Annotated in this window: 61 protein-coding genes, 1 tRNA gene and 2 riboswitches (2 of these 64 only partly in view); of the genes, 23 read left to right on the forward strand and 39 right to left on the reverse strand. The window is 60.0% G+C overall.

The window, feature by feature from the left end:
• Positions 1–288, reverse strand: partial view of a hypothetical protein gene (locus C4S59_RS13590; protein ID WP_103911071.1) — the 5' portion only. The gene continues 285 nt to the left of window position 1, outside the view; 288 of the gene's 573 nt are visible here — the first part of the coding sequence; its start codon is at positions 286–288; its stop codon lies off the left edge, out of view.
• A 354-nt stretch (positions 289–642) separates the two neighbouring features.
• Between C4S59_RS13590 and rpsA the strand changes: the two genes are divergently transcribed.
• The 5 genes from rpsA to C4S59_RS13615 all read left to right on the forward strand — a co-directional run bounded on the left by rpsA (position 643) and on the right by C4S59_RS13615 (position 4,759).
• A complete protein-coding gene (gene rpsA, locus C4S59_RS13595) occupies positions 643–2,376 on the forward strand; it encodes a 30S ribosomal protein S1 (RefSeq protein WP_268810631.1) in 1,734 nt (577 codons plus the stop codon).
• Between the two features lie 127 nt (positions 2,377–2,503).
• Positions 2,504–3,133: a LysE family translocator gene (locus C4S59_RS13600; protein ID WP_103911073.1), complete on the forward strand. Its 630-nt coding sequence runs from the start codon at positions 2,504–2,506 to the stop codon at positions 3,131–3,133.
• A 215-nt stretch (positions 3,134–3,348) separates the two neighbouring features.
• A complete protein-coding gene (ihfB, locus tag C4S59_RS13605; RefSeq protein ID WP_103911074.1) occupies positions 3,349–3,630 on the forward strand; it encodes an integration host factor subunit beta in 282 nt (93 codons plus the stop codon).
• Between the two features lie 8 nt (positions 3,631–3,638).
• On the forward strand, positions 3,639–3,989 hold the full coding sequence (locus C4S59_RS13610; RefSeq protein WP_103911075.1) for a LapA family protein: 351 nt from the start codon (positions 3,639–3,641) through the stop codon (positions 3,987–3,989).
• A gap of 110 nt (positions 3,990–4,099) precedes the next feature.
• A complete protein-coding gene (locus C4S59_RS13615) occupies positions 4,100–4,759 on the forward strand; it encodes a phosphoribosylanthranilate isomerase (protein ID WP_103911076.1) in 660 nt (219 codons plus the stop codon).
• 3 nt (positions 4,760–4,762) lie between these two features.
• Here C4S59_RS13615 and arsC read toward each other — a convergent pair whose 3' ends face one another.
• Genes arsC through C4S59_RS13635 form a run of 4 tightly spaced genes read right to left on the reverse strand, consistent with a single transcriptional unit; the run spans position 4,763 to position 6,919 of the window.
• Entirely contained in the window at positions 4,763–5,110 is a 348-nt protein-coding gene (arsC, locus tag C4S59_RS13620; protein WP_103911077.1) for an arsenate reductase (glutaredoxin), read from the reverse strand.
• Positions 5,101–6,159 (reverse strand): quinone-dependent dihydroorotate dehydrogenase, encoded by a 1,059-nt coding sequence (locus C4S59_RS13625; RefSeq protein WP_103911078.1) that lies wholly within the window; start codon positions 6,157–6,159, stop codon positions 5,101–5,103. The genes arsC and C4S59_RS13625 overlap by 10 nt, the downstream gene beginning before the upstream one ends.
• Entirely contained in the window at positions 6,156–6,584 is a 429-nt protein-coding gene (locus tag C4S59_RS13630) for a DUF1330 domain-containing protein (protein ID WP_103911079.1), read from the reverse strand. Before C4S59_RS13630 ends, C4S59_RS13625 begins: the two co-directional genes overlap by 4 nt.
• Positions 6,581–6,919 carry a DUF952 domain-containing protein gene (locus C4S59_RS13635; RefSeq protein WP_103911080.1) on the reverse strand — a complete coding sequence of 113 codons (339 nt, stop codon included), beginning with the start codon at positions 6,917–6,919 and terminating at the stop codon, positions 6,581–6,583. The genes C4S59_RS13630 and C4S59_RS13635 overlap by 4 nt, the downstream gene beginning before the upstream one ends.
• A 177-nt stretch (positions 6,920–7,096) precedes the next feature.
• Between C4S59_RS13635 and C4S59_RS13640 the strand changes: the two genes are divergently transcribed.
• Positions 7,097–8,659: a bifunctional metallophosphatase/5'-nucleotidase gene (locus tag C4S59_RS13640; protein ID WP_103911081.1), complete on the forward strand. Its 1,563-nt coding sequence runs from the start codon at positions 7,097–7,099 to the stop codon at positions 8,657–8,659.
• A gap of 183 nt (positions 8,660–8,842) precedes the next feature.
• On the forward strand, positions 8,843–9,508 hold the full coding sequence (locus C4S59_RS13645) for an SOS response-associated peptidase (protein WP_103911082.1): 666 nt from the start codon (positions 8,843–8,845) through the stop codon (positions 9,506–9,508).
• Between the two features lie 23 nt (positions 9,509–9,531).
• On the opposite strand, the gene C4S59_RS13650 is transcribed toward C4S59_RS13645, so the two are convergent.
• Positions 9,532–10,011: a hypothetical protein gene (locus tag C4S59_RS13650; RefSeq protein ID WP_103911083.1), complete on the reverse strand. Its 480-nt coding sequence runs from the start codon at positions 10,009–10,011 to the stop codon at positions 9,532–9,534.
• A gap of 153 nt (positions 10,012–10,164) precedes the next feature.
• Here C4S59_RS13650 and C4S59_RS13655 point away from each other — a divergent pair.
• The 3 genes from C4S59_RS13655 (at position 10,165) to C4S59_RS13665 (ending at position 14,172) form a co-directional block, all read left to right on the forward strand.
• Positions 10,165–10,238 (forward strand) — tRNA-Gly (locus C4S59_RS13655).
• 103 nt (positions 10,239–10,341) lie between these two features.
• Positions 10,342–12,141, forward strand: a complete 1,800-nt coding sequence (locus tag C4S59_RS13660; protein ID WP_103911084.1) for an ABC transporter transmembrane domain-containing protein — start codon at positions 10,342–10,344, stop codon at positions 12,139–12,141.
• A 156-nt stretch (positions 12,142–12,297) separates the two neighbouring features.
• Positions 12,298–14,172 (forward strand): acyl-CoA synthetase, encoded by a 1,875-nt coding sequence (locus C4S59_RS13665; protein WP_103911085.1) that lies wholly within the window; start codon positions 12,298–12,300, stop codon positions 14,170–14,172.
• A gap of 12 nt (positions 14,173–14,184) precedes the next feature.
• On the opposite strand, the gene C4S59_RS13670 is transcribed toward C4S59_RS13665, so the two are convergent.
• The 15 genes from C4S59_RS13670 to cbiE all read right to left on the reverse strand — a co-directional run bounded on the left by C4S59_RS13670 (position 14,185) and on the right by cbiE (position 26,615).
• Positions 14,185–14,484, reverse strand: coding sequence for an ArsR/SmtB family transcription factor (locus C4S59_RS13670; protein WP_234994773.1), 300 nt, complete (start codon positions 14,482–14,484; stop codon positions 14,185–14,187).
• Between the two features lie 107 nt (positions 14,485–14,591).
• A complete protein-coding gene (locus C4S59_RS13675; RefSeq protein WP_103911087.1) occupies positions 14,592–15,671 on the reverse strand; it encodes an alcohol dehydrogenase catalytic domain-containing protein in 1,080 nt (359 codons plus the stop codon).
• Positions 15,672–15,723: 52 nt separating this feature from the next.
• Entirely contained in the window at positions 15,724–16,932 is a 1,209-nt protein-coding gene (locus tag C4S59_RS13680; RefSeq protein WP_103911088.1) for an MFS transporter, read from the reverse strand.
• Between the two features lie 4 nt (positions 16,933–16,936).
• Entirely contained in the window at positions 16,937–18,259 is a 1,323-nt protein-coding gene (locus C4S59_RS13685) for a lyase family protein (RefSeq protein WP_103911089.1), read from the reverse strand.
• Positions 18,260–18,262: 3 nt separating this feature from the next.
• A complete protein-coding gene (locus C4S59_RS13690) occupies positions 18,263–18,973 on the reverse strand; it encodes an alpha/beta fold hydrolase (protein ID WP_103911090.1) in 711 nt (236 codons plus the stop codon).
• Positions 18,966–19,754 carry a 3-oxoadipate enol-lactonase gene (pcaD, locus tag C4S59_RS13695; RefSeq protein ID WP_103911091.1) on the reverse strand — a complete coding sequence of 263 codons (789 nt, stop codon included), beginning with the start codon at positions 19,752–19,754 and terminating at the stop codon, positions 18,966–18,968. The genes C4S59_RS13690 and pcaD overlap by 8 nt, the downstream gene beginning before the upstream one ends.
• A 119-nt stretch (positions 19,755–19,873) precedes the next feature.
• Positions 19,874–20,608: a precorrin-6A synthase (deacetylating) gene (gene cobF, locus C4S59_RS13700; protein WP_103911092.1), complete on the reverse strand. Its 735-nt coding sequence runs from the start codon at positions 20,606–20,608 to the stop codon at positions 19,874–19,876.
• 57 nt (positions 20,609–20,665) lie between these two features.
• Positions 20,666–21,373, reverse strand: a complete 708-nt coding sequence (locus C4S59_RS13705; protein WP_103911093.1) for a CbtA family protein — start codon at positions 21,371–21,373, stop codon at positions 20,666–20,668.
• Positions 21,374–21,390: 17 nt separating this feature from the next.
• Positions 21,391–21,567 carry a CbtB domain-containing protein gene (locus C4S59_RS13710; RefSeq protein WP_103911094.1) on the reverse strand — a complete coding sequence of 59 codons (177 nt, stop codon included), beginning with the start codon at positions 21,565–21,567 and terminating at the stop codon, positions 21,391–21,393.
• 38 nt (positions 21,568–21,605) lie between these two features.
• Positions 21,606–21,819: riboswitch (cobalamin riboswitch) on the reverse strand.
• A 76-nt stretch (positions 21,820–21,895) separates the two neighbouring features.
• Positions 21,896–22,231, reverse strand: coding sequence for a DUF1636 family protein (locus C4S59_RS13715; protein WP_234994774.1), 336 nt, complete (start codon positions 22,229–22,231; stop codon positions 21,896–21,898).
• Positions 22,228–22,944 (reverse strand): uroporphyrinogen-III C-methyltransferase, encoded by a 717-nt coding sequence (gene cobA / locus C4S59_RS13720; protein WP_103911095.1) that lies wholly within the window; start codon positions 22,942–22,944, stop codon positions 22,228–22,230. The genes C4S59_RS13715 and cobA overlap by 4 nt, the downstream gene beginning before the upstream one ends.
• Positions 22,941–24,251 (reverse strand): cobyrinate a,c-diamide synthase, encoded by a 1,311-nt coding sequence (locus tag C4S59_RS13725; RefSeq protein WP_103911096.1) that lies wholly within the window; start codon positions 24,249–24,251, stop codon positions 22,941–22,943. The genes cobA and C4S59_RS13725 overlap by 4 nt, the downstream gene beginning before the upstream one ends.
• Positions 24,248–25,057, reverse strand: coding sequence for a precorrin-4 C(11)-methyltransferase (cobM, locus tag C4S59_RS13730; protein WP_103911097.1), 810 nt, complete (start codon positions 25,055–25,057; stop codon positions 24,248–24,250). The genes C4S59_RS13725 and cobM overlap by 4 nt, the downstream gene beginning before the upstream one ends.
• Positions 25,054–25,422, reverse strand: a complete 369-nt coding sequence (locus C4S59_RS13735) for a cobalamin biosynthesis protein (RefSeq protein ID WP_103911098.1) — start codon at positions 25,420–25,422, stop codon at positions 25,054–25,056. The genes cobM and C4S59_RS13735 overlap by 4 nt, the downstream gene beginning before the upstream one ends.
• Positions 25,419–26,615, reverse strand: coding sequence for a precorrin-6y C5,15-methyltransferase (decarboxylating) subunit CbiE (gene cbiE, locus C4S59_RS13740; RefSeq protein WP_103911099.1), 1,197 nt, complete (start codon positions 26,613–26,615; stop codon positions 25,419–25,421). The genes C4S59_RS13735 and cbiE overlap by 4 nt, the downstream gene beginning before the upstream one ends.
• On the opposite strand from cbiE, the gene C4S59_RS13745 reads away from it, so the two are divergent.
• Complete coding sequence (locus tag C4S59_RS13745; protein ID WP_103911242.1) at positions 26,614–27,369, forward strand: cobalt-precorrin-6A reductase; 756 nt, start codon at positions 26,614–26,616, stop codon at positions 27,367–27,369. The two genes, cbiE and C4S59_RS13745, sit on opposite strands and share 2 nt — an antisense overlap.
• On the opposite strand, the gene cobJ is transcribed toward C4S59_RS13745, so the two are convergent.
• From cobJ to C4S59_RS13780, 7 genes are read right to left on the reverse strand one after another with little or no spacing between them, the layout of a single operon-like run.
• Complete coding sequence (gene cobJ, locus C4S59_RS13750; protein ID WP_103911100.1) at positions 27,342–28,094, reverse strand: precorrin-3B C(17)-methyltransferase; 753 nt, start codon at positions 28,092–28,094, stop codon at positions 27,342–27,344. The two genes, C4S59_RS13745 and cobJ, sit on opposite strands and share 28 nt — an antisense overlap.
• Positions 28,091–28,834: a precorrin-2 C(20)-methyltransferase gene (locus tag C4S59_RS13755; protein WP_103911101.1), complete on the reverse strand. Its 744-nt coding sequence runs from the start codon at positions 28,832–28,834 to the stop codon at positions 28,091–28,093. Before C4S59_RS13755 ends, cobJ begins: the two co-directional genes overlap by 4 nt.
• Positions 28,831–29,460 (reverse strand): precorrin-8X methylmutase, encoded by a 630-nt coding sequence (locus C4S59_RS13760; RefSeq protein ID WP_103911102.1) that lies wholly within the window; start codon positions 29,458–29,460, stop codon positions 28,831–28,833. The genes C4S59_RS13755 and C4S59_RS13760 overlap by 4 nt, the downstream gene beginning before the upstream one ends.
• On the reverse strand, positions 29,461–30,603 hold the full coding sequence (locus C4S59_RS13765; RefSeq protein ID WP_234994775.1) for a cobalamin biosynthesis protein CobG: 1,143 nt from the start codon (positions 30,601–30,603) through the stop codon (positions 29,461–29,463).
• Positions 30,600–33,896, reverse strand: a complete 3,297-nt coding sequence (gene cobN, locus C4S59_RS13770; protein ID WP_103911103.1) for a cobaltochelatase subunit CobN — start codon at positions 33,894–33,896, stop codon at positions 30,600–30,602. Before cobN ends, C4S59_RS13765 begins: the two co-directional genes overlap by 4 nt.
• A 15-nt stretch (positions 33,897–33,911) precedes the next feature.
• The gene (gene cobW / locus C4S59_RS13775; protein ID WP_103911104.1) at positions 33,912–34,967 is read right to left on the reverse strand and encodes a cobalamin biosynthesis protein CobW; all 1,056 of its coding nucleotides are present in this window, start codon (positions 34,965–34,967) and stop codon (positions 33,912–33,914) included.
• 1 nt (position 34,968) lies between these two features.
• Entirely contained in the window at positions 34,969–35,367 is a 399-nt protein-coding gene (locus C4S59_RS13780; RefSeq protein ID WP_103911105.1) for a DUF1636 family protein, read from the reverse strand.
• A 97-nt stretch (positions 35,368–35,464) separates the two neighbouring features.
• Positions 35,465–35,671, reverse strand: a riboswitch (cobalamin riboswitch).
• A 38-nt stretch (positions 35,672–35,709) separates the two neighbouring features.
• On the opposite strand from C4S59_RS13780, the gene cobO reads away from it, so the two are divergent.
• Entirely contained in the window at positions 35,710–36,321 is a 612-nt protein-coding gene (cobO, locus tag C4S59_RS13785) for a cob(I)yrinic acid a,c-diamide adenosyltransferase (RefSeq protein WP_103911244.1), read from the forward strand.
• Positions 36,321–37,769 carry a cobyric acid synthase gene (locus C4S59_RS13790; protein WP_103911106.1) on the forward strand — a complete coding sequence of 483 codons (1,449 nt, stop codon included), beginning with the start codon at positions 36,321–36,323 and terminating at the stop codon, positions 37,767–37,769. Before cobO ends, C4S59_RS13790 begins: the two co-directional genes overlap by 1 nt.
• Here the strand turns inward: C4S59_RS13790 and bluB are convergent, their stop codons facing one another.
• Genes bluB through C4S59_RS13815 form a run of 5 tightly spaced genes read right to left on the reverse strand, consistent with a single transcriptional unit; the run spans position 37,770 to position 41,658 of the window.
• On the reverse strand, positions 37,770–38,393 hold the full coding sequence (gene bluB, locus C4S59_RS13795; protein WP_103911107.1) for a 5,6-dimethylbenzimidazole synthase: 624 nt from the start codon (positions 38,391–38,393) through the stop codon (positions 37,770–37,772). It abuts the gene before it with no gap.
• The gene (cobD, locus tag C4S59_RS13800) at positions 38,384–39,367 is read right to left on the reverse strand and encodes a threonine-phosphate decarboxylase CobD (RefSeq protein ID WP_103911108.1); all 984 of its coding nucleotides are present in this window, start codon (positions 39,365–39,367) and stop codon (positions 38,384–38,386) included. The genes bluB and cobD overlap by 10 nt, the downstream gene beginning before the upstream one ends.
• Positions 39,368–39,374: 7 nt before the next feature.
• Positions 39,375–40,310, reverse strand: coding sequence for an adenosylcobinamide-phosphate synthase CbiB (gene cbiB, locus C4S59_RS13805; protein ID WP_103911109.1), 936 nt, complete (start codon positions 40,308–40,310; stop codon positions 39,375–39,377).
• A complete protein-coding gene (locus tag C4S59_RS13810; protein WP_103911110.1) occupies positions 40,307–41,083 on the reverse strand; it encodes a propanediol utilization protein in 777 nt (258 codons plus the stop codon). The genes cbiB and C4S59_RS13810 overlap by 4 nt, the downstream gene beginning before the upstream one ends.
• Positions 41,080–41,658, reverse strand: a complete 579-nt coding sequence (locus C4S59_RS13815) for a histidine phosphatase family protein (RefSeq protein ID WP_103911111.1) — start codon at positions 41,656–41,658, stop codon at positions 41,080–41,082. The genes C4S59_RS13810 and C4S59_RS13815 overlap by 4 nt, the downstream gene beginning before the upstream one ends.
• 54 nt (positions 41,659–41,712) lie before the next feature.
• Between C4S59_RS13815 and cobU the strand changes: the two genes are divergently transcribed.
• The 7 genes from cobU to C4S59_RS13855 all read left to right on the forward strand — a co-directional run bounded on the left by cobU (position 41,713) and on the right by C4S59_RS13855 (position 47,167).
• Positions 41,713–42,243: a bifunctional adenosylcobinamide kinase/adenosylcobinamide-phosphate guanylyltransferase gene (gene cobU, locus C4S59_RS13820; protein WP_103911245.1), complete on the forward strand. Its 531-nt coding sequence runs from the start codon at positions 41,713–41,715 to the stop codon at positions 42,241–42,243.
• A complete protein-coding gene (gene cobT / locus C4S59_RS13825; RefSeq protein ID WP_103911112.1) occupies positions 42,227–43,243 on the forward strand; it encodes a nicotinate-nucleotide--dimethylbenzimidazole phosphoribosyltransferase in 1,017 nt (338 codons plus the stop codon). The genes cobU and cobT overlap by 17 nt, the downstream gene beginning before the upstream one ends.
• Positions 43,240–43,974: an adenosylcobinamide-GDP ribazoletransferase gene (locus C4S59_RS13830; protein ID WP_103911113.1), complete on the forward strand. Its 735-nt coding sequence runs from the start codon at positions 43,240–43,242 to the stop codon at positions 43,972–43,974. The genes cobT and C4S59_RS13830 overlap by 4 nt, the downstream gene beginning before the upstream one ends.
• Positions 43,975–44,124: 150 nt before the next feature.
• Positions 44,125–45,369: a tryptophan synthase subunit beta gene (gene trpB, locus C4S59_RS13835; RefSeq protein WP_103911246.1), complete on the forward strand. Its 1,245-nt coding sequence runs from the start codon at positions 44,125–44,127 to the stop codon at positions 45,367–45,369.
• A gap of 186 nt (positions 45,370–45,555) precedes the next feature.
• Positions 45,556–46,059, forward strand: a complete 504-nt coding sequence (locus C4S59_RS19695; RefSeq protein ID WP_234994776.1) for a PepSY domain-containing protein — start codon at positions 45,556–45,558, stop codon at positions 46,057–46,059.
• A gap of 79 nt (positions 46,060–46,138) precedes the next feature.
• Positions 46,139–46,603: a PepSY domain-containing protein gene (locus tag C4S59_RS19700; protein WP_200813222.1), complete on the forward strand. Its 465-nt coding sequence runs from the start codon at positions 46,139–46,141 to the stop codon at positions 46,601–46,603.
• Positions 46,604–46,645: 42 nt separating this feature from the next.
• Positions 46,646–47,167, forward strand: coding sequence for a helix-turn-helix transcriptional regulator (locus C4S59_RS13855; RefSeq protein ID WP_103911115.1), 522 nt, complete (start codon positions 46,646–46,648; stop codon positions 47,165–47,167).
• Positions 47,168–47,169: 2 nt separating this feature from the next.
• On the opposite strand, the gene C4S59_RS13860 is transcribed toward C4S59_RS13855, so the two are convergent.
• The 5 genes from C4S59_RS13860 to C4S59_RS13880 all read right to left on the reverse strand — a co-directional run bounded on the left by C4S59_RS13860 (position 47,170) and on the right by C4S59_RS13880 (position 51,189).
• On the reverse strand, positions 47,170–47,544 hold the full coding sequence (locus C4S59_RS13860) for a DUF2237 family protein (protein WP_103911116.1): 375 nt from the start codon (positions 47,542–47,544) through the stop codon (positions 47,170–47,172).
• Positions 47,545–47,547: 3 nt separating this feature from the next.
• Positions 47,548–48,582 carry a DUF2332 domain-containing protein gene (locus C4S59_RS13865; protein ID WP_103911117.1) on the reverse strand — a complete coding sequence of 345 codons (1,035 nt, stop codon included), beginning with the start codon at positions 48,580–48,582 and terminating at the stop codon, positions 47,548–47,550.
• Complete coding sequence (gene pth / locus C4S59_RS13870; protein WP_103911118.1) at positions 48,579–49,271, reverse strand: aminoacyl-tRNA hydrolase; 693 nt, start codon at positions 49,269–49,271, stop codon at positions 48,579–48,581. Before pth ends, C4S59_RS13865 begins: the two co-directional genes overlap by 4 nt.
• A gap of 105 nt (positions 49,272–49,376) precedes the next feature.
• On the reverse strand, positions 49,377–50,447 hold the full coding sequence (locus C4S59_RS13875) for an aspartate-semialdehyde dehydrogenase (RefSeq protein WP_103911119.1): 1,071 nt from the start codon (positions 50,445–50,447) through the stop codon (positions 49,377–49,379).
• 265 nt (positions 50,448–50,712) lie between these two features.
• Complete coding sequence (locus tag C4S59_RS13880) at positions 50,713–51,189, reverse strand: hypothetical protein (protein WP_103911120.1); 477 nt, start codon at positions 51,187–51,189, stop codon at positions 50,713–50,715.
• A 352-nt stretch (positions 51,190–51,541) separates the two neighbouring features.
• Here C4S59_RS13880 and C4S59_RS13885 point away from each other — a divergent pair, with 352 nt between their 5' ends.
• Both C4S59_RS13885 and C4S59_RS13890 read left to right on the forward strand, forming a co-directional pair.
• Entirely contained in the window at positions 51,542–51,907 is a 366-nt protein-coding gene (locus C4S59_RS13885) for a DUF3307 domain-containing protein (protein ID WP_103911121.1), read from the forward strand.
• A gap of 4 nt (positions 51,908–51,911) precedes the next feature.
• Positions 51,912–52,592 carry a cyclic nucleotide-binding domain-containing protein gene (locus C4S59_RS13890; RefSeq protein ID WP_103911122.1) on the forward strand — a complete coding sequence of 227 codons (681 nt, stop codon included), beginning with the start codon at positions 51,912–51,914 and terminating at the stop codon, positions 52,590–52,592.
• Between the two features lie 77 nt (positions 52,593–52,669).
• On the opposite strand, the gene C4S59_RS13895 is transcribed toward C4S59_RS13890, so the two are convergent.
• Positions 52,670–53,299, reverse strand: a complete 630-nt coding sequence (locus C4S59_RS13895) for a 50S ribosomal protein L25/general stress protein Ctc (protein ID WP_103911123.1) — start codon at positions 53,297–53,299, stop codon at positions 52,670–52,672.
• Between the two features lie 140 nt (positions 53,300–53,439).
• Between C4S59_RS13895 and C4S59_RS13900 the strand changes: the two genes are divergently transcribed.
• Positions 53,440–54,375: the 5' portion of an MFS transporter gene (locus tag C4S59_RS13900; RefSeq protein WP_103911124.1), read on the forward strand. 204 nt of this gene lie beyond the right edge of the window; the window shows 936 of its 1,140 coding nt (coding positions 1–936); its start codon is at positions 53,440–53,442; its stop codon lies beyond the right edge, outside the window.

The raw sequence follows: 54,375 nt of genomic DNA on the forward strand, positions 1-54,375 counted from the left end.
ACAGCGCAGCGCGCTTCTGGGTTGATCGATGATGCTCAGTGCCTCGAAATGCGCGGACAGGCGTGTCAGGGCGTTTTCGATGGCGGATCCGGGTTCGGACATGACCAGAACCTCTTTGTCCCAGAGGCTGCGCTCCCAATCAATTTGATCATATCTTTGGTGCGTGTTGTGTTGTGGCGCCGGGGCGGTTGAATTCTGCGGTGAAGGAACCTCTTTCGGTTCTATCATGATGTCTGTGAAAATGGTGCCGTAATCATTAAAACCGAAGAAATTATTCTCGAACTTCATAGCGAGTTCTCCTTCGACTTTGAGTTGTATGTAGATATTAAAGTGAGCGCATTCAGTTTGACTATCAAGGGCTACTATTGGTGTAAAAACAACAAAAAAGATAAACAATTTGTTTCCGGAACCAAATGTAATGGCGAGAAATGGCTGGTGTTTTCGCCGGTGAAGGCCGAAATAGGCGGAAAACCCAAGTTTTCTTGACGAAATCGCACTTACCCTTGCCACACAGTAAAGAGGCAGGTATATCGCGCGCGTCGACAAGGCGTAAACGCAGCAACACAGATGATCGAGCGGGGTCGAATACCATCGGCCCTTTTTTGTGTTCAGCAGCGTCTGAAGTGACCAACCCCAAGACCGGTGGAGACAACCACCCGGCCAGATAAACCGAAGTTAAAGGAAACCAGAGACCACATGGCTCAGAACGCATCTATGGAGGAATTCGAAGCCCTCCTTAACGAAAGCTTCGAAATGGACACACCCGAAGAGGGTTCTGTCGTTAAAGGTAAAGTCATTGCTGTAGAAGCTGGCCAAGCCATCATCGACGTAGGCTACAAAATGGAAGGCCGCGTTGATCTTAAAGAATTCGCAAACCCTGGCGAAGCTCCCGAAATTTCCGTTGGTGACGAAGTAGAAGTCTTCCTTCGTTCCGCAGAAAACGCCCGTGGCGAAGCTGTCATTTCCCGTGAAATGGCGCGCCGTGAAGAGGCATGGGACCGTCTGGAAAAAGCATACGCAGACGATGCACGCGTCGAAGGCGCGATCTTCGGCCGCGTCAAAGGCGGCTTCACAGTCGACCTGGGCGGCGCAGTTGCCTTCCTTCCCGGTTCGCAGGTTGACGTTCGCCCCGTGCGCGACGCTGGTCCGCTGATGGGTCTGAAGCAGCCGTTCCAGATCCTGAAAATGGACCGTCGTCGTGGCAACATCGTTGTATCGCGTCGTGCGATCCTCGAAGAGTCCCGCGCGGAACAGCGTGCAGAAGTTATCGGCAACCTGTCCGAAGGTCAGGCAGTCGAGGGTGTGGTCAAGAACATCACCGAATACGGTGCATTCGTTGACCTGGGCGGCGTTGACGGCCTGCTGCACGTCACAGACATGGCATGGCGCCGTGTGAACCACCCGTCCGAGATCCTGACAATCGGCGAAACCGTCAAGGTTCAGGTTATCAAGATCAACAAAGAAACACACCGCATCAGCCTCGGCATGAAGCAGCTGCAGGAAGATCCGTGGGATCTGGTTGCTGCGAAATACCCGCTGGAATCGGTACACACCGGTCGCGTCACCAACATCACCGACTACGGTGCATTTGTTGAGCTGGAGCCGGGCGTTGAAGGTCTGGTCCACGTCTCCGAGATGTCCTGGACCAAGAAAAACGTCCACCCGGGCAAAATCGTGTCCACTTCGCAAGAAGTCGAAGTCATGGTTCTGGAAATCGATGGCGCCAAGCGTCGCGTTTCCCTTGGTCTCAAGCAGACCATGCGCAACCCGTGGGAAGTCTTTGCAGAGACACACCCTGCCGGCACCGTTGTCGAAGGCGAAGTCAAGAACATCACCGAATTCGGTCTGTTCATCGGCCTCGAAGGCGAGATCGACGGCATGGTTCACCTCTCCGACCTGTCCTGGGACGAGCGTGGCGAAGATGCGATCCAGAACTACCGCAAAGGCGACATGGTTCAGGCCGTTGTTTCCGAAGTCGACACCGACAAGGAACGCATCTCTCTGTCCATCAAAAACCTGGGCGGCGACAAGTTCGCTGACGCCGTTGGCGGCGTGAAGCGCGGTTCGATCATCACTGTTGAAGTTACAGCAATCGAAGACGGTGGCGTAGAAGTCGAATACGAAGGCATGAAATCGTTCATCCGTCGTTCCGACCTGTCCCGTGACCGTGCCGAACAGCGCCCCGAGCGTTTCTCGGTTGGTGACAAGATCGACGTTCGCGTCACAAACGTTGACTCCAAGACACGTCGTCTGGGTCTGTCGATCAAAGCACGCGAAATCGCAGAAGAGAAAGAAGCGGTGGAACAGTACGGCTCGTCCGACTCCGGCGCATCGCTCGGTGATATTCTGGGCGCAGCTCTGAAGGGCGACGAATAAGTCACCTTCAGCTGATGCTGACAAATAAGAAAGCCCCGTGGTTCGCCACGGGGCTTTTTGCGTCTTTGGTGCTGTTGACCAAGATACCAAGCTGTGGATTGCTCTTCTCTTGAGGGAGATTGCATTCATGGATTTAGGTATTTGGATTACGTTCGTCACGGCCTCGATGGTTTTGTTGATCATCCCCGGGCCGACAATTTTGCTGGTTTTAAGTTATGCCAATAGCCAAGGGCGCAGAACCGCGCTGGCGACGGCGCTTGGCGTGGCTGTGGGGGATTTGATCGCCATGACCGCGTCGTTGGCGGGGCTGGGGGCCTTGGTTCTGGCTTCGGCAACCGCGTTTACGGTGCTGAAATGGATCGGTGCCGCGTACCTTGTCTATCTGGGCGTGAAAATGTTCCGCAGTGCCGAGGGCGCGACACTGGGTGCGCTGGCGCAAACCAGAAATGAAAGCAGGCTGCGGATGTTCGGGCATGCGGCCACGGTCACAGCGTTGAACCCGAAATCCATCGTCTTCTTCATCGCCTTCGTGCCGCAATTTGTCACAGCGGATGGCCCCTTGCTGCCGCAGTTTGCCATTCTGACAGCAACCTTCGTGGCGTTGGCGGGCGGCAACGCGATTATCTACGCGTTGATGGCGGATCGCGTGCGGCAAAAGATTGCCAGACAACATGTGATCAAATGGGTCACACGCGCGGGCGGCACGGCGTTGGTTCTGATGGGCATTGTCACCGCGACAGTCAGGCGGTCGGCCTAAGGACCCGGCGATGGGGGTGTGCGAATCGGCACCATCGCCAAAGGCAATGCCGCAGAGCAGCATCTTGAATAACCTGCCAATTCGTTTGGCAGACCGCCTTTAAGGGCTGTTTTCTGTACGTAATTTCAGCGCTTTCGTCGATTCACACGGTTTTCGAATGCCATATTCGCCCCTATAGTCAGTGACATATAAAAAAGCCACGGGGAGAGGGATGGATGATCAGATCCGAACTCATTCAAAAAATTGCTGACGATAATCCTCATTTGTACCAGCGCGATGTCGAACGCATCGTGAATACCATTTTTGATGAAATTACCGATGCCATGTCGCGTGGTGACCGGGTCGAGCTGCGCGGGTTTGGCGCGTTCTCGGTTAAAAAGCGCGATGCGCGTGTGGGACGGAACCCACGCACGGGCGAGTCTGTTCCTGTCGAGGAAAAGCATGTACCCTTCTTCAAGACGGGCAAATTGCTTCGTGATCGACTGAACGGAAAGTAATCAAATCTATGCGGTATATTCGCTACTTCTTTTTGGGCGCCTTGGCGCTTGTGCTGATTTCGGTGGCTCTGGCCAACCGTGAACTTGTGAACCTGCAACTGCTGCCGACAGGTCTGTCCGATCTGCTGGGCATCCAGCACCAGATTTCCCTGCCGTTGTTCATCGTCATCTTTGGCGGTGTCATCGCGGGTCTGCTGGTCGGGTTTGTTTGGGAATGGCTGCGTGAACACAAGCACCGTGCAGAAGCGGCACGCAAAGGCACCGAGGTTCGCCAGTTGCAGCGCGAACTCAAGCGCACCCAGAAAGAACGCGATAAGGATAAGGACGAAGTGCTGGCGATCCTGGATCAAGCCAGCTGAAGTCCACAGCGGGTCAGGGGCGCAGACGATGCGCCCCTTTTCCGTTTTGCATTGACCCCATCGGGTCTGCGCCCCATCTGACACCAATCATCTGAAAGAGCAGCCCAGTCATGGCCGACGTGCGCGTAAAAATTTGTGGTCTGAAACGCCCCGAAGAGGTGATCGCCGCCGCCGAGGCGGGCGCAGCCTATTGCGGGTTTGTCTTCTTTCCCAAATCGCCCCGCAACGTGACAATCGAACAGGCGGCGGAACTGGCTTTGGCCGCGCCCATCGGTCTGGCCAAGGTCGCTTTGGTCGTCGATCCGGATGATGCGCTTTTAGATCAGATCACGGCCAAGGTGCCGCTGGATATGATCCAGCTACACGGCAAGGAAACGCCCGAGCGTGTGCGTCAGGTGAAATCCCGCTACGGCCTGCCGGTGATGAAGGCTGTTGGGATCGCCAGCGCAGAGGACGTGGAAAAGCTTGATCCTTACGAGGATGTGGCGGACCAGATCCTTGTGGATGCGAAAAAGCCTAAAGATGGGGAACTGCCGGGTGGGAATGGTCTGGCTTTTGATTGGCGGCTGATCGCGGGTCGCGCATGGCGCGCGCCTTGGATGCTGGCCGGTGGTCTGACACCTGAAAACGTTGCGCAGGCTGTCGCGCTGACAGGGGCCCGTCAGGTGGATTTGTCGTCTGGGGTGGAAAGCGCGCCGGGTGTCAAAGACATCAGCAAATTCGCGCCGTTCATTCGCGCGGCGCAGGCCGATGCCCCGCCGCGCCTGTAACGCTTAGTCCAACAACGCCAGAACGTTTTCCGGTGGTCGCCCGATCGCGGCCTTGTCGCCTGCAAAGGCGATGGGGCGTTCGATCAGTTTCGGCGTTGCCACCATCGCGGCGATCAACTCGGCGTCGTCGCTGTCTTTGGTCAGGCCCGTGTCTTTGAACTCGACCTCTTTGGTGCGCATCATCTGGATGGGCGTGATGCCCAACGTATCCAGCGCGGCCTTGATCTCGGCCTCAGTTGGCGCGTCTTCCAGATATTTGCGCACGCTGACGTCAGCGCCGCGTTCTTCCAGCAGCGCAAGCGCCTGACGGGATTTCGAACAACGGGGGTTATGCCAAAGGGTTATAGCCATGCGTCACGTCCTGTTCCGATCACTTCTTCGACCGAGTTGAATCCGTTTTTCGCCAGACGATCATCCAGACCTTCGACGATCTCTTGGACCAGCGACAGACCGCCATAAACCAGCGCTGTGTATAACTGGACGGCGGACGCGCCTGCGCGCAGCTTTTGGTAGGCTTGCTCGGCCGAACCGATACCGCCGACGCCGATCAACGGAATGTCGCCTTCGGTCAGTTGCGACAGGCGGGCCAGAACGCGGGTCGATTTGTCGAACAGTGGCTGACCGGACAAACCACCCATCTGATCGCTGTGCTGCGATTTCAGACCATCGCGCGACAGTGTGGTGTTGGTGGCGATGATCCCGTCGATGCCTGTGGCGCGGGCGACTTCGGCCACGTCTTTGAAGCCGTCATCGTCCAGATCGGGCGCGATTTTCAGGAAGACGGGAATGCGGCGTTCCAGCCCGTTGCGCGCGTCCAGAACGCCGCCCAGCAGCGCCGTTAGGGCGTCTTTGCCTTGCAGGTCGCGCAGCTTTTCGGTGTTGGGCGAGCTGACGTTGACCGTTGCGAAATCAAGGTAGGGGCCGCAGCGGGTCAGAACGGTCGCGAAATCGGCTGCGCGGTCTTCGCTGTCTTTGTTGGCGCCAAGGTTCAGGCCCAGCACCATTTCAGACGGGCGCTTTTCCAAACGGGCCGCGATGGCGTGCATACCTTGGTTGTTGAAGCCGAACCGGTTGATCGCGGCTTTGTCTTCGCTCAGGCGATAAAGGCGGGGCTTCGGGTTGCCTTCTTGCGGGCGGGGGGTGGCGGCGCCCACCTCGACAAAGCCGAAACCGGCGCGGGCCAGACCGCGCAGCGCCTCGGCGTTCTTGTCGAAACCGGCGGCCAGACCAACGGGGTTGGGCAGGCCCAGACCCGCCACCTGACAGCGCAGCCGGTCCGATGTCAAAAGCCCGGGCGAGGGCGCGACACCGGCCTGAAGGGCTTTGATGGCCAGCCCGTGGGCGGCTTCCGGATCGATCTGGTGCATGGCTTTCAGGCCAAGCTGTTCAAAGAATTTCATGCGAATTGGTCTTTCGTTTCGGACGGGGCGCAGCGGATCAGGCGGGAGGTCAGAACCGCAGCCTGACGGTGAATCACCGCGCGTTGATAGTCGGGGTCTTTTACCATGGCCAGAAAGGCGTGGGCATCGGGATAGCGGGCGATGAACATAAAGTCCCACTGCTCATCTGGTGGGCCGATCAAGGTGGCCTGATAGGCCCCGCGCCACAGGATCGATCCGCCAACGCGTTTCAAAACCGGCGCGCTGTCGCGGCCATAGTTTTCATAGGCCTGATGGCCGGTCAGGCTGTCGGCGGCCAAAGGATGGTCAGCGGGGTATGCCGCCTGATCCCGAACACGCACAAGGTTCAGCATTTCAATCGGGTGATCGCGGGGCAGCGATTTGAAAAGCTCGAACTGGGGGCGGTCCGGATCAATGTAGGTCATGCGAACCCTTCGGGAAATTCGTGGCCATCCGCACCGAGGGGCAGGGGTTTCGCCCAGAGCGCCTGATCATGGCGCAAGGGGGCGTAAAGATGCGGGAACAGTTGGTCGTTGCGGGACTTTTCCCACTTCATGGCTTCGCCCAATTGTTCGCTGTCGTAAGCCAGAAGCATCAGGTTTTCCTCACCAGCGAAGTGTTTGGCCGCAGTTTCGCGGGCCTGTTCGGCAGTGGAAAAATGGATGTAGCCATCGGCCACGTCGACGGGCGCACCTTGGGTTTCGCCAAGGTTCTGCAGGTCTGCCCATTCGGCAGCGCGGAGAATTTTATAGATCAGCATAGGATGGTGATGCCGCCTTGATCGCGCGGGGTCAAGCGGGCGCACGCGTGGCAGTCAATCTGCCTGTTGTCATAGCAGTGTCATGGAAATCCGACATTTGACCGTAAGGTAAACTTTGACAGAATCCCTAGCACGAGGCAGGCTCCTTGTGTTCAACTTCCGACAGAGAGGACAGATATGTCTCTTCGCCTATTTACAAGCGCGGCAGCCTTGGCCCTGACAGCGGGTATGGCCCAAGCCGACTACACTCTTCACGTCATTCATATTAATGATTTGCACAGCCGTATTGAGCCTATCAGCAAATACGATGGCACCTGCGATGCCGAAAGCAATGCCGAGGGCAAATGCTTTGGCGGCGTTGCGCGTGTTTACACCAAAATCAACGAATTGCGCGAGCAACTGGCCGGCGAGAACGTAATCGTTCTGGATGCGGGCGACCAGTATCAGGGCTCTTTGATGTACACCACGTACAAGGGTGACGTCGAAATCGAGATGATGAACAAGATCGGTTTTGATGCCATGGCCGTGGGCAACCACGAGTTTGATGATGGTGACGAAGGTCTTGCCAAGCTGCTGGATGGCGCGTCTTTCCCGGTTCTGTCGGGCAACCTCGATGTGTCGTCGTCCAACATCCTTGGTGGCAAGCTGAAGGATACCGTGATCCTTGAGGTTGGTGGCGAGAAAATCGGCATCGTATCGGCACTGGCGACCGATACTGTCGAAACCTCGAGCCCCTCTGCTGCTGTGATCTTCTCGGACGAGATCGAGAACCTGCAACAAGACGTCGCAACACTGACGGATGCGGGTGTCAGCAAGATCATCGCGCTGAACCACGTGGGCGTCACTAAGGACATGGCGATTGCCGAGGCCGTTGATGGTCTGGACGCGGTTGTTGGCGGCCATTCCCACACCAAATTTTCCAACACCGAAGAAGGCGCAATGGCCTATCCGACAATGGTGGGCGACGTGCCTGTGGTGCAGGCCTATGCCTATTCCAAATACGTCGGTCACCTGACGCTGGTGTTTGATGATGCGGGCAATGTGACGTCTGCGACAGGCGACACAATCTTGCTGGATGCCTCCGTTGCAGAGGACGAGGCCATCAAAGCGCGTATCGCCGAACTGGCGGGTCCGATCGAGGAAATGAAAACCCGCGTTGTTGCTGACGCTGGTGACGTGATCGTGGGCGACCGCGATGTTTGCCGCGCTATGGAATGTTCCATGGGCAACCTTGTGGCGGATGCCATGCTGGACCGCGTGAAGGATCAGGGCGTTGAAATCGCGATCCAGAACGGTGGTGGTCTGCGCGCGTCGATTGATGCGGGTGAGGTGACCATGGGCGAGGTTCTGACGGTTCTGCCGTTCCAGAACACGCTGTCCACATTCCAGGTGACAGGTGAAACCATCGTCGCCGCGCTGGAAAACGGTGTGAGCCAGATGGAAGAGGGCGCCGGCCGTTTCCCGCAGGTTGCTGGCATGAGCTTTACCGTTGATCCATCGGCAGAAGCCGGTTCGCGGATTTCCGATGTGATGGTTGGCGGTGCGCCGATTGATCTGGGCAAGACCTATGGTGTTGTGTCGAACAACTATGTTCGCAATGGCGGTGACGGCTACAAGATGTTTGTAGACGCGATGAACGCCTACGACTTCGGCCCAGATCTGGCAGATGTGACCGCAGAATACATCGCGGCCAACGCGCCGTACACGCCCTACACAGACGGTCGTATCACAGTGAAATAATCTTCGGCTTTAATCGAAGGTTCAGGCGGCGCGAGGGACCCCTCGCGCCGTTTTTTATTGGGCGGTCGCGCTGGCGCGCGTCAGGTTTATCTCGTCCATCGCCTTCGGCGCTGGACTGCGGGCCGCGCTTGATGATGTGGCGTGGGGATTGCGCGTTGGGCGCGTGTGGGTAGGGTAGGGCGCATGTGTGGAAGATTTGCCGTTACCCTGCCGCAAGATGCCATGGCGCAGCTGTTCGAGGCGCGCCCTGCGAATGATTTGCCCGATGTTCCGAATTTCAACGTCTGCCCGACGAACGCGGTGCATGTGGTGCACAATCGGGGCGAGGGGCGCGATTTGGTGTCGATGCGCTGGGGGTTCATCCCGCATTGGTACAAATCGCTCACCGATGGCCCGTTGTTGATCAATGCGCGGTCCGAAACGATTGCCGAAAAGCCCGCGTTTCGGGCGGCCTGCCGTGAACGGCGTTGTTTGATACCGGCGACGGGATTTTACGAATGGACCAAAGATGATGAGGGCAAGCGGTTGCCTTGGTACATTTATCCCGCTGACGAACAGCCTTTGGTCTTTGCCGGTGTCTGGCAGGATTGGGAGCGTGACGGCGAGCGGCATCGCACATGTGCGATTGTGACCTGCAAGGCCAATCCGACAATGTCACAAATCCACGCGCGCATGCCGGTAGTCCTGACACCTGATCAGTGGGCTTTATGGCTGGGTGAAAATGGACATGGCGCAGCGCGTCTGATGACGGCTGCGCCAGATGATTTTCTTGAGTTCTACCGCGTTGACCCGGCCGTGAATTCGAACCGCGCAAAGGGGCCTGAGTTGATCACACCGATTGAGGTGTGATCGCAGCGACAGCAGATCGTCGATTACAGGCCGCCGTCCTCGGATACCGGAATGCCGTCACCCAAGCTGATGATCGGTGCGGGCACGTCGATTGCGAATTCGCCGGATGCAAACAGGGGCGAGGGGACTTCAACAAAAGAATCGGTCGTTTCATTGATGTAAAGCGCGTCATCAATGGCCGCTTGGTTGGCCAGAATTGCCTCGTCTGTGTACTGCGCACGCGCGAAGAAATCCTCGAAAGATGCCGTCATGCCGCTGGTGATCACCAGTGTATAGCTGCTGAACGGTTCCATCTGGCCGGTGGACCAGGATTCGTCTGATGCACCAATAATGGCAACGCTTTCGCCAAGGTTATGGAAGTTGATGATGTCGCCCGGCTGCACGTAAGTGATGGTCGGGAAAAAACCCTGACCCATCAGGGCCACTTCATAGGTTTCGGCCGCCGCTTGTTGCGTGAACAAGAGACCAAGGGCCAGAGCGTAACCGCCAGTTTTCCGCAGCATGCAGATTTCCTCTTTAATTACCGGCCCCCACCGATATTCAGAGACTGTCTTAAGTTTTAAATCTGTCAAAAGTTTGACACTTCTGACGAAAGTTTTTTACGCGCATTGGTGGTCTTGACCCCCTTTGCCGCCTAGACTAATCACATCCCGAGCGCGGGTATGGTGTAATGGTAGCGCCCTAGCCTTCCAAGCTAGTCGTGCGGGTTCGATTCCCGCTACCCGCTCCAAAACTTCCCCAACACAGTGCAACCTTTGGCCACATCGGCCCTTGGATCGCTTGACCCTTCGCCTTCGCACCGTCAAAAAGCGTTCTAGACTGTAGGAGGTGTTATGGCCCGTAGGACAGGACCCGCATCGGGCCAGGAAGAACGAGATAAGTCACGCAATATCGGCGCGATGCGTCGTTTGTGGCCGTTCATGCGCCCGTACAAGACTTTGCTGGTATTTGCGCTTCTGGCTTTGGTGCTGACGGCTTCGGTATCGCTTGTGCTGCCGATGGCGGTGCGCCGCGTGGTCGATAATTTTGAAATCGGTAGTGGCGCGTTGTTGAACCAGTATTTCGCTGCAGCGCTTGGCATCACGGGCCTTTTGGCCGTGGGCACGGCGCTGCGCTATGCTTTGGTGACGCGTCTGGGTGAACGGGTTGTGACCGATATCCGGAAAGAGGTGTTTGCCCGCGTTATCGGCCTGTCGCCTGCTTTCTACGAAAAGATCATGACCGGCGAGGTTCTAAGCCGGATCACCACTGACACCACCTTGATTCTAAGCGTGATCGGGTCATCGATTTCCATCGCGCTGCGCAATGCGTTGATTTTCGTCGGTGGTTTGGCGCTGATGCTGTTCACGTCGTGGAAGCTGACATTGATGGTGCTGCTGATCGTGCCTGCCGTGATCGTGCCGATCATGACGCTGGGCCGCAAATTGCGAAAGCTGTCGCGCGAAAATCAGGATTGGATCGCGGATTCCTCGGGCAATGCATCCGAGGCGCTGGGATCAGTTCAGACGGTTCAGGCTTTTACGCACGAAGCGCGTACTGTCGCCGCCTTCAATGAAGTGACCGAGAAAAGCTTTGACGCGGCCCGCCGTCGTATCTGGACACGAGCGTTGATGACCGCGATTGTGATTTTCCTGATCTTCAGCGGTGTTGTGGGTGTTCTCTGGATTGGCGCGTGGGACGTGCGGGCAGGGGACATGAGCATCGGTGCGCTTGTCCAGTTTGTGATCTATTCGGTCATGGTGGCAGGTTCGGTCGCGGCGCTGTCCGAAATCTTTGGTGAATTGCAACGCGCAGCTGGTGCGACCGAACGGTTGGTCGAGCTGCTGGAAACCACCGACAGCGTGAAGGACACCACCACGCCCCTGCCGCTTAGCACGCCGGTTAAGGGCGAAATCGTGTTTGACGATGTCCTGTTCCATTATCCGGCGCGCCCTGATGTGGCCGCTTTGGACCACGTGTCTTTGACTATTGCGCCGGGGGAAACCGTGGCTCTGGTCGGGCCGTCTGGCGCTGGCAAGACCACCATCATCCAGATGATCCAGCGCTTTTATGATCCCGAAAGCGGATCGGTGCGTCTGGATGGGCAGGCTCTGACCGATCTGGCGCGGACCGAGTTCCGTAAATACCTGTCGCTGGTGCCGCAGGATCCGGTGATCTTTGCGACGTCGGCGCGTGAAAACATCCGTTTCGGTCGCCCCGATGCGACTGATGCCGAGATTGAAGAAGCTGCACGCACAGCGGCAGCACATGACTTTATCGCGGCCTTGCCCGATGGCTACGATAGCTATCTTGGTGAACGCGGTGTGATGCTGTCCGGTGGTCAGAAACAGCGGATCGCCATTGCCCGCGCCATCCTGCGCGACGCGCCAGTCCTGCTGCTGGACGAGGCGACATCGGCGCTGGATGCCGAAAGCGAACGTCTGGTGCAACGCGCTGTGGACAAGCTGGCTAAGGGCCGCACTACGGTTATTGTCGCACACCGCCTTGCGACCGTGAAAAAGGCCGACCGGATTGTGGTGATGGATCAAGGGCGCATCGTTGCCACTGGCACGCATGACGAACTGGTGGCGGAAGGCGGGCTTTATTCCCGACTGGCGCGTTTGCAGTTCACGGACGGAATTGCTGCGGAATAGCAAGAAATTGCACGCTTTTTTGCAGTCGCAGAAAGGCGTGCATGTCTGACGCGACGCGAAACGTAACGTCAGAGAAAGCTTCCGTCGCGTCCGTTTGACTTGTACGAAAGTCTAATCCCTTACACACTGTCCCGGAAGATTTTGGGAGGAGCTTCGATGAGTTTTGCTTCGATGGACGATCGCAATGCGATTGAACAGCAGATGCCTTGGGCCGATCGCGATGTGCCTGCAACCTTGTATGGTCTGCTGTCGCGCACCGCGGGCCAACACCCTGACCGGCCTGCTGTCAGCTATCAGATTTTCTCGGGGCCGGACGACAAAGCGGAAACCCTGACATGGGCCGAACTGCGTGCCAAAGTTGCGCAAACGGCGAACCTGTTCCGGTCTTTGGGGATCGGTGAAAAGGATGTCGTCGCCTATGTTCTGCCCAACTGTAACGAAACAACGCTGACGCTGTTGGGCGGTGCGGTTGCGGGCATCGTGAACCCGATCAACCCGCTTCTGGAACCCGAACAGATCGCGTCGATCCTGCGCGAAACCAAAGCCAAGGTCGTCGTCACGCTGAAGCCGTTCCCGAAAACGGATGTGGCGCAAAAAGTGGCCGAAGCTGTGCGCCACGCACCCGGTGTAAAAACCGTGGTCGAGGTAGACCTGAACCGCTACCTGACGCCGCCCAAGTCCTGGATTGTTCCGATGATCCGCCCCAAGGCGCCCAAGGTGACGGCGGATGTGATCAACTTCAACAAGGCTATCAAGAAGCAGAACACAGAACTGGATTTTGCCGATAGCGAAGGCGACCGTATTGCAGCCTACTTCCACACAGGCGGCACGACCGGCATGCCGAAAGTGGCGCAGCACAAATATTCCGGCATGATCTATAACGGTTGGCTGGGCGATACGCTGCTGTTCACAGAAGAAGACAACATCATCTGTCCGCTGCCGCTGTTCCACGTCTTTGCTTGCCACGTGATCCTGATGGCGGCTGTGTCGTCGGGCGCGCATGTGGTTTTCCCGACGCCGCAGGGCTATCGCGGCGAGGGCGTGTTCGACAACTTCTGGAAGCTGTGCGAACGCTGGAAGATCAGCTTTATTATCACCGTTCCGACAGCAGTGTCGGCGCTTATGCAGCGTCCGGTGGATGCGGATATCTCGTCGGTGAAAACGTCGTTCTCGGGGTCGGCCCCGATGCCGATGGAACTGTTCCGCCGTTTCCAAGAGGCCGCAGGCGTCACCATCGTCGAAGGTTACGGCCTGACCGAGGCAACCTGCCTTGTGTCAGTAAACCCCGCCGAGGGCGTGCAGAAGGTCGGCTCGGTCGGTATTCCGTTCCCTTACACGGATGTGCGCATCATCAAACACAACGGCAATGGCCCAGAAGAATGCGGCCCTGACGAAGTGGGTGAAATCTGTGTTCTCAGCCCGGGCGTTTTCTCGGGTCACACCTACACGGAAGAAGACAAGAACGTAGACCTGTTCTATCAGGGCACGCACCTGCGCACGGGCGATCTGGGTCGCATTGATGGGGATGGCTATCTGTGGATCACAGGCCGTGCCAAAGACCTGATCATCCGCGGCGGTCACAACATCGACCCCGCCGAGATCGAAGAGGCCCTGCTGGGTCACGATGCTGTGGCCTTTGCCGGTGCAATCGGTCAGCCCGATGCCCATTCGGGCGAGCTGCCTTGCGCCTTTGTCGAACTGGTTGAAGGCAAATCCGTGACGGAAGATGAATTGCTGGAATACTGCCGCGTGCACGTTCACGAACGCGCGGCACATCCTAAGCATATGACCATTCTGCCCGAGTTGCCGAAAACAGCTGTCGGTAAGGTCTTTAAACCCGATCTGCGTAAAATGGCGATCACACGGGTTTACAACGGCGCGCTGGAAAAGGGCGATGTGGCGGCGCGTGTCGTGTCTGTCATTGATGACAAGAAGCGCGGTCTTGTGGCCCAGGTCGATCTGAAAGGCGCGTCCGAGGCGGACGTGGGCACAATTCTTGGCGATTACACAAGACCATGGGAGCCCGTTTAAGGGCTTCCTCAGTTAAACAAACAATTCTACCAGCAGATCGATCATCTGTTTGGTCTCGGGACGGGCAAGACTATAGCGCATGGACTTGCCCTCTCGGCTTGCTTGGACCAAGCCTTCTTCCCGCAAACGCGACAGCATCTGGCTGACCGTTGATTGGCGCATATCCAGAAGTTGTTCCAGTTCGGAAACGGTTCGCGGCTTTTCAGCAAGGTGACACAGGATCGACAAACGCCCTTCATGGGCGAGTGTTTTTAGGTAAAGCGTAACGGTAGGAACTCGTTCAACGAGTTCCGAAGACTGGTTATTGTACATAGACATAGGTCCGAAATTGCAAAAATGATTAGGCATCTGCATAGTTGCATCACGGATAAAGTATCTGTCCGGCCCCCGAACAGTTAGGGGGAAACTTCGTTAAAAATCTACAAAACCAGAACGTTGCGGATTGCTGACCCCTCCAGCGTGTTGGCAATGGCTTCGTTGATTTGCTCTAAGTCCCACGTTTTAGTAACTAAATCGTCCAGATTCAGGCGGCCTTGTTCGTACAAATCAATCATCCAGGGGATGTCGCGGGATATCACAACGTCGCCCATTTTTGATCCAATCATGCCTTGACCGGTGTATGCCGCGCGCAAGGGTTCGTAACTTGCGGTTGAACCAGCGTGCGGCATCCCGACCATCACAAGCCGTCCGCCCCAGCCCAGATAACGGGGCGCGCTGTCGTAGGCGGGGATCGCGCCGACCGTTACAACGCAAAGGTCAGCGCCCTTGCGAAGGATGCGCTGGACCTGTTTCCACGGGGCTTTGTCTGTGGCCAGAACGCCATCGGTCGCGCCAAAGGATTTGGCCTGTTCCAGACGGTCTTCGGTCATATCCACCGCGATGATGCGACGCGCACCTGCGATGCGTGCGCCTTGGATCGCATTCAGGCCAACGCCGCCCGCACCGATCACGACCACATCTTCGCCCGCGCGCAGTTTGCCCGCGTTAACCACTGCTCCGATGCCGGTGATCACGCCACAGCCCAAAAGGGCCGCAACCTCGGGGCGGATGTCGTTCGTGAAGGGCACGACCTGACTTTGATCGACAATAACCTGTTCGGCAAAGGCGCCGCAGTCCATTTCCGCCACGACGTTGGTGCCGTCATCCATGGTCAGGGGCGAAGGCCCGCGTTTGGTCGTCTGGCAGATGGTCGGGCGGCCCGTCGTGCAGGTGGGGCAGGTGCCGCAGCTGCGGATCAGCGTGACGACAACCTTATCACCGACCTTGGCTGTGGTGACGCCATCGCCCACGGCAACAACCTCGCCTGCCGCCTCGTGGCCAAAGACCGCGGGCAGTTCGCCGCCAAAGGACCCTTCGGCATAGTGGATATCGGAATGGCAGATCGCCACGGCGGAAATTTTGACCGAAACCTCACCCGCCAGCGGATCGCGCAGGTTCAGGGTTTCGATGGTCATAGGCTGGCCGTGTTGACGGCAGACCGCGGCTTTAATGACTGTCATACAATATCCTCCTGCGGGCAGAGTGGCGGCGCATCAGGGAAGGTTCAAGCCTTTAAATGATCGTTTGTTCACGACGTTGCGGCCAAAAGAGAACCGCAAAGGCTGCAAGCAGTATGACAATGGATGCGATGAATGGCGCACCGGGGAAATAGAGTGCGGCACCTTCATGGGTGAAGCCGAAGAAGATCGTTGTCATCAGGGGTGGTGAGGCAATGGCGGCCAAGGCTGCCGCCGACAGGAACACGCCCTGAAGCGCGCCTTGTTCGTTGTCGCCAACGCGCTGGCTGAGCATGCCTTGGATCGCGGGTGAAGTGACGGCACCCATTGCGGCCAAGGGCGTCAGGATCAGTGCGATATGGCCCGAGGTGACAAAGGAAATCGCCAGAAATGCGATCATGTTAAAGGTCAGCCCGTAGATGACGGTGCCACGTTCCCCGAGGTATTTCAGGATGTACCGGATCAGCACGGCCTGAACGATGGCAACGGACAGGCCGAATATGGTCAGGGATAGGCCGATCAGCCCGGCATCCCAGCCAAAGCGTTCTGTGCCGAAATAGCTCCAGATCGACGGATAGACGTGAAAGGCTGTTTGCAGCAGGAAAAACACCGCAATCCCGCGCGCGACGCCGTCCATCCGGTTCAGCGCCTTGAATGCGCCAAGCGGGTTCAGGCGGGATCGTTCGATGGGGCGGCGGATCGCGTCTGTCACGGTTTCCGGCAGAACGAAATAGCCCAGCACCATATTCATGCCTGCGAGCACAGCGGCGGCGATAAAGGGGGCGCGTGTCCCGAAGCCGCCCAGAAACCCGCCGAGCAGGGGCCCCAGAACAAAGCCCAAGCCAATGGCAGCCCCCACAAGGCCAAAGTTCTGCGCCTTTTTCTTGGGATCGGATAAGTCGGCGATTGCGGCAGAGGCTGCGGTCTGTGTGGCGGCCGTGATGCCCGCGACGATGCGGCCAATCAGCAGCAACCAGATGCTGCCTGCAAGCGCCATAATGACGTAGTCGATGGCCATTACACCAAGGGCTGTCAGCAAAATGGGGCGACGTCCGAACCTGTCGGACAGCGATCCCAGCATCGGGCCGAACAGAAACTGCATCAGGGCAAAGACGGTTGATAACAACCCACCCCAAAGCGCGGCTTGGGCCAATGTGCCGCCCGTCACCTCTTCGATCAGTTCCGGCATCACCGGAAGGATCAATCCGATCCCCATCGAGTCGATCATCACAGTGAGCAACAAGAAGAGGATCGGCAATCGCATCAGGTCAAATCGCCTTTACGGCGGCGATAAAGGCGCGCGCCTCGGACGGGGCTTCACCCATCTGTTGGGTCGGATCGAACAGCCCCGCGTTCAGGTCGGGCCATTTGGCCAGTGCTGCATCGCGCAGGTGCGTGCCGTTGGCGATGACCTCTTTGCACAGGTCCTTGACCTGCGCCTGCGCGTCGGGGCGCGACATGCGGTCGGTCAGGGCAAACGACAGTGCCTCGGCCGCGAGCAACCCTTGGGCGCTGTCCAGCGTGGCCATCATCGCGTCGCCATCCGGTGTGACCGATTGGGTCAGCCGTTCTGCGTGATCCAGCGCGGCGGACAGGGCAAGGCACAGTTGCGGCACAACCATCCATTCGGTGAACCACGCAGACCCGTCGCGCTGTTGGCGCGGGGTGCCTGCGGCGTGAAGCGTGCCGTTCAGCCCTTGGATATGGCGGTTCAGTGCCACGAGGGCCGAGGGCCCAACAGGGTTCTGTTTCTGCGGCATGGTCGACGATCCGCCAGCACCGGACAGGCGCACTTCGCCCACGCCGGATTGCGTGGCGGCAATCAGGTCTTCGCCCATTTTGCCCAAACCATCGCCGACCCGCGCGATCCAGCCGCCCAGTTGCAGCATGATCGACCGGTCCGCGTGCCAGCTGCGTTTCGGATCGGCCAGTCCCAACGCCTCGGCCAACGCCGCGCGCAGGGCGGGGGCGTCAGAGCCAAGTTCGGACGCGGTGCCGGCAGCGCCGGACAAAGAGACGGGCAAAGCATCGGACAGTCGTTGCAGATCGTCCAAAGCAGACAACAGCGGCCAGCCCCACGCGGCCACAACCGCGCCAAAGGACGTGGGCGTTGCGAACTGGCCGTAGGTGCGTGCGGCCATGGGCTGTGCGACGTGTGCTTCGGCCAATACAGATAGGCCCGACAGAATGGCGCGGATGCGGGCGTCATATTGCGCCAGCACCTTTTTGATCCGTAGCATGAGGCCCGTGTCCATGATGTCCTGCGATGTGGCACCCCAGTGCAGGTATTGCGCGTGCTCAGGCGCTTGCATCAATTCGCGGAACGCCCCGACCAGCGCGGGTACGCAAACGCCGTTGGTGCCTGTCGCCTTGGCCAGACCCGATGGATCAATCTGCAATTCCATCGACGCGCGGTGGATGGCCTGCGCGCTGATTTCGGGGATCACGCCGGCCTGTCCCTGCACCTTGGCCAAAGCGCCTTCGACCAGCATCATGGCGCGGACTTCGGCGGTGTCGGTGAACAGCTTGCCCACATCGCCCGTTGGAAACAGTTTTGCATACATACCGCTGTCGAAAACGGAACCGGCCATACCTTAGCTTTCTGAGATTTTGTGAACCAGCTGCGCAAGCGCGGCAGGTTGCGAGAAGAAGGGGGAATGCGAAGTGTCCATGCGGAACACATCCTGCGGCACGAAATCTTCGGCCATGGTTTCCTGAAACTCGGACGGGATCGCGCTGTCCTGTTCGCAGACGATATAGCTTCGCGGGACCGACTTATAGTTCTCGCCCAAGGTCACCTTGGTCGCCTGCGGCAGGATCGCCTGAGGACAGATGTTGTTCAGCGCGAACTCGAACGCCTCGTCAGGAATGTCGTGGTAGAACACTTCGCGCGCATGTTCGGGCTTGATCGAAAACGTCACGCCGTCCTCGGCCTTTTCGATGGCCTTCATGATCGGCTGACGGGGCGCGCGCAGGCGCATTTCGACCAGCGAATGATCATCCCACGGCACATAAGCGCACAGATAGATCAGGCGGCTGATGTTGGTCGGGTCCAGATCGGCGGCGCGGCTGATCGGATAGCCGCCCATGGAATGGCCCATCACAATCGTCGGGCCGTCCAGCGCATCCAGAATGGTCTGCGCGTACATATCCAGCGTGACATCGCCCACAGGTGTTTTGTCATCGCCGTGGGATGGCAGATCGATGGCGCGGGCGTTGTGGCCGCGCGCCTGTAGTTCGGGGATCAGATCACGCCAGCACCATGCGCCGTGGCACGACCCGTGGACCAGTAGGATATCAGCCATGCCCCTGCGCCTTCAGGAAATCGGTCAGGATCTGCGCGTATTCCTCGGGCTTTTCAACGCAAGGAAGGTGACCTGCACCGCGGATCAGTTTGAAATCCGAACCCGGAATCAGATCGATGGTTTCACGCACCAGATCAGGCGGGGTCGAGCCATCCTCAGAGCCCGCGATGCCCAAAGCGGGCAGGCGCAGGCCGGATGTGGGGGTGATGAAATCCGTGCCAGCGATTGCCGAACAGCAGCCCATGTATCCGGTTTTGGTCTGACGGATCAGCATGTTGTGCCATGCCCAGAAGGCAGGCGTGTCGCGGAAGGATTTCGAAAACCACCGTTCAAGGATCGGATCGGCCAGCGCCTCGATCCCGCCTGCGTCCACGGCGGCAATACGGTCTGCCCACATCTCGCGCGTGCCGATTTTTGCGCCGGTGTTGGACAGAACCATCGCGCGGACAAGGTCCATACGCTTGGCGGCCAAGCCTTGTGCGATCATCCCGCCGATAGAGAGGCCGACAAAGACGCAGTCCTTAACGCCCAGAAAATCCAGCAGCTTTTCAACGTCAGACACCAGCGCGCCCATGCTGTAGGGGCCTTCAGGGCAGTCCGACAGACCGTGGCCGCGTTTGTCGTAACGGATATAGCAGTACTCTTGCGGCAGAATGGGCATGACCTGATCCCACAGGCGCAGGTCTGTTCCCAAAGAGTTGGCAAATACAACCGGTGCCCCATCGGGGTTGCCGTCGATGCGATAATGCAAACGGGGGCCGTCAATCTCTGCGATCCGCACGGGCGTCTCCTTATATTCCTGATGGGACCTGATTAAAGGCTCACCACCGGAAAGGGAATAACCAAGCAACGGTTTCGCGACTGCCAGAGGGCTGCTTGGAATGCAGCCATTGAAGGCGTTCAGCGGCGTTTCAGAATGTAGCTGTCCATGATCCAGCCGTGCTGTTCCCGTGCGGCTGCGCGGGTTTCCACGATTTGGCTTGCGACGTCTGCCAAGGGGCCTTCGATCAGGATCTGTTGGTCAGATCCAAGATAAGCCCCCCACCAGATGTGCCAGCCGTCTGCATCAAGGTTCTGGAACGAACACAGCCCGTCCAGCATGACGACAGTGGTTTCGGCATTGTGCGGAAGTCCTTCGGCACGCAGGCGACGACCGGTGGTGATCATGACCGATCCGTCGACGGTGTTCAGGGGAATGGCGTGCGCAGCGGTCAGGGCCTGAATTGCGGTGATCCCGGGGATCACGCGGACCTGCGGGGCAGGGGAAAGTCGTTCGGCAATACGAAGCGTGCTGTCGTAAAGCGACGGATCGCCCCAAACCAGCAGGGCCACCGGACCCGTGATGTCGACACCGGCGATTGCGACCTGCCAGCGGCGGGCGATTTCGTCGTGCCACTGTTTGACCCGCTCCTGATAGGGCAGGTCGGGATCGCGGACAGGGTATTCGAAATGAACGATGCGGGCCTGTGATCCGGTTTCTTCGATGATGCGGTGGCGGATTTCGGCAAGGTCGTCTTTCTGGTCGCCCTTGCGCGGCACCAAAATCACTGCGGCCTGCTGAAGGGCCTTCACCCCCTCAAGCGTGATGTGAGAGAGGCTGCCCGTGCCGATACCAACAAGCCAGAGAGTGTCCATGAAACCGGTCTCTTGAATGAAACGGGCCGGATGATGTCATCCGGCCAGTGTGGTGTTTCAGGTGTTCGGGTCTGTCAGCCGTGCCACCAAGGCACCCAACAAAGCCCAACTAAAGAAGGCAACGCCAATGACGCGGGTCGCAAAGGTTGCCGACAGTTCCGGCGGCGCAACGCCATAGAACTCGTCCAGAACCGGCGCACCGATGACGTGGGGCAGCGCAATCAGCACAAAGCCCACGGCGATCGTCAGCACAGAGGGGCGCAAGAACATCAGCCCGAGGCCGATTGCCGTCGCGGCCATTGTGCCGAACCACCAATATTGGCGCATATTGATATCTTCAGCGATTGTGCCCGGAAGATTGGGCGCAAGACCCATCGACGGTGCCATCTGGACCACAGCAAACCCTGCCAGCCCCCACAGCACACCCTGCATCGCTGTCACATCGTGACCGCGAGCCCGGACGAACTGGAAGATCGCAGCCAGGATCAGGCCGTAACCTGCATAGATCAGTCCCGCAAAAAGCATGGTCAGCAGGTTTCGGTTGAAATCCGAGCCTTCGCCAGCGTCACCGTGGCTATGGGAATGGCCGTCGGCCGCGTCACCATGATCGTGCGCTTCTACCTGACCAAAATGGATCAGGTCGCGAGATTCATAGAGCTCGGCCTGAAGAATGATATCCTGAAGGAACCCAAAATGCAGAGCGCCCGCGACAATACCCGTAGCACAGCCGCCGATTAGGGCGCCTGTTAGCGTTTTGATATTCATGGGATGTCAGCTGTGCGTCAGTGGCAGGGGAAGCCGGTGCCGTGACGGATGTCGTGTGCCGCGTCGTGCAGCGTAGCGGACTGCGCGTGACCAGCAAGGAACACGATACCCATACCCAGGAACGCTGTCAGGACGATGCCCATCAGGCCGGATTGAGCGGTTGCAGTGCTGCGAGTTGCGATGGTCTGCGACATATTTCTTTACTCCTGGACCGTCACACCCGACGGCTGTTTGGGTTTCATTTGGCGTGGCCGGTCTCCTGACTCTCGGGTCGTCGCGGGCCTTTCCCCTTCCCACCAAGCACCAAGGCTTCGGCAGTGGGTCTTTGAAAGGTCGCTCGCCGCATACAGTCGCGGGGGCGGTCTGGGTTTACTGGTTGATTATCCCTGTTCCCGAATTAAGCTCCTTCCCTTCAGGGTTGGAACACCACGCGTCTTTATCCCGCCGAGGGTGCTACCCAGTCAATAGCGAAACCGAATTTATAGCGCGTCAAAGCGACATAGGTCGCATCGGTCACACCACCTAGCCCGGAATTCTGGCGATCGCTTTGAACCGCAGGTCGCCCAGAACGCGGGCGTCTTCGAAATCGCCTGTGTCCGAGTCGCGATAGTGACGCAGAAACCTATCGATCAGCTCTGCATCCGCGTCGGTCAAGTCACCGAAAAGATAGGCGGTTTTTCCCGCGCTTCTGACGGCTACAGTTGACGGTCGGGTGCACCCAGACATGCAGTCGCGCTTAGCGACCACAACGTCCTTGTGATCAGCGGCCAACCTTTCACGCAACGTGTCGGCAAATCCTGCAAGCCCCATGGGACATGAGGTGCAGACCGTGACAGTGATGGCCGCATGTTTGCTCATGTGGCAAGCGGCCCGTACAGGATCAGCGCAGGCTGATCGCCGATTTCGCGTTCCAACTGGTCGGACAGGGATCGAATCGTGTGGCGCTCGATATTTTGCTCCGGTGTGCTGACCGCCTCGGCCAAAAGGGCGGGGGTATCCTCGGGCAGGCCCGCATCGCACAGCATCGCGGCCAGTTTCGGGAAGGTCCGTTTGCCCATGAACACAACGGTCGAAGCCGCCGGATCGGCCAGTGCGGCAAGGTTCATGTTTTCGGGCAACTGACCGGTCACATCATGACCGGTGATAAACTGCACGCGGCGTGCCGTCAGTCGGCGGGTCAGCGGAATGCCCGCCGCCGCAGCGGCCGCAATGGCGGACGGGATGCCGGGGATGATCTCATACGGAATGCCGGCTTCACGCAGCGCGGTGATTTCTTCTTCCAGTCGGCCGAAAATACCGCTGTCACCGGATTTCAGTCGCACAACGTGTTGGTCTTGTAGCGCGTAATCCACCAGCAAACGGCTGACGTGGTCCTGTTTGGGCGATGGCCGACCGGCCCGTTTTCCCACGGCAACCAGATCGGCCCCGCTGCGCACGTAGCTTAGGATCGGGCCTGACGACAGGTCATCAAACAGCACCGCATCGGCGCGCTTGAGACGGTCCACGGCCTTGAGTGTCAGAAGCTCGGGATCGCCCGGACCGGAACTCACAAAGCTGACGAGGCGTGTCATGCGGTTTCCTCTTGCGTGATCAGGTGAAAGAACGTGCCCGAGGCATGGCCCCGATGCGATCCGGTTTCGGGGACAAGGTTGCCGTCCGCGTCGCGCACCTCGGCCAGTGGCGCGTCGGGTTGTTCCAGAATGGTCGAGTAGTGGAATTCATGGCCGCGCAGGGCGGTGTCCACCGCAAAGCCGGGTAGCGGCGCCTGAAGCACGGCGCGGCGATAACCCAGATGAAATTTGCGCTTTTCATAGCTGGTCACCAGCCCGAGCAGCCCGAGCATCTGGTGACGCGAGCCGGTTTTGTCGATCAACGCCTCGCCCAAGGCCATGTAACCACCGCATTCCCCGTGAACGGGACGCGTTTCTGCGTGACGGCGCACGCCCGCGCGGAAGGTTTCGGCGGCGGCCAATTGACCGGCGTGCAGTTCAGGGTAGCCGCCGGGCAGCCACACAATATCGGCGTCCGCCGCAGGGGCCTCATTCGCTAGGGGCGAGAAGGGCAGGATTTCAGCGCCTGCATCGTGCCAGCCTTCCAGCAGATGCGGATAGGTGAACGAAAACGCCGCATCACGCGCAATGGCGATGCGCTGTGCCGGAGGTTTCGGCAAAGCAGAGGGCGTCTTGGGCAGGGCATGGCCCGCCGCCGCAGCGCGCAAGGCGTCCAGATCAACATGGTCGCGCAGGAATGTCGCGTAGTCGGCGATGGCTTCATCCAGATCAGGATGTTCGACCGCTTGGATCAGGCCCAGATGCCGTTCCGGCAGGGTCAAGTCACCACGACGGGGCAAGACGCCCAGAACCGGCAAACCCGCGCGTTCCATCCCCAAACGTGTCAGCCGTTCATGTCGGGGCGACGCGACGCGATTCAGGATCACACCGGCAAAGGGTAGATCGGGCAGATAGGTGCGGAAACCCAGCGCTGTCGCCGCAGCAGACTGCGCCTGCCCACCAACGTCCAGCACCAGAACCACGGGCCAGCCCATGGCCTGTGCGGTTTCGGCGCTGCTGCCGAAGCCCTGCTGGCCGCGTGTCGCAACGCCGTCGAACAGGCCCATCGACCCTTCGGCCACACAGATATCAGCGCCCTTCGCACGGGCCGAGATGGCTTGCCACAGCTTCGGCCCCATGGCCCAGCCGTCCAGATTGAAACTGGGTCGTCCGCAAGCGGCCTGATGAAAAGCCGGATCGATATAATCGGGGCCTGACTTGAATGGCTGCACGGCAAGTCCATCATCCGCCAATGCGCGGAGCAGGCCCAGCATGACCGTGGTTTTACCAGTGCCCGACGACGGTGCAGAGATCAGCAGACCTTTCATGATGTGCCCTGACCTTCGGTATCATCGGACCAACTGGCCCACGGGCTGTCGGCGCTTTGCGGGCGGTAACGGCGGTCGTAATCCACCGCATAAAGGCAGCTTTCGTCAAAACCTTCGCCCTTCAGCGCGGGGCCGACAAGGATCAGGGCTGTGCGTTGGATGTTGTCACCCAGTTTGTCCTGAATGTCGGCCAGTGTGCCGCGCAGGATGGTCTCGTCCGGCCAGCTTGCGCGATAAACCACGGCGACAGGGCAATCCGCGCCATAGGCGGGTGTGAGGTCATCGACGACTTTGGCAAGGTTCTGGATCGACAGGTGAATGGCCAGCGTCGCGCCGGTTGCGGCAAAATTGGTCAGCGTTTCGCCTTCAGGCATCGACGATGCGCGACCGGGCGTGCGGGTCAGCACCACGGATTGCGCCAGACCCGGCAGGGTCAGTTCTGCGCCCAAGGCAGCAGCGGCGGCAGCAAAGGCCGGCACACCGGGGGTGACGGAGACGGGAATGCCCTCGGCCCGCAGGCGGCGCAACTGTTCGCCCATGGCGGACCAGACCGACAGATCACCGGAATGCAGCCGCGCCACGTCTTGCCCCGCATCATGTGCACGGCGGATTTCGGCTACGATCTGATCCAGATCCATCGACGCCGTGTTCACGATACGGGCGTTGGGTGGGCAATGTTCCAGAATGGCCTGCGGCACCAGCGATCCGGCGTAGAGGCAGACCGGACAACTGGCGATGATATCGCGGCCGCGCAGGGTCAGAAGGTCGGGCGCGCCGGGACCGGCGCCGATGAAATGTACGGTCATGATGTGGCTCCTTGGGCCAGCGCGCAGGTCGAAAGACGGTCCTGCGCATGCAATCGCGGGGTCAGAAGGCGTGCACCGGGGCCTGCGGCGGCAAGGGCGGATGCCTCGGCCACAGACCCCGTTGCGCGTTCTTGGATCGCGCGGGCGGATTGGGTGATGGTTTTCTGCTGTGTCAGTGCCTCTGCCGTCACGGGAACGACGGGCAGGGCAAGGGTTGTTGCCAGTTCTTGTAACGTGCCTGCCTTATCATCGGCTGTGGCCAAGGCGTCGGGCGACACGCCTGTGGCTTCGCAGGCCTGTTTCAGCGCGTCGCGCAAACTGTCCTGTCCGGCACGTGTCGAGAATCCGAAACCCGCAACGATCATAGCTGAACGCTCCATTGCGTGATCGGGTAAGATGCGCGCCACCCGCGTTTCGGGCCGATGGGCACGGCATTGGCAATCTCGATGCGCATCAGGCTACCGCCAAGGCGTGCATGCGTCTGCGTCAGCAGCGCTTCGCTTTCCAGCGTGACGGCGTTGGCAACGATACGCGTGCCTTTGGGCAGGGTTTCCAAAAAGGTGATCAGCTCTTGCGACAGGCCGCCGCCCACGAAAACGACGTCTGGTGGTGTTAAGTCGCGCAGCGCATCGGGTGCTTTGCCCTCGACCACGGTCAAACGGCCAACGCCCAGACGGTCCGCGTTGTCGCGGATGCGCACGGCGCGGTCGGCACGGGGTTCGATTGCAGTCGCATTCAGGGTCGGGTCTGTCAAAAGCCATTCTATCCCAATCGAGCCAGAGCCGCCGCCGATGTCCCAGAGATGTTCGAACGGTCGCGGGGCCAGTGCCGACAGGGTCAGCGCGCGGATCGGTTGCTTGGTGATCTGGCCATCGCTGTCAAACCAGTCATCCGCCCGACCAGAGGCAAGCGGCATCACCGCGCCGTCGCCCTTGATCTCAAGCGCGATGCAAACGGGATGTGCGAAACTGCCATTGCCCAGATCACGCGCCACAGCTTCGGTGGTCTGTTCACGCGGGCCATTCAGGGCCTCCAGCACCGTGCAGGGGGTGTCCCCAAATCCGGCATCTGTCAGATAGGTACCAAGCGCCGCCACCGCATCACCATCGCGCAAGGTGGCGATGATCCGGCGACCAGTTGTCAGATGGGGACGCAGGGCCGTCAGCGGGGTGGCATGCAGCCCAAGGCAAAGCGTTTTTTCCAGCGGCCAGCCAAGCCGCGCCGCCGCCAGTGAAAACACCGATTGCCCCGAAAAGGCCCGCCATTCGCTGCGGTCCAACTGTTTGGCCAGCACCGAACCCGCACCGAACCAGAACGGATCACCTGAGGCCAGAACCACGGTAGGTTTGCCGCGGCGTTTCATCAACAGATCAACGCCATCGGAATAGGGCACCGGCCATTCGATCCGCTCGGTTCCCACGTCGGGCAGCAGCGACAGATGACGCGCGGCGCCCATGATGCATTCTGCGCTTTCCAGCACGTCGCGGCTTGCCTTGCACAGGCCGTCCGGTCCATCTTCGCCCAAACCGATTACGGTCAACCACGGAGTATCAGCCATCGACCCGAACCTCCTGATCCTTGGCGGCACCACCGAGGGCCGCAGCCTGTGCACCGTTCTGGCAGACGCCGGCGTGCGCGGCACTGTTTCCATGGCCGGACGCGTTGCGCGGCCCGCACCGCAGGGCATGCCGCTGCGCGTCGGTGGCTTTGGCGGGGCCGAAGGGCTGGCCCGCTATCTGCGCGACAATGCGATCACCCATGTGATTGATGCAACGCATCCCTTTGCCGCGCAAATGAGCTGCAACGCTATCGCGGCCTGCGCAGAAACGGGCGTTCCGCTTTTGGCCTACACCCGTGCGCCGTGGCAGCCCGAGGACGGCGATCAATGGACCCACGTCGCGGACATTGCCGGAGCGGTCGACGCGCTGAAAGGTCCGCGAAAACGTGTGTTGCTGGCTGTCGGGCGTATGCATCTGTCCGACTTTACCGTGAACCCGCAGCATGCCTACGTCTTGCGTCTGGTTGACCCGCCCAGCGAAGCTTTGGGCTTTCCTGAAGCGACGGTCATCGTGGATCGCGGGCCCTTTACGCTCGAAGGCGACAGGGCGCTGATGGAAGAACACGGGATCGATCTTGTCGTGTCCAAAAATGCCGGTGGCAAAGGTGCCGAGGCCAAGATCATTGCCGCACGTCAACTGGGCGTTCCGGTCATTATGATCGACCGACCCGCAATCCCGCCGCGCACCGAAGCGCATAGCATTGATGACGTGAAGCGCTGGCTGGGTCATGCTTTGACGGACCTTGGCGTGTAGACAATCGGCGCGCCGTCGCGTTCGATGATGCGCGTCGTGGATGAACCGACCAGAACCATAGTTCGCATATCCGCCATTTCCGGCGTGCATTCGGTCAAGGGAACCACACTCAGCTGTTCGTCGGGCGTGGACACCGCGCGCGCGAATATAACGGGCCGCGCGTCTCCGCAGGCGTCCTGAAGGATACGCAGCGTTTTCTCGAACCCTTCGGGGCGGGATTTCGACCGCGGATTATAGAACGCCATGGCGAAATCCGCCTCTGCCGCAAGACGCAGACGTTTTTCGATCAGCGCCCATGGCTTAAGGTTGTCGCTGAGGTTGATGGCGCAGAAATCATGGCCCAAAGGCGCGCCCGCGCGGGCGGCGGCGGCCAGCATCGCGGTAATACCTGGCAGTACCTGAATATCCAGATTGCGCCATTCCTCGGGGCCAGCCTCGACCGCCTCGAACACGGCGGATGCCATGGCAAAAACACCCGGATCACCGGACGACACAACAACCACGTTCCGGCCTTCGCTGGCCATCTCAAGCGCATGACGCGACCGGTCGATTTCCACACGGTTGTCCGAGGGATGCAGCGTCAAACCTGGGCGTTCCGCAACCCGAGCCACGTAAGGAATATAGCCCACCACGTCGGTGGCCTTCGCCAAAGCGGCGCTGACTTCGGGGGTCACCAAGGTTTCCGAACCGGGGCCAAGGCCCGCGATCACCACAGAGCCGGTCATGGGCGTCTCCCGTTGCCGTGAACCACGATGATCGAGAAGTAGGGCGTGACCTTTTCCCCCGCATCGGCAAGCTTTTGAACCGTCTGATCGGCCATGGCCGCGTATTCCACCAGCCAAGCGGCGTCAAAGCGACCGGAGCGGCGCAGGGCGTTGCGGATTTTGTCGATGTTGCGCCCGATCTTCATGATCACCAGCGCATCGGCCTTTTCCATATGCTCGACCAAGGCATCTTCGGGCAGAGTGCCCATCAGAACGCTCAGCACATCGTCGCCCCACGTGATGGGCACGCCGGTGGCTGTCCAAGCGGCGCTCATCCCTGTGATGGCGGGCACGACCTGAACGGGGCAGTCGTCTTTCAGGCGCGTGTAAAGATGCATGAACGAGCCGTAGAAGAACGGATCACCTTCGCTGACGATGACCACCTCGTGCCCTGCGTTCGACAAGTCCCGCAGGTGTGCGGCGCTTTCTTCGTAAAAGGCCGACAGCATTTCGTTATAGCGCGGGTCTGTCAGCGGGATTTCCGTGGTGACCGGATATTCCATGGGAATTTCCGTCACATCCGCGTGAAGCATATCGCCGATGATACGACGCGCCTGACCGGTGCGGCCCGCTTTGCGGAAATGCGCCACATGGGTCGCATTGCGCAGCAGGCGGTCTGCCTTGACCGACATCAGTTCGGGATCGCCGGGGCCAAGTCCTACACCCCAGATCATCCCCTGCTTTGTCTCGGGCGCGCTCATTCCTTGCGGCTCGCAATGGCGTTGATCGCGGCAACGGTGATCGCGGAGCCACCCAGACGTCCTTCGACGATCAGGCTGGGCACCGGTTGATCGGTCCAAAGCGCATCCTTGCTTTCCCGCGCACCGACAAAACCCACAGGGCAGCCGATGATCGCAGCAGGGCGCGGACAATCGGGATCTTCCAGCATGTTCAACAGGTGGAACAGTGCGGTGGGCGCGTTGCCGATGGCCACCAGCGCGCCTTCCAGATGCGGACGCCACAGTTCAAGCGCGGCGGCTGAACGTGTGTTCCCCATCTCGCGCGCCATTTCGGGAACTTTCGGATCGCGCAGGGTGCAGATGACGGCGTTATCTGCGGGCAGACGAGGACGCGTGACGCCTTCAGACACCATATAGGCATCACACAGGATCGGCGCACCGTTTTCCAATGCAGCGCGGGCGGCCTTGGCGAAACCGGGGGACATATGCACATGCTCTTCCAGCCCGACCATGCCTGCCGCGTGGATCATTCGTACCGCGATGGGTTCCTCATCGGCGTCGAAACGCGCCAGATTGGCCTCGGCCCGGATCGTGGCAAAGCTTTCGGCATAGATCGCAGCGCCGTCTTTTTCGTAGGTGTAAGGCATTCAAAGGTCTTTCAGGCTTATGGTATCGGGGGCGAGACCGGTTTGGCTTGGGATGTCCCATGGTGCGCCGTTTTTCACAAGGTCAAAGGCGCCATCGCGCCCGACCAGCGTGACCGCGCAGGCGCGCGGCAGGGCGCAGCCCTTGGAACATCCAGAGACATGCAGGACATGATCGGTTTGCGCAGCCAGCCACGTGGCCAGACTACGGGTTTCTACGGTGGCCTGCGGGCAAAAGGGCGCACCGGGGCAGGCGTGGGCTTTCAGGATCGGGTCGCCGCCTTCGAAGACGAAATGCTGTGACGGGGCGGGGGCTCTGCCACCGCGCAGCCAGAACATGCGGCCAAGCATCAGGCGCATCTGTTCCGCGCCGGTATCGTTCAAAAGGTCGCGCAACGCGGTTGTGTCGATCTTGCCGAAAGCGGCCCCTAGGACGGTGCCGTTCGGTGCTGCGCCAGGGCTGACGTCGGTCGCAGCGCTACGGGGCGGCGTGGTTTGCCACTCTGCGGGCAGGGATACGGTTTTCAGATGGCGCGCCATGCGACCAGCGTCGCGTCCGCCCGTGCTGACGAACCATTCGGCCATGTCTTTCAGCGCGTCGATGGCGGCGGCCTCGGTCACGGGACGACCCGCGTCGCAGCCGTCAGCGCGCAGGATCAGACCGCCATCATCGGAAATTTCAAACCGGAAATCGGCAGACCCGTCGCGCAGGTATCCCCCACGACAGGTGTCCAGCGCAAAGCCCATTTTTTCGGGCATGTCAGGCAGGCTGGGCAGGGCGGAAAGCAGTGCGTCATAAAGCCGGTCGGTCAGATCGCCAGTGGCCCAGTTCGGGTCCAAAAGGATATTTCGGTGGCCTTCCACGGCGGGGTCTTGGTCGATCAGGCCCAGTGCCTCCAGTTCGGCCAGAAGGGCGGGATGATCGGCTTCGGCGACGCCACGGATTTGCAGGTTCGCGCGTGACGTCAGATCCAGCGTACCATTACCAAAACGTTCGGCCAGATCGCAGAGCCCGCGTGCCTGATCTGCCGACAGTTCGGCGCGAAAGGGGCGAACACGTACCACCAGCCCGTCGCCGGACAACATCGGGCGATGGGCGCCGGGGCACCAGCCCTTGACCGATGGCGATGTCGCAGGCGCGTTCATATCACGGTCCCCGTTTCAATGCCCGCAAGGATCGAGTTGCGCCGCGTCTGCCACAGACCGGAGTCGTGCAATCTGCGGAAGGTATCGAGCATGGCTTGATAGGCTTCGGGGTTGGCCTCTTGCAGGAAAGCGGCGGTTTCGGCGTCGCCCAGCGTGGCCTCGTGGAAGGCATCGAACAGATGCGGGCCGACCGTATCGGCAAGATGCGCAAAGCTTGCCATATGGCCCAGCGTCGCGGCGATTTCGGCAGCGCCCCGGAACCCGTGGGCGCGCATACCCGCGATCCAGCGCGGGTTGGTGGCGCGGGCCTGCACAACGCGGGCGATTTCTTCGGGCAGAAGTCGGGCACGGGGGGCGTCGGGATTGGTGGCGTCCAGATGATACAGGGTCGCCTGACCGCCGGTGATGGCCTGCGCTGCGGCAAAGCCCGCCTCATGCGCGGCATAGTCCGAGGCCAGAAGTAGATCGGTTTCCGGCAGGTCCTGAAGGTGGACGAAACTGTCGGCCTGTCCGACACGGGCGCGCAGGCCTTGCATGTCGCGGGTCGCATGATCACCGTCCAGCGCCCAAGACGAGGCATCCAGCCACGCTTGTCCGGCCTGTTCGCGGGCCTCGGGTGTGAAATTGTCCAAGGCCGCGCCCATACCCAAACCGAAGCTGCCCGGCGCGGGCCCGTAGACCCGTGCGACTGGCGTCTGGCCCGCATAGGGGTTCCAGTCAGGTGCCTCATCGCGATCTGCCAGTGCCCGTGTCGCCTGTGCAAACAGGGCCGACAGCGTCGGGAAGACATCGCGGAACAGGCCCGAGACGCGCAAAGTCACGTCGATGCGGGGGCGGTCAAGCTCGGCTATGGGCAGCACTTCGATGCCAGACACGCGCTCTGATCCTTTGTCCCAGATCGGGCGCACGCCCAACAGGTGCAGCGCCATGGCGAATTCCTCGCCTGCGGTGCGCATCGTGGCGGACCCCCAAAGATCGACAATCAGACCCTGCGGCCAGTTGCCTTCTTCCTGCAGGTGACGACGCACCAGTTCTTCGGCCAATTTGACGCCCTGCGCATAGGCCGCCCGCGTCGGGACAGATCGTGGATCGGTGGTAAACAGGTTCCGCCCTGTGGGCAGCACGTCCTGACGGCCGCGATAGGGCGACCCCGATGGGCCAGCCGCAATCCGTTGTCCGTCAAGCGCGGCCAGAAGCGCGGCTTTCTCAGAATGCGCAGATGCGGTCGCGTCAAAGCTGCCCTGTGTTTCGGGCGTGCGGCCCCAGATGTGCAGGCCCTCGCCGAACTGGCTTTCTTTGATGTCGCAAACAAAGCGGTCGATGCGCGTGATCGCCTCGGCGGTGCAGGCGGCGCGATCCAGACCTAGGTCATCTTCCACGCCCAGTGCCTGAGCCTCGGCGCGGATGTCGGCCTGTAGGCGGTCGCGGCGTTTAGGGTCCAAGCCATCGGCGTTGGAAAATTCGTCCAGAAGCGCCTCTAGCCGCGCCAGCCGGTCAGGCGTTTCGCTTTGGCGCAGGGGCGGGGGCACATGGCCCAGCGTGACAGCCCCGATGCGGCGCTTGGCTTGTGCGGCTTCGCCGGGGTCATTGACGATGAACGGATAGATGACCGGCAACGCGCCAATCAGTGCCTCGGGCCAGCAGGTGTTGGACAAGGCCACGGATTTGCCGGGAAGCCATTCCAGCGTGCCATGGGCACCGATATGGACCAGCGCATCGGCAGTGGTCTGAAGCCAGAGGTAAAAGGCGACATAGGCATGGCGGGGCGAGCGGGACAGGTCGTGATATTCGTCATCACGCAGTTTCGGATTGCCTCGTTCGGGCTGCAACAGAACAAGCCCGCGACCGGTTTTTACTGCAGCGAAATGGAAAGCGCCGTCATAAACTGCATCGTCGTCTTCCGGATCGCCCCAAACCTTGGCCAATTCGTCGCGCAAGGTTTCTGGCAGTGTGCTTAGCATCTGGCGGTAGTCAGTCAGCGGCAGGGAAAACTCCCGCGCCAGCAGCCTGTTTTCCAGATCAGGCACCGTGCCCACGTCATATCCGGCCTCGGAGAGGTCAGACAGGATCGCGCGGGCCGAAGCCGTGGCATCCAGCCCTACGGCATGCCCCATGTTCCAGTCCTTGCCGGGATACGTCGACAAAACAAGCGCCACGCGCCGTTCCGCCACGGGTTTGGCGGCCAGATCAAGCCAGCCGCGCACCCGTTTGACCACGGCGCCGATACAGTCGGCATCGGCGCTATGGGCATAGCGGGCAAATTGCAGATCGGGGTCGCGGACACCGGGTTCTTTAAAGGAAACAACCCCGCCCATCAGGCGTCCGTCGACCTCGGGCAGGACCACATGCATGGCCAGATCGGCCGGGGACAATCCGCGCTCTGCCTCGGCCCATGCGTCGCGGGTCGAGGTGGACAGGGCCACTTGGAACACCGGCACATTGCCTGCGTCCAGTGGCGATGCCTCGCCCGCGCCTTTGCCGCTGAAGGCGGTCGCATTGACGATGACGTTTGGCGCATAGGCGCGTACCTGTCGTTCCAGCCAGCCGCGCGCATCGGGGGCCTTAAGCGAGGGCACAAACAGCGCGCGGACGTGATAGCCCTGCGCGCGGAACGCGTCGTACATGGCGGTGATCGGCGCAAGATCGGCGGCAACCAGATAAGAGCGGTAGAAAACGATCAGGACACGGGCCGCGTCCGATGTCGGCATGTCGCCAAGCGGGCATGCTGGGCCGTCTTGCGGGCTCCATGCCCCGACAGTTGAGATCGTTTTGGCCCCGCGCACGGGCGCTGCATATAGCCCCGCTGCCAATGCCATCTGTGCCAAAGCGGCTTGCGCCGCCACTGCACCGCCCGAGTCGCAAAGATGCGCCAGACGTCTGAGCGTGGATACCGGCAGGGTCGAGACCGCATCCAGCCGCGTGTCGGGTCGCCCGTCTGCGGGCAGAACGGCCACGGCGATGCCCTTGCTTTGGGCCAGCGCCATCACCTGTTGCACGCCATATTCCCAATAGGGCACGCCACCGATCAGGCGGATCAGAATGCCCTTGGCGCCCGACAGCGTGTTGTCGATGTAGGTATCAACTGACAACGGATGCCGTAGAGCCGACAGGTTGGCCAACCGCAGGCTGGGCAACCGCCCCTCGGGTCCGCCGCCGCGCCGCCAGCCTTCCGCAAATGCGCCAAGGTCACTGTCAGAAAAAGACAATACCACCAGGTCCGCCGGATCCTGACCCAGATCCGTCGGGGTGTCTGTCTCTTCTAGACCGTGGCTTTCGCGAAAGACGACGTGCATTGCGGCGTTGTCCGCTTACTCGGCGGCTTGTGTGGCAGGTGCCAGCACGGCGCGGATGGCGGTCGGGTCGATATCGTCGTGTTCGGCGATCACAACCAGGCGGCCAGCGCGGGCTTCGTCGGGTTTCCACGGGCGGTCGTACTGATGACGCACACGTGCGCCAACGGCCTGCACCAGCAGACGCATCGGTTTGCCCGCAACGCTGGCATAGCCCTTGATCCGCAGGATGTTGTTTTCGCGCGCCAGCTTTTCGATGGCGGCCACCAGATCGGCGGGATCCGCCAGTTCCGGGATATCGACAACGATGGTGTCAAAGTCGTCATGTTCGTGATCGTCGTGTCCATCGTGATGGGATGGACGCGCATCCATGTCGTCTTCGGCGGCGGCCTCGAGACCCAGCAGAACGCGCGGATCAACCACACCTTCGGCCACTTCGATCACGGGCAGGGGGCGGGGTGCCTCGGCTGCGATGATTTCTTTAGCTTTCGCAACACCTTCGGGACCTGCCAGATCGGGCTTGGTCAGAAGGATGATATCAGCGCAGGAAATCTGATCTTCGAAAACTTCCGAAAGCGGCGTTTCGTGATCAAGGCTTTCATCCGCAGCACGCTGTGCATCGACGCGCTCCACATCGGGGGCAAAACGGCCTGCAGCCACGGCTTCGGCATCGGCAAGCGCGATCACGCCATCGACGGTGATCTTGGACCGGATATCTGGCCAGTCGAAGGCCTTCAGCAAAGGCTTGGGCAGCGCAAGGCCGGAGGTTTCGATCAGAATATGTTCGGGGCGCGGTTCCAGCGCCATCAGCGCCTCGATCGTCGGGATGAAGTCATCGGCCACGGTGCAGCAGATACAGCCGTTGGCCAGTTCAAGAATGTTTTCCGCAGGGCAATCCGGAATGGCGCAGCCCTTCAGGATTTCGCCGTCGACACCCACATCGCCGAATTCGTTGACCAGCACGGCCAGACGTTTGCCGCCGGGATTCTGGATCAGGTGCGAGATCAGTGTTGTCTTGCCCGAACCGAGAAAGCCGGTGATCACTGTAACGGGTAGTTTCGCGAGGTTGGTCATGTCAGGCCTCCTCAGGCTCAGTAACAGGGGGTATGCGCGCAACGCAGTTGCGCTTGAAGTGTTCGGGTCGCTCGCGCCATGGAATGATGCCATCCGCGCTTTCGTGATATTGCACTGCACCAGACAGGATCATCTCTGGATGCGACATTTCGTCGACGTTTGCGAAAACATACGTCCATTTGGCATCGCCACCACGCAGGGCAACGGTGCAGCCATGATCGCAATTCTGAAGACATTTGACTGGTGTGATCCGAAGCCCGTCCGGCCCATCCAGCGCGGTCAGCCCGTCAAAAAGGGCCTGGCCGGGGCGGCGTTCGTCTTCGGGCAGCTCTTGGCCGCGTCGGCATTGAATGCAGACCAACAGTTCCGTTTGCTGCGGGCTTTCGGATTTCGCATCCATAGTTTTACTGGTCCCATCCCATCGGGAACGCGGGGCCGGATTGCGGAAAGGGACCGTTACTCGGTGCCGCCTCCGATTCCGGCACACCCCGTCCGGTTACAAGCGCATCGCGCTGGCAGGTCTCCCGGCTCACGGATTTGGGGTGTTCGCCCTGCGGCTGCTCATCCTTCCCAGCGTCGGCCAGTGGCACTGAGCGGCCTTTTCCGTTCACGGTCGCGGGGGCGGCTGTGCTTGACCGTGTAGATCGCGGCTGCACATTCCCTTTTCACCTGCTAACACAGGCACCAACACGCAGCCACATGGTCTGAATCCCGTGGCTTTGTCAAGAAAGAGGATACTGCCATGACCACCGACGAAAACCTTCGCCACGCCGAGAAGATGCGCAAGATCAAAGCTGCGCGCGACCGTATGATGGAGACCAAGACCGAAGAGAAAGGTCTGATCATGGTCCACACCGGCGCTGGTAAAGGCAAGTCGTCTTCTGGCTTTGGCATGATCATGCGCTGTATTTCCCACCAGATGCCCTGCGCGGTGGTGCAGTTCATCAAGGGCAACTGGGACACCGGCGAAAAGACGTTCCTGCGCGAACGCTTTGCGGATGAGTGCCGTTTCTTTGTGTCTGGCGAAGGCTTCACCTGGGAAACGCAGGATCGCGAACGCGACATTGCGGCGGCCCAGAACGGTTGGCGGATTGCCAAGGAACAGATCCTTGATCCCGAGATCCAGTTTGTGCTGCTCGATGAAATCAATATCGCGCTGCGCTACGACTATATCGATATCGACGAGGTGGTCGATTTCCTGCTGAACGAAAAACCGGCGATGACGCACGTCTGTCTGACAGGCCGCAATGCCAAGCCCGAACTGATCGAGGCCGCGGATCTGGTGACCGAAATGACGCTGATCAAGCATCCGTTCCGTGACGGTGTCAAAGCACAGGCTGGCGTCGAATTCTGATGGGCCGCGCGCTGATGATCCAAGGCACCGGATCCAACGTCGGGAAATCGATGTTGGTTGCGGGTCTTTGCAGGGCTGCCAAGCGGCGGGGGCTGTCCGTCGCGCCGTTCAAACCGCAGAACATGTCCAACAATGCCGCCGTTGCGCAGGAAGGCCACGAAATCGGCCGTGCGCAGGCGCTGCAGGCGCGCGCGTGTGGATTGGCACCGCATACGGACATGAACCCGGTTCTGCTCAAGCCCGAAACGGATATCGGCGCGCAGGTTGTGGTGCAGGGTAAGCGGCTGACAACGGTCCGTGCCCGCGAATACGCCAAGCTGAAGCCACAGTTGATGGAGTCCGTTCTGGACAGCTTCAATCGGCTGCGCAGCACCTATGACCTGGTGATTGTCGAAGGCGCGGGCAGCGCGTCGGAAATCAACCTGCGCAAAGGCGACATCGCCAATATGGGCTTTGCCGAGGCGGCTGATGTTCCTGTGGTTCTTTGCGCCGATATTGATCGCGGCGGGGTCATCGCGCAGGTGGTGGGCACCAAGGTTGTGTTGCCTGACGGTGATCGGGACCTGATCAAAGGGTTTCTGATCAACAAGTTCCGCGGCGATCCGACACTGTTCGATGACGGCTACAAAATGATCGAGGAGCAGACCGGTTGGCGCGGCTTTGGCGTCGCGCCTTGGTTTGCCGAAAGCTGGCGTTTGCCTGCCGAAGACGCCTTGGACATTGCCTCGCCGCCATCGCGCGACGGGTTGCACGTTGTGTGTTTGCGGCTAAGCCGGATTGCCAATTTCGACGATCTTGATCCGCTGGCGCAGGAACCCGGCGTGCGTGTCACCATGCTGTCGCCCGGCGATCCTGTTCCCGCCGATGCGGACGTGGTGATCCTGCCCGGTTCCAAATCGACGCGGGGTGATCTGGCGTTCATGCGCGAACAGGGCTGGGACATTGACGTGATTGCGCACCACCGCCGTGGTGGCCATGTGCTGGGCATATGCGGCGGCTATCAGATGCTGGGCCGCGCGGTGCATGATCCTGACGGGATGGAGGGGCCTGCGGGTTCAACGCCGGGCCTTGGGCTGTTGGATATCGAAACACGGATGAGCGGCGACAAAAGCCTGCGCGAGGTTTCGGCACGTCACGCGGCCTCGGACCTGCCGTTTCATGGCTATGAAATCCACATCGGCCAATCAGACGGTCCTGATCGCGCACGGCCCTTTGCTTTTGTGGGGGACACACCCGAAGGCGCGGTTTCCACCGACGGGCGTGTCTCTGGCAGCTATTTGCACGGGATGTTTTCCGACGACGGGTTCCGGACAGAATGGCTGTCCCGTCTGGGCGTCGCGCCGTCGGGGAACGCCTATGAGGCGACAATCGAACAGACGCTGGATGCGCTGGCCGATCATCTTGAAACGCATCTTGATGTGGAAGGCTTGCTTGAACTGGCGCGGTGATCAGCGATCTTGCCAGTGGACTTTTGTGTTTTCCTGCCATCCGGCACGGTGAAGCAGGGGGGTGTCGTCGTTAAACTCGGGGTGTCCGATGCACAGGTAGGCCGTGAAGCGCCACGTATCGGGCACGTCGAACAGCTTTTCGATGCCATCCGGATCAATGATCGACACCATGCCTACACCGATATTGCAGGCGCGGGCCATCAGCCACAGCGAATAGATCGCCATGGCCGTCGATTGTTCAAGGGTCTGGGGCATCGTCTGACGGCCCAGACCACGTCCTTCGACAGGTGCGGTTTCGGTGAACACCGCCAGTTGTTCAGGTGCGGCGTCCAGCCCGGACAGCTTCAGCTTTTCATACGCGGCGCGGTCCGCGTCGCCATAGGCCTGTGCTGCCGCCGCATTCTGTTTTGCAAAATCATCGCGGACCTTTGTGCGCAGATCGGGATCGATCACGCGGAACACCCGCCACGGACGGGCGTTGCCGACCGAAGGGGCGCTGTCCATCGCGTGGCGCAGCTTATCCAGCATGCCGTCGGGCAACGGATCGGTCCGGAAGTGGCGAATATCGCGCCGCCACGTCAGAATGTCCTGAAGCTGCGCGCGATGCGCATCGGTCATTTGCATGTCGCAGCCTCCATGGCGGCTTCAAGCTGGGACCAGCGGTCATCTTTGGGCAGGCCCAGACGTATCCAGCTGTTCGAATAGGGGAAAATCCGGCTCCAGACATGATGCGCGGCAAGGGCATTTTGCGCGGCGGTCGCATCCGGTGTGGCGTAGGTCCGGAACAAGGGCGTGCCGCCCACCACTTCCCAACCCGCTTTTTGTGCCATCCCGTCCAGTCGGTCAGAGCTTGCCGCCAGCCAGTCTATCGTCTGTTCTTGCCAATTCGTGTCGGCCAGCGCCTGACAGGCGATATCAATCGCGGGGCCTGATACGGGCCACGGGCCGACCATGTCCGCCAGCCGGTCGGCCAACGAACCTTGTGCCAGTGCAAAGCCCAGCCGAACACCGGCGAGACCATAAAATTTCCCGAAAGACCGCAGGATCACAACGTTGTCCTGTTCCAACTGCGGGGCCAGCGATAAGTCTGGTTCAGGATCGCCAAAGCTTTCGTCGATGATCAACAAACCAACCTGCTGTGACAGCGCCTGAAGGCGGTCAGGTGTGGTGCGTCGTCCGTCGGGGTTGTTGGGGTTGACCACGACGGCCAGATCAGCACCGGCCAGAGCGTCAAGCTTACTGACCTCATCCACTTGCCAGCCACAGGCCCGCAGCGCGGCGGCGTGTTCGTTGTAGGTCGGAGCCAGCACCGCTGCACGACCGGGCGCGCGCAGCCACGGAACGATCTGGATCGCGCCTTGGGCGCCGGATGTTGCGATCACGCGGGCGGGCGTGTTGTAGGCTTTGGCCGCGACGTTGGACAACCGCGCCATCTCGGTCTTGCGAGGTAGAACTTCCCATGATGTTTGCGGGATCGGCGGTAACGGGTAGGGCATCGGATTGATGCCGGTGGACAGGTCGAGCCAATCGTTCGACGTCCCGCCGAAGCGGGCCATCGCTGCATCCAGATTGCCGCCATGATCTCTGCTCTGTGTCATCGGGGCCTTAAAGCATCGCCAGTCCGGCCAAAGCAAGCCCGCAAAGAACAAGGGCGCGGTGATAGAGTGACACAGCCTTGCGCATCGCCTGCGCATCGGGATCTGGTGCCCCTTCGTTCAGCCAAGGCTCGTTGGCTGTGTGACCATCATAAATCCGTGGGCCGGATAGCCTGACGTTCAACGCAGCGGCCATTGCGCCCTCGGGCCAGCCAGCGTTGGGCGAGCGGTGGTTCGGTGCATCGCGGAGCATTGATTTCAAGGCAACCAACGGGCGCCTGGAGGCACAGGCAAAGGCCAGACCGGTCAGGCGCGCGGGGATCAGGTTGACCACATCATCGACCCGCGCAGCGACCTTACCAAAGGCTTCGTACCGGTCAGACTTATGTCCGATCATCGAATCCATCGTGTTGATCGCCTTGTACGCATAAATGCCCGGAAGCCCCAGCAGCGCCCCCCAAAACAGCGGCGCGACGATCCCGTCTGATGTGTTCTCAGCAAGGCTTTCTGTCGCAGCGCGCGCAACGGCGGGTGCATCCAGTTGCGATGGATTGCGCCCGACGATCATGCTGACAGCGTAGCGCGCGGCGGGCAGATCGTTGGCGGCCAAGGCCGTGGCGACGGCTTGGTAATGATCGCGCATGGACCGCAGCGCGATCATCGGCCAAGCCAGAACCGCCCCGATCAGCGTTCCGATCCAGCTGTCGGGCAGGGCGGCTTGAACCACGATCATCGGGACCGCAGCCAAGGCGACAACGACCAGAACGGTCACCGCGCCGCCAAAGATACGGGCGTTCCGAGAACCGTTGTTCAGGCGTGTTTCGCAGAGAGTGATCGCCTTGCCGATCCACGTCACCGGGTGCCCGATCCGCGCATAAAGCTTGTCCGGCCAGCCGAAGGCCAGATCAAGGATCATTCCGCCCAGCATCATCAACGCGAAACTCATGCGCGACCTGTTTGAAAGCAAAGGATGTCTGTCAGGCCCGCCTCGCGCAGGGCGTCTGCGCCATGGGGCGGGACCGTGTCGGGGGTAAAAACAAGCCCGCGCGCCGATCCGGTGTGCGCCCGAACCATGCCCAGTGCCCCAAGGTCGCGGGCCAGATCGGCCATCGGGTCGGTAGGACCACGGCGCGTTGTGCAGCGTTGTGCTGAAGACGTGGCGATGGCGGCAAGGCGCGTAAGATCGCCTTGGTTGGCTGCGGCCTGCCAGTCATCGATCAGGTCACTGACGTCGTCGAAATCGGTATCTGCTGCATCGGTGCGTTGCGGCGCACCCCATAACCCGCCAAGGATGGTCGCGAGCGGAGGTGGGGTAACTTCGCGCAGGACACGCCCCTGCCGCGATGCCCAAACCAGTCGGTCAGGGTCTGCGAACATCAACGGGTCGCTTGCCTGCTCGGCGGCAATGCACGCCTCTGCCAGCGTTTCATCGGCCCCACCGAAACCCGCCGCGCGGGCCAGCGCCACCAAGGTTGCCGTCGACGCGCCGCCGCCGATGCCCAACGGGAAGTTCCGCGTGACGCCGGTTGGCAATGCGTCGATCCCCAATCGGGCCGCAAAACGTGACAACACGTCATCGCTGAACGCCATCGTGTCGTCGCCCGGTGCAGTGACACGGAAGTCAGGGCAGGGCAGTGTGATCAGAACGACCGGTCCCTCAGGGCCGAAACGTCCCTGCACCCATTCGCCGAAATGTCCTGTGACGGTGGCCGGTGTCATCTGCCATTCACCTCGATCGCGGACAACGGACCGTCGGGACCGCAGCGCAGGCGCGTGACGGAAAGGTTCGCCACCTCGAACGCAAGCCCGCCGGGAACATGCCCTGTTACCAAGGCCAAGGCCGCGCGGATCACGCCGGCGTGGACGACCAGCGCCGTGGTCCCGTGCGTCAAAGCCGCGCGGCTGTGGTCTGCCAAAGCAGGGGCCACACGATCGCAAACTTGCGCAAAGCTTTCACCGCGGGGGGCGGCGTATCTTGCCAGATCGGCGCTGCTGAGGACGCCCAGATCGGGAAGCTCTTCGAACAGTAGGCCATCGTGGTCGCCAAAGTCCTGTTCCCACAGGCGGTGATCCTGTTCAAAGCTGTCAAACAAAGCCTCTGCCGTTTGGCGGCAGCGTAGGGCGGGGCTGCTGATGACGCGTGCGATAGGGCCGATTTTGGCCTTCACCGCAGCTACTGCATCCGCGTCGATTTTCGCGTCCACGTCCGTGCGGCCAAACAGGCGACCGGGAACAGCGACGGGCGCGTGACGGATCAGGATCAACTCGGCGCTGGAGTTCGCATTTGTACCCAAGAGGTCGGCTTTCGGACTTTATTTTTGCATTGGAAAGTGCTTTCCCACGGAATGATGAAAAAGTCGATACTGATAACCGGTGGCGCGCGGTCGGGGAAATCCCAGCTGGCGGAACGCAAGGCGCTACAGCCCTGTGGGCGGGCTATCTATATCGCAACGTCGCGGATCTATGATGGCGACACCGAGATGGCAGCACGCGTGGCAGCCCATAAGGCGCGACGCGGTCCGGAATGGACCGAGGTCGATGCGCCCACCGATCTGGCTGGCGCCTTGGTGTCCACAGACGGTGACCAGCCCAGGCTGGTGGATTGCCTGACCCTGTGGCTGACCAACCTGATGCTTGATGACGCAGACTGGCAGGCCGAAACCGGCCGTCTGGTCGAAACACTAACAACACAAAGCGCGCCTGTGGTCTTCGTGACGAACGAAGTCGGGCTGGGGATCGTGCCAGAGAACAAACTGGCGCGGGCCTTTCGCGATGCCGCTGGCTACGTGAACCAGGCCGTGGCCGAGGCGTGCGATGAAGTCTGGCTTGCGGTGGCAGGCCATCCAATGAGGGTAAAACCAAATGACACTCCTTTCTGACATCACCTCGCTTGAAGCTGTTGCTGCTTTGGCTGAAACCCTGCCTGCGGCTGACGCTGGTGCGATCAATGTCGCGACCGAGCGTCAGAACAGCCTGACAAAACCGATGGGTGCATTGGGTCGTCTGGAAGAACTGGCGATTTTCATGGCCGGTTGGCAGGAAACAGATCGCCCGTCGATCAAGCGCGCTCAGGCCGTTGTCTTTGCCGGCAATCATGGCGTTTGTGCCCAAGGGGTTAACCCGTTCCCGCAGGAAGTAACTGCGCAGATGGTGGCCAACTTTGAACATGGTGGCGCCGCGATCAACCAGCTGTGCCGCGCGAATGGTGCGGATCTGTCTGTGATCGCGATTGATCTTGATACGCCCACCAACGACATCACCCAAGGCGCGGCCATGTCCGAGGCTGAAACACTGGACGCGATGTGCCGTGGGGCCGAGGCCGTTGATGCTGACGCAAGTGTGCTGGTTCTGGGGGAAATGGGGATCGGCAACTCGACGATTGCTGCGGCCCTTGCGATGGCGGCCTTTGGTGGCGATGCAAAAGACTGGGTCGGGCGCGGCACCGGATCGGATGATGCGGGCGTGAACCGCAAGGTCGACGCGATCACCCGTGCCTGCGCGGCCAATTCAGACGCCTCTGGTCTTGCCCTGTTGTCTGCTGTTGGTGGTCGCGAACAGGCGGCCATTTGTGGCGCCGTTCTACAGGCGCGCGCGCTGCGTATTCCCGTCATTCTGGACGGGTTCATCTGTACGGCTGCGACTACACCCCTGTTTGCCGCCGATCCGCGTTTCCTGGATCACTGCGTCGTCGGCCACGTCAGCCGCGAGCCCGGCCATGCGCGTCTGTTGGATGCGCTGAACAAACAGCCGGTTCTGTCTTTGGACATGGCGCTGGGCGAAGGGTCGGGCGCGGCAGTGGCACTGGGCATTCTGCGGTCTGCACTTGAATGCCACAACGGCATGGCAACCTTTGCCGAAGCAGGCGTGTCCGACGGATGAGCCTGCGCGGACGCCTTGCAGAAGTGCAGTTGGCGGTGATGATGCTGACACGGCTTCCCGCCGGTCGCATCACGGGCGACGCGCCCGACCTGTCCGCTGCGCGCTGGGCGTTTCCCTTTGTGGGTCTTCTGATCGGTGGCCTGACATGGGCGGCCCATGCAGCGGCCACCGCTGTGGGCCTGCCGCCGATGGTGTCTGCAGGCGTGGCCTTGGCCGTTCTGGCGCTGGCGACGGGTGCTTTGCATTTTGACGGGCTGGCAGATTACGCCGATGGCATAGGCGGCGGGCGCGACAAGGCCCATGCGCTTGAGATCATGCGTGACAGCCGCGTGGGCAGCTACGGCGTGCTGGCGATGATCCTTGTGTCGCTTCTTTGGGTCGGCTCTGTCGCCGCCGCTGCGCCGGGTTTTCCCGAGTTTCTTTTCGCTGCCGTCCTAAGCCGTGCCGCGATGGTCATGGTGCAGGAGGCTTTGCCGCTGGCGCGCAACGACGGGATGGCGCAGCTTGCGTCAGGCCGTTCAAACGCAGCACGGGGTGTGGTGGCGGTCTTGGCCGTCGCGGCGCTGGTCGTTTGGCCCGTGCAATTGGTTGTATGTGCCGCGATGGCCGCGTTGATCGCCTTTCAGGCGAAGCGGAAGATCGGCGGGCAGACAGGTGATGTTCTGGGGGCTGTTCAATTCCTGACGGAAACGGCGATCTGGATCACCTTTGCGTCCAGCCTGCTTGGCTGAGAACCCGAACAATGAGGTCTGGGAACACCCGTGCCCTTCTGTGCGAAAGGAAGCGCAAAACGTGTATTCCTGCATGCCTCGATTTGACACTGGAAACCCCGGACACAGATGCGTAGACAGGGGCGACACTTTGCGATGGACGACTATGCTATGAATGATCTCTTCAACAGCTTTATGACCGGACCTGACGAAAAGGGCCGTTTCGGCCAGTTCGGCGGCCGGTTCGTGTCGGAAACGCTGATGCCGCTGATCCTTGAGTTGGAAAAGCAGTATGAGCATGCGAAGACTGACCAGAGCTTCTGGGACGAGATGGACTATCTCTGGAAGCACTATGTTGGCCGCCCGTCGCCGCTCTATTTCGCCGAACGCCTGACAGAACGTCTGGGCGGCGCGAAAATCTATCTCAAGCGTGACGAGCTGAACCACACCGGCGCGCACAAGATCAACAACGTGCTGGGCCAGATCATTCTGGCGCGTCGTATGGGCAAGACCCGTATCATCGCGGAAACAGGGGCCGGCCAGCACGGCGTGGCGACGGCAACTGTCTGCGCCAAGTTCGGTCTGAAGTGCGTGGTCTATATGGGGGCGCACGACGTTAAGCGTCAGGCACCGAACGTGTTCCGTATGCGCCTGCTGGGGGCCGAGGTTGTGCCGGTCACATCCGGCCGTGGCACGCTGAAAGACGCGATGAACGATGCGCTGCGCGATTGGGTGACCAACGTCCGCGATACGTTCTACTGCATCGGCACAGTCGCCGGTCCGCATCCCTATCCGGCGATGGTGCGTGATTTCCAGTCGATCATCGGCAAGGAAGCTAAAGAACAGATCATGGAGGCCGAAGGCCGTCTGCCCGATACGATCATCGCCGCCATTGGTGGTGGGTCGAACGCGATGGGCCTGTTCTATCCGTTCCTTGACGACAAGGCGGTCAACATCATCGGTGTTGAGGCCGGTGGTAAGGGCGTAAACGAAAAGATGGAGCATTGCGCGTCTTTGACAGGCGGGCGTCCGGGCGTTCTGCACGGCAACCGTACCTACCTGTTGCAGGATGACGATGGTCAGATCCTTGAAGGCTTCTCGATCTCGGCGGGTCTGGATTATCCGGGCATCGGGCCCGAGCACGCTTGGCTGCATGACATCGGTCGCGCGCAGTACGTGGCGATCACCGACCGCGAGGCGCTGGACGCGTTCCAGCTTTGCTGTGAAACCGAGGGCATTATCCCCGCGTTGGAGCCGTCGCACGCGCTGGCTCACGTCGCGAAAATCGCGCCGGAACTGCCGAAAGACCATATTATCGTGATGAACATGTGTGGTCGCGGCGACAAAGACATCTTTACAGTCGCCAAGGCGCTTGGGTTCGATATGAGCGACACAGAAGGCCGCACAATCGACTAAGTTGTTGTTCTATATGCGTTTGCGAAACCCCGCTTTTCCAAAAAGCGGGGTTTTTCTTTGGATAAACCAAAGTTTATGGCGCTAGTCCTGCGGTTTATGCAGGGTGATCTAGACCGTGGGTTGATAGCCTGAGTTGTCGTTTACCGATCATCTAACACGGCACAGCTTTGATGAGAGGAGATCACTATGAAGCGCCAGACACAGAAACTCGGACTGGTTCTGGCAGCAGGCCTGATGGGGCAAATGGCCTTGGCACAATCCGCGACTGATCAGATCGTCACAGACCTGCAATCGCAAGGCTTCACTGCCATCGAAATCAAAACAGGCCCGACACAGATCAAGGTCGAAGCAATTCGCGGCGATCAAAAAGTCGAAGTCATCTATGATGCAGCGACAGGTCAGATTCTGAAGCAGGAAGTCGAAAGCTCGGCCGGCGAAAACATCAGCCCTGGTGTCAGCATTGATCAGCGTGACGAAGATTTCCTGGATGAGGATGATCTCGACGACGACGACGACGACGACGACGACGATGAAGACGATGACGACGATGACGACGATGATGACGACGATGACGATGATCATGACGACGATGACGACGACGATGATGATGATGATGATGACGATAGCGACGATGACGACGACGATGATGAAGATGATGACGACGATGATGATGAGGACGACGACGACTGATCAGTCGGTTCGTCCAAGACTCATGACCTTCGTGCCACCATGGTTTATTCCCGTCCCGTCCTGTGAAAAGGTTTGAGCCATGGTGCCGCGTTATCTACATACTCTTGTTCTGATTGGTGCGCTGCTGTCCGGCGTTCCCGCGCTGGCGCAATCGGCACAAGACCAGATTGTCCAAACCCTACGCAATCAGGGATACACGCGGATCGAAGTGTCCCGCACATGGCTTGGCCGTGTGCGGGTACATGCAGAGTCGCCTTTTGGTGAACGTGAAATCGTTTTCAATCCGAAGACCGGAGCTATCCTTCGGGACTATTTCGAAGACGAAAACGACGACGATGATTATGATGACGATGATCACAACACGTCGTCGGGCAGTTCAAGCGGAAGTTCGTCGTCCAACAGTGGCTCTGGGTCGAATGACGATGACGACGATGATGATCGTGACGACAACGATGATGATGACGACAGCGACGACGATGACGGTGACAGCGACGACGATGAAGAAGACGACGATGACGAAGATGATCACGACGATGATGATTGACCGGCGCGCATATCCCGCAACATGACTGACGGGACTTAATACATGAAAGAGCGGTTGATCTTTTCCCTGCTACTGGCGCTTCAGTTGATCTGTGCGTCAGTGTTTTTGTGGGAGCTGCTGTCATCGCTTATCGGGTTTTCGTCGAGACCGATTTCTTGGGCGCTTTACGAAACCATCGAAATTTTGGCAGGCGTTGGCCTGATCCTCGGGGTTGTGATGACCGCCATTCTACTACGCAGAAGCGCGCGAGCGCGTGACAAGGCCGAAGCATCGCTGCGTCTGGCGTCTGGGGCATTCATGGATGTGCTGAACGAACGCTTTACCGAATGGGGTTTGACCCCTGCCGAACGGGACGTTGCGCTGTTTTCAATCAAAGGCCTGTCCACGACCGAAATCGCCGCCCTTCGCCAGACATCAGAGGGCACGGTCAAAGCGCAAACAAACGCCATCTACCGCAAGGCGGGCGTCAGTGGCCGACCCCAGCTTTTGTCGCTGTTTATCGATGCGCTGATGGACGATCAGGTGGCGATGGTACCAGCCACCGTCACCGATGATGCGGCCTGACGTTAGCCGTTCAATCCGTATTTCTTGAGAATCTCGAAGGGCACGATTTCCAGTGCTTTCTGGTGCGTGGCCTCAAGGTTCACGCGCGGGGCGCAACCTTCGTCATGGGCTTGCAGGAAGCGACCCGCGCACAGGCACCATTGATCCCCCGCGTTCAGGCCGGGGAAATTGAACTCGGGTCGCGGGGTCGACAGATCGTTGCCCACGTATTTCGAAAAGGCCAGAAACTCTGCCGTCATGATCGCACAAACGGTATGGCTGCCTTGATCGGCCATACAGGTGTTGCAATGGCCGTCACGGTAGAAACCTGTCAGGGGATCATCAGAGCAAGACTTCAGGTCTTGGCCGAAAACATTCAGTGAAGCGTCTTTTTCCATATTTCAATCCAAGCGCGTCGGGCCGGTCCAGTCCACCCATCTTCCGTGAAAATCTGCGCGGCCCAATACGATTTCGCGCGCTTCTGGCCAAAGTGTCAGTGTCACCAGCGCCCCTTTGCCCTGACCGTCGTTTTCCATGGAAATGCGGGCAAGGGGTCGGTCTGCGCCAAAGGTGTTCATTGCTTTCATGGCGGTAGCCTTGGTTGCCTCGGGGAAATACTGCCACGCGACGGTATGATAGATCACTGCCATATGGTCGGGATCGGTGCGGGGCAGGGCATCAGTCAGCCAATCGCCCGCATCGCCTGCATCCGGTGTCAGGCCACTGCGATGCGCGGCCTCAAGGGCGGCTTGCGTGCGGGTTTTGCGATCTTCCTGATCGGGCCAGATGTAGGACATCAACCGTTCGCAATCTTCGGACTTTTCGGCCGAGATCGGCGTCAGATCAACGCCGCGCCGTGCTGCGATATCGACACTGGCGGGCGCGGGATGGTCGCCTGTCCACTCGGGTGTTAGGGTGAACAGCGGGTTTTGCGGGCCGTAGCGGACAGTGCCGGTGTCCACAGCGAACTGGTCGTTCAAGAGGTTCAGACCGGCGCTTGCGCCCAGTTCCATGATCGACAGCGGTTTGCCCGCCCACGCGGCGATCAGGTGCAATGCGGGGATGATCACCGCAGACCTGCGGACTTCGTTGGTTTGCGGGGCCGAGGCGAGCAGGGGAATGATCTGGTCGGCTTTTGCCGTCAGCGCGGTTTCAACGATTGTCCACAGCGCCGCATCGTCCGTTTCGTGCGGCGGCCAATGGGGCGACAGATCAGGGTCGCCGCGCAGAACCAGCTGGTGCAACGCACCCGCCAGTCGCAGCGGCACGGAATCCGCCTGAATCGAGGGATCACCGTTCCAGTTCAGGACATGCGCCCCAACGGGACTATCCGTGGTCAGATGCTCAGCGCACAGCGTCATCAGACGTGCATTGAAGGGCGATCCCAAAGCGGCGCAGGCGGTTGCCTGAGCGCGAAAGACGTCGAGCACTGTCATCTGAATTTATCCGCCAGTTTTTGCAGCGGGCTGCGTGTGTCCTCGACGGGTTCCTGCGCGGGGTCGGGGGTCGTGGCAGGCTTCGGATCAGGCTTTCTCTTGGGTGTTGTGGAAGAACGCGGAGGAGCGGTCCGCAGTGCGACCTTGTTCATAAAGCCACCAGCATCGCCATCGGCCAGATCCGCCGCACCATCGGAAATTCCGCGCATCATGTCATCCAGCCAGTCCTGTTCGGCCTTGGCAAAATCATGCAACACATAACCCGCGACCAATTCCTTGCGGCCCGGATGACCGATGCCCAGACGCACGCGTTGATAGCCTTCGCCGATATGTCCGTGGATCGAGCGCAGACCATTATGGCCCGCGTGCCCGCCACCCATTTTGACCTTCAAACGCCCGGGCGCGAGGTCAAGTTCGTCGTGGAAAACACAGACGTCAGCGGGATCGATTTTGTAAAATCGCATCGCTTCACCAACCGACTGGCCTGAGCGGTTCATGAATGTCATCGGCTTCAGAAGCAGAACCTTGTCAGAGCCCAGACGGCCCTCGGTCAGCTCACCCTGAAACTTGGATTTCCACGGGCCAAAGCCGTGGTCTTCGGCAATGCGATCAAGCGCCATGAAGCCGATATTGTGACGGTTTCCAGCGTACTCTCGTCCCGGATTTCCCAGACCGACAAACAGTTTCATCGCAGCCCTCCATGGTTGCGCACCAGAAATAGGCGCAAGGCGGGGTATGCGCAACCAAGCGGGGCGCACATCCCCCGCTTGGCGCAACAGACAGGTCCAGAGTGATCAGGCCGCGTTGGCCGAGATCAGTGTTTCAGCGATCTGCACCGCGTTCAGTGCAGCGCCCTTCAGCAACTGATCGCCAGACAGGAACATCGCGATTGTACTGCCCGACGGATCGCCCAGATCGGTGCGGATGCGGCCGACCAGAACTTCGTCAATGCCAGTCGCGTCGCTGGGCATCGGGAAATAGTTCTTGGCGGCGTCATCCACCAGACGGACGCCCGGCGCTTCGGCCAGACAGGCGCGGACCTGTTCGGGGCTGACATAGCCGTCAAAGCGGATCGACAGGGCGATGGAATGGGCGCGCAGTACCGGCACGCGCACGCAGGTCACGCCGATAGGCAGTTTCGGCATATGCAGGATGCGGCGTGTTTCGGCGATGACCTTCAGTTCCTCGCCGTTATAGCCGGTTTCTTCATCGATCTCGGCGTTGTGGCTGAACAGGTTGAAGGCATAGGGGTGGGGCAGAACCTTTTGTTCAAAGGGTTCGTTCGCCAGATGCGCCTGTGTTGCGGCGCGCAGTTCGTCCATGGCCGCCGCACCTGCGCCCGATGCGGATTGGTATGTCACCATGTTCAGGCGCGACACGGTCCAGCACTGGGCCAGAGGGGCGAGCGCCACAGTTGCGATGGCTGCCACACAGTTGGGGTTCGCGATGATGCCCGCGTGGGGCGCAAGGGCGTTTGCGTTGGCTTCGGGCACGACCAGCGGCACGGTGGAATCCATGCGGTAGGCCGAGGAATTGTCGATCACGACAGCGCCCGCGCGCACGGCCAGCGGGGCATATTTGCGCGACAGTGTGGCACCGGCCGAGAAAAAGACGATGTCGCAGCCGTTGAAACTGTCTCCGGTCAGTTCTTCGACTGGCAGGGATGTGTCGCGGAATGACATCAGTTGGCCAGCAGAGCGGGCGGAGGCCAGCAGCCGCAGTTCGCCCACAGGCAGCTTGCGGTTTTCAAGGCAGCGGATCAGTTCGCGGCCCACAGCGCCAGTTGCGCCGACCACGGCCACAACCAGCGCATTGTCTTGGTAGGGATCAGAGTCCTCGGAATTCAGGGATACATGTGCGTTCATTGGTCTTCTCTCTGGTTTTGTCGGAGAGGACGGGAACGCTGATCATCAGAGCCCCGTCCGCTTCCGGCGGGGCTGTCTGTTTGTCAGTCTCAGATGGTAGACAACACGACAACACCCCCCGCCGGAGCGGTGGTCTTAGTCGCCATAATTGTTGTCATCATCATCGTCATGGTTGTGCGCTTAGCAAAGGACAGGGGGATATGGCAAATCTTTTTTGATCGCTCGTGCCACTAGTGCGGAAAGTGTGGCCGATGCCAATGGCAGTCTAGCCACCGAAGAGCCCGCCAAAAATGTCGCCAAAGGTTTCGCTGAGCGATGCCATGATGCCGAAAATGATCACAACGCCTGCGATCACCATGATCGTCCATGTGAACAGCTGGAACCCGATGGCCAGCCCTCCAAGGGCGATGCCCGAAAAGGCAACCTGTCCCCGTTCACGGCGCATGAAAGATGCGATGCCGAGTATGAACGCAACCGCGGCAAGCACACCAACGAGAACCTGCAAATAGTCGTCGATGTTCTTTTCCGGTGCCACCGGTGCCGGTTGGGGCTGTCCGGCCACCGATCGCGCGGCGGCCTTGGCGATATCTGCGGCCAACTCGCCCAATGTGACATCCACGCTTTGTTGGGGCGCAAAGGGGCCAGCCCAGAAGATTGCAATGGTCAGAACAAGCGCGCAGGCCCCTGTGGCAAATCCCATCCAGCCAACGGTCGCCGTCTGTGGTCGTGCAACATCTGTCATGGCGTGTGTTCCCTTTTGTGGTGCTTGAAAGGCCGGATGTGATGAAAGTGGACACAACTTATTGGCTAGATGTCAATCATTTTGGCTGAAGTATCGCACTTGGAAATACAACCCTTAGACGTGAGTAACCGCACAGAGTTTCAGGGAATGACATTCTAGGATTCTCAGGCAGCAATCATTTGGCTTGAACGGCTCTATCGAAACTTAAACCTCGACAGGGGCGGGGAATAAGGGGTTAGATCAAGATGTTCAGGGGACGAGGGGCTATTTTGACCAACTTATTGATCCGCGTGTTTCGACCCTTTTCCGCTTCGAAATCGCACGTGACATTTTTAAGAGTAGACGGTTTCTGATGGCGATTATCTTGTGTCTCTTGCTGTTGCAGCTGAAACATTTTCTGGCTGACTTCTGCTTCCAAACGCCCGCCATGCTTGGCGCGAAAGGCCAGTACGGGGCTATTGGCGGGGTTTTACATGCCGTGTTGCACGGGATCGGGACAACCATCGCGCTTTTGTTTTTCGCACCTGTTCCTATCGCTTTGGCGTTCGGGGCGGGGGATGCCATCGTTCACTACCATATCGACTGGGCCAAGGTCCGGTTTCAGGGGAATGCCAAACCACATGACCATATTTTCTGGGTACAACTCGGGTTCGATCAGTTTCTTCACCAGCTCACCATGCTGGGCATCGTCTATGTTGTCTTTGTGATGCTGGTCTGAGCGAATGTCGTCCTTACTCGCCATTGATCCGGCCCTTTTTGCGCGTGCTGCTTTGGTCTTTTATGTGGCGGGCCTGCTGGTGCGCGACGGGCTTTGGCTGCGCATTCTGCTGTTGTTCGGAACGGCCTTCTACATCCTCTATTACTTCACCGTCGGTGACACGCCGCTTTGGGATGCGATCTTTGCCAGCCTGATGATCGGGGCCGCGAATTTGGTGACCTTGATCCGTATTCTGGTCGAGCGGACGACGTTGGGCATGACGGCAGAGCGCAAGGCGCTGTTTGCGCATTTCCCCACCATGACGCCGGGCCAGTTCCGCAAGGTGATGCGCGCAGGGCAGGTCAGGACGGTCGATCAGCCCGAACAGCTGGTGTCTCAGGGCGCCGTGCCAAAGTCGCTGTATTACGTGCTGGAGGGGCCTGTATTTCTGGAGCGCGACGATCAACGGATCAAAATGCAGTCGAACGTTTTCATCGGCGAGATTTCGTTCATTCAAGGCAAAGCGAGCGAGGCCACTGCTACCGTTGATCTGGGTCAAGGGGCGCGGTTCATCGAATGGGATCGAAAACGCCTTTATAAAATCCTTGAACGGTCACAGCCCCTGTCCAACGCGCTGACCGCGCTGTTCAATCGGGATATGAGCTCTAAGCTGACCCAAAGCTTTCCGTCCCCCGGCACAGCCTGAAACCGCATTCGGACGCCAGCCAAAAGAAAAGCCCCGCTGGATCAGCGGGGCTTTTCTGTAAGTCGTGCGACAGAAGATTATTCTTCTGCTGCAACTTCTTCTTCTTCGCCTTCGGCTTCGTTTTCTGCGGAAACCAGACCGGACGGTGCGGAAACGTTGCAGATAACAAAGTCGCGGTCGATTGTCGGCTTTGCACCTTCAGGCAGTGCCACCTGAGAGATTGTCAGCGTGTCGCCGATGGCCATGCCAGAGACGTCTACTTCGATCTTCTCGGGGATGTCGCCGGCTGTAACAACCAGTTCGATCTCGGGGCGAACAACAGTCAGAACGCCGCCGCGCTTGATGCCGGGCGCTGTTTCTTCGCCAACAAACTCAACCGGGATGTACAGGTTGATTTTTGTTGTGCGGCGCAGACGCATGAAATCGACGTGTGTCGGCAGATCTTTTACGACGTGACGCTGAACGTCACGGCAGATCACGCGCACGTCTTCGTGGCCGTCAACCTTGAGGTTGAACAGGGTCGACTTAAAGCGACCGGCCTTCAGGCGTTTCAGCAGGGCGTTGAAGGGGATGTTGATCGGAAGCGGATCCGCGTCACCACCAAAAACAATGCCAGGAACCAAGCCGTCGCGACGTGCTTGACGAGCGGCGCCCTTGCCTGTCCCCGTACGTTCCTGGGCGTGAAGATCAGGAATTTCTCCAGCCATGATGTATTCTCCATATCATAGGGCAGGGTGCCTCCAAGGCTGTCACCCCGCATGAAGCCCGCGCGATAGACTGGATTCCCCCGATTGGCAAGAAGATTCACCCACTGGACGGGGAAGTTTCCCCGTGGCACGTCGGATTCATGATAAACGATCTGCATATCAGCCGCGGACCAGCCGCCGCCTTTATCGCGATGGGCCTCTTCTGGGGTGCTTTCGCAGCCTTGGTGCCGGACATCAAGGGCAATGCGGGACTGTCCGACGGGCATTTCGGTGTGGTCATGCTGATTTCGTCGCTTGGGGCGATGTTGTCGATGTGGCTGGCCCCTTGGGCGGACATGCGCTTGGGGCGCATGGCGCTTCCGGTGGTCACGGCTTTTGTGGCGTTATTCGCAGTCTTGCCCGGCGTGGGCTGGAACGGCGTTACGCTGGCGGCGGGCATGATCCTTGTCGCGGTGGCGATGGGCACGATGGACGTGGTGATGAACGCCCGCGTTTCCGCGTTCGAGGCCGAAAGTGGCCGGTCTTTGATGAACCTGAACCATGGGCTTTATTCCATGGCATACGCGCTGTCCGCCGTTCTCACGGGGCTGGCCCGCAGCGCAGGGTGGGGGCCGTTCGGTGTTCTGGCCTGCGTGTCGGTCCTGACCTTTGTCTTTGCGGTCTTGATTGCTTTCAGCCCTGTGCCCAAGCCCGTCGCGGATGAGGAACATTCCGACACGACCCTGCCGTGGGCCTTGATCGTGCCTGCAGGCGTGATCGTTCTGCTGGCCTTCCTGTCCGAACAGGCGACAGAAGGCTGGTCAGCGCTGCATCTGGAGCGTGCCCATGACGCCAGCCCTGCACAAAGCGCGTTGGGGCCTGCGTTGTTGGGGCTGACCATGGGGATCGGCCGGTTGTCGGGTCAGGTTGTGGCGCAGCATATGTCTGAGCGCGTGGTCATCACATGGGGCGCGGCGGTAGCAGCCATCGGCGCGATTATTGCGGCTTACGCCCCCAGCCTGGCCTTGGCCTATTTCGGCTTTGCGTTGCTGGGAACGGGCCTGTCGGTGACCGTTCCGATGTCATTCGCGTGGGTC

Origin of the sequence: Thalassococcus halodurans (assembly GCF_900108225.1) — a bacterium.
GTDB classification, from domain to species: domain Bacteria; phylum Pseudomonadota; class Alphaproteobacteria; order Rhodobacterales; family Rhodobacteraceae; genus Thalassococcus; species Thalassococcus halodurans.

What these genes read in the sequence shown, in the direction of transcription:
- arsC (WP_103911077.1), bottom strand. Translation starts at nt 5,110, where the DNA reads ATGGCTATAACCCTTTGGCATAACCCCCGTTGTTCGAAATCCCGTCAG.
- cobT (WP_103911112.1), top strand. Translation starts at nt 42,227, where the DNA reads ATGACACTCCTTTCTGACATCACCTCGCTTGAAGCTGTTGCTGCTTTG.
- C4S59_RS13650 (WP_103911083.1), bottom strand. Translation starts at nt 10,011, where the DNA reads ATGCTGCGGAAAACTGGCGGTTACGCTCTGGCCCTTGGTCTCTTGTTC.
- C4S59_RS13890 (WP_103911122.1), top strand. Translation starts at nt 51,912, where the DNA reads ATGTCGTCCTTACTCGCCATTGATCCGGCCCTTTTTGCGCGTGCTGCT.
- cbiB (WP_103911109.1), bottom strand. Translation starts at nt 40,310, where the DNA reads ATGAGTTTCGCGTTGATGATGCTGGGCGGAATGATCCTTGATCTGGCC.
- bluB (WP_103911107.1), bottom strand. Translation starts at nt 38,393, where the DNA reads ATGCAAATGACCGATGCGCATCGCGCGCAGCTTCAGGACATTCTGACG.
- pth (WP_103911118.1), bottom strand. Translation starts at nt 49,271, where the DNA reads ATGAAACTGTTTGTCGGTCTGGGAAATCCGGGACGAGAGTACGCTGGA.
- cobN (WP_103911103.1), bottom strand. Translation starts at nt 33,896, where the DNA reads ATGCACGTCGTCTTTCGCGAAAGCCACGGTCTAGAAGAGACAGACACC.
- cobF (WP_103911092.1), bottom strand. Translation starts at nt 20,608, where the DNA reads ATGGACACTCTCTGGCTTGTTGGTATCGGCACGGGCAGCCTCTCTCAC.
- C4S59_RS13645 (WP_103911082.1), top strand. Translation starts at nt 8,843, where the DNA reads ATGTGTGGAAGATTTGCCGTTACCCTGCCGCAAGATGCCATGGCGCAG.
- C4S59_RS13600 (WP_103911073.1), top strand. Translation starts at nt 2,504, where the DNA reads ATGGATTTAGGTATTTGGATTACGTTCGTCACGGCCTCGATGGTTTTG.
- C4S59_RS13630 (WP_103911079.1), bottom strand. Translation starts at nt 6,584, where the DNA reads ATGACCTACATTGATCCGGACCGCCCCCAGTTCGAGCTTTTCAAATCG.
- cbiE (WP_103911099.1), bottom strand. Translation starts at nt 26,615, where the DNA reads ATGGCTGATACTCCGTGGTTGACCGTAATCGGTTTGGGCGAAGATGGA.
- cobJ (WP_103911100.1), bottom strand. Translation starts at nt 28,094, where the DNA reads ATGACCGGCTCTGTGGTGATCGCGGGCCTTGGCCCCGGTTCGGAAACC.
- C4S59_RS13780 (WP_103911105.1), bottom strand. Translation starts at nt 35,367, where the DNA reads ATGGATGCGAAATCCGAAAGCCCGCAGCAAACGGAACTGTTGGTCTGC.
- C4S59_RS13680 (WP_103911088.1), bottom strand. Translation starts at nt 16,932, where the DNA reads ATGCGATTGCCGATCCTCTTCTTGTTGCTCACTGTGATGATCGACTCG.
- C4S59_RS13625 (WP_103911078.1), bottom strand. Translation starts at nt 6,159, where the DNA reads ATGAAATTCTTTGAACAGCTTGGCCTGAAAGCCATGCACCAGATCGAT.
- C4S59_RS13760 (WP_103911102.1), bottom strand. Translation starts at nt 29,460, where the DNA reads ATGCCTTACACCTACGAAAAAGACGGCGCTGCGATCTATGCCGAAAGC.
- C4S59_RS13830 (WP_103911113.1), top strand. Translation starts at nt 43,240, where the DNA reads ATGAGCCTGCGCGGACGCCTTGCAGAAGTGCAGTTGGCGGTGATGATG.
- trpB (WP_103911246.1), top strand. Translation starts at nt 44,125, where the DNA reads ATGAATGATCTCTTCAACAGCTTTATGACCGGACCTGACGAAAAGGGC.
- ihfB (WP_103911074.1), top strand. Translation starts at nt 3,349, where the DNA reads ATGATCAGATCCGAACTCATTCAAAAAATTGCTGACGATAATCCTCAT.
- C4S59_RS13615 (WP_103911076.1), top strand. Translation starts at nt 4,100, where the DNA reads ATGGCCGACGTGCGCGTAAAAATTTGTGGTCTGAAACGCCCCGAAGAG.
- C4S59_RS13735 (WP_103911098.1), bottom strand. Translation starts at nt 25,422, where the DNA reads ATGATCGTTGCGGGTTTCGGATTCTCGACACGTGCCGGACAGGACAGT.
- C4S59_RS13675 (WP_103911087.1), bottom strand. Translation starts at nt 15,671, where the DNA reads ATGACAGTCATTAAAGCCGCGGTCTGCCGTCAACACGGCCAGCCTATG.
- C4S59_RS13755 (WP_103911101.1), bottom strand. Translation starts at nt 28,834, where the DNA reads ATGAGCGCGCCCGAGACAAAGCAGGGGATGATCTGGGGTGTAGGACTT.
- C4S59_RS19695 (WP_234994776.1), top strand. Translation starts at nt 45,556, where the DNA reads ATGAAGCGCCAGACACAGAAACTCGGACTGGTTCTGGCAGCAGGCCTG.
- cobM (WP_103911097.1), bottom strand. Translation starts at nt 25,057, where the DNA reads ATGACCGTACATTTCATCGGCGCCGGTCCCGGCGCGCCCGACCTTCTG.
- C4S59_RS13640 (WP_103911081.1), top strand. Translation starts at nt 7,097, where the DNA reads ATGTCTCTTCGCCTATTTACAAGCGCGGCAGCCTTGGCCCTGACAGCG.
- cobU (WP_103911245.1), top strand. Translation starts at nt 41,713, where the DNA reads ATGAAAAAGTCGATACTGATAACCGGTGGCGCGCGGTCGGGGAAATCC.
- C4S59_RS13610 (WP_103911075.1), top strand. Translation starts at nt 3,639, where the DNA reads ATGCGGTATATTCGCTACTTCTTTTTGGGCGCCTTGGCGCTTGTGCTG.
- C4S59_RS13895 (WP_103911123.1), bottom strand. Translation starts at nt 53,299, where the DNA reads ATGGCTGGAGAAATTCCTGATCTTCACGCCCAGGAACGTACGGGGACA.
- C4S59_RS13885 (WP_103911121.1), top strand. Translation starts at nt 51,542, where the DNA reads ATGGCGATTATCTTGTGTCTCTTGCTGTTGCAGCTGAAACATTTTCTG.
- cobA (WP_103911095.1), bottom strand. Translation starts at nt 22,944, where the DNA reads ATGACACGCCTCGTCAGCTTTGTGAGTTCCGGTCCGGGCGATCCCGAG.
- C4S59_RS13765 (WP_234994775.1), bottom strand. Translation starts at nt 30,603, where the DNA reads ATGAACGCGCCTGCGACATCGCCATCGGTCAAGGGCTGGTGCCCCGGC.
- C4S59_RS13660 (WP_103911084.1), top strand. Translation starts at nt 10,342, where the DNA reads ATGGCCCGTAGGACAGGACCCGCATCGGGCCAGGAAGAACGAGATAAG.
- C4S59_RS13710 (WP_103911094.1), bottom strand. Translation starts at nt 21,567, where the DNA reads ATGTCGCAGACCATCGCAACTCGCAGCACTGCAACCGCTCAATCCGGC.
- C4S59_RS13810 (WP_103911110.1), bottom strand. Translation starts at nt 41,083, where the DNA reads ATGACACCGGCCACCGTCACAGGACATTTCGGCGAATGGGTGCAGGGA.
- C4S59_RS13860 (WP_103911116.1), bottom strand. Translation starts at nt 47,544, where the DNA reads ATGGAAAAAGACGCTTCACTGAATGTTTTCGGCCAAGACCTGAAGTCT.
- C4S59_RS13690 (WP_103911090.1), bottom strand. Translation starts at nt 18,973, where the DNA reads ATGGCTGATATCCTACTGGTCCACGGGTCGTGCCACGGCGCATGGTGC.
- C4S59_RS19700 (WP_200813222.1), top strand. Translation starts at nt 46,139, where the DNA reads ATGGTGCCGCGTTATCTACATACTCTTGTTCTGATTGGTGCGCTGCTG.
- C4S59_RS13665 (WP_103911085.1), top strand. Translation starts at nt 12,298, where the DNA reads ATGAGTTTTGCTTCGATGGACGATCGCAATGCGATTGAACAGCAGATG.
- C4S59_RS13865 (WP_103911117.1), bottom strand. Translation starts at nt 48,582, where the DNA reads ATGACAGTGCTCGACGTCTTTCGCGCTCAGGCAACCGCCTGCGCCGCT.
- C4S59_RS13685 (WP_103911089.1), bottom strand. Translation starts at nt 18,259, where the DNA reads ATGGCCGGTTCCGTTTTCGACAGCGGTATGTATGCAAAACTGTTTCCA.
- cobO (WP_103911244.1), top strand. Translation starts at nt 35,710, where the DNA reads ATGACCACCGACGAAAACCTTCGCCACGCCGAGAAGATGCGCAAGATC.
- C4S59_RS13705 (WP_103911093.1), bottom strand. Translation starts at nt 21,373, where the DNA reads ATGAATATCAAAACGCTAACAGGCGCCCTAATCGGCGGCTGTGCTACG.
- C4S59_RS13855 (WP_103911115.1), top strand. Translation starts at nt 46,646, where the DNA reads ATGAAAGAGCGGTTGATCTTTTCCCTGCTACTGGCGCTTCAGTTGATC.
- C4S59_RS13725 (WP_103911096.1), bottom strand. Translation starts at nt 24,251, where the DNA reads ATGAAAGGTCTGCTGATCTCTGCACCGTCGTCGGGCACTGGTAAAACC.
- C4S59_RS13790 (WP_103911106.1), top strand. Translation starts at nt 36,321, where the DNA reads ATGGGCCGCGCGCTGATGATCCAAGGCACCGGATCCAACGTCGGGAAA.
- C4S59_RS13670 (WP_234994773.1), bottom strand. Translation starts at nt 14,484, where the DNA reads ATGTACAATAACCAGTCTTCGGAACTCGTTGAACGAGTTCCTACCGTT.
- C4S59_RS13715 (WP_234994774.1), bottom strand. Translation starts at nt 22,231, where the DNA reads ATGAGCAAACATGCGGCCATCACTGTCACGGTCTGCACCTCATGTCCC.
- C4S59_RS13875 (WP_103911119.1), bottom strand. Translation starts at nt 50,447, where the DNA reads ATGAACGCACATGTATCCCTGAATTCCGAGGACTCTGATCCCTACCAA.
- cobD (WP_103911108.1), bottom strand. Translation starts at nt 39,367, where the DNA reads ATGACACAGAGCAGAGATCATGGCGGCAATCTGGATGCAGCGATGGCC.
- C4S59_RS13880 (WP_103911120.1), bottom strand. Translation starts at nt 51,189, where the DNA reads ATGACAGATGTTGCACGACCACAGACGGCGACCGTTGGCTGGATGGGA.
- C4S59_RS13635 (WP_103911080.1), bottom strand. Translation starts at nt 6,919, where the DNA reads ATGCTGATCTATAAAATTCTCCGCGCTGCCGAATGGGCAGACCTGCAG.
- cobW (WP_103911104.1), bottom strand. Translation starts at nt 34,967, where the DNA reads ATGACCAACCTCGCGAAACTACCCGTTACAGTGATCACCGGCTTTCTC.